The following is a 56,698-nucleotide window of genomic DNA, read 5'->3' as shown; positions in this document are numbered from 1 at the left end:
TAGCGGGGTCATCAGGTTGTATTCGCCGGTATTGAACAACTCCGTCATGGCCATCATTTCCAGCGCTTCGATGAGCAGCGGCGCCAACGGGCGCTTTTCCCCCACCCAGCCGGAGAATTCCTTGGTAATCGGGTTGAGGAATTTGTCTTGCAGGCGCCATTCATCGGAGCCGCAGATGGCCGAAGCCATGCGGTAATACAGCTTGGAGTGGTGCGGATGCCCATGCATTTCACCCAGCCCGATGTCCTCGACAATGATCTCCCCACAATGGGCCGCCGCCTCGAGCATTTTCAACCGGGCGTCATCCGTCAACGATGCCGACTCCTGGAGGATGCGCACGATGATGCTCGAGACGGCATGGGCGGCGCCGTCCGGGCTACGCCAGCCACAGAAGAACGTACACAGTGACGACTCGCTCCAATTACTGGAGGTCATGTCGACATAGGTCTCGCAGTACGTGTCCAGCGCGTCGGTTTGACTGTTGAAACCGCTGAGCAGGGCCTGGGCCAGATGTCCGTCCTCGACATCCACCAGCGCCTGGTTCACGTACCCGATAAATTGGCGGCTCAGATTTTCCACGGCTCATATCCTTTTAAGGTGGGGTTAATGCGCAACGATTTCTGACATGAAACGAGCGAAGCGTGTGAGGCCCTCAATCAGCGCTTCACGCTCAACGGCGTAGGAGATACGGATGCTGTTGCCGTCACCACAGCCAGAGCCTGGCACTACCGCAATATGGGCCTCGGTCAATAACAGATCGGCCAAGTGGTCGACGTCACGAATAACGGTGCCCAGGTAGCGACCCCCCAACTTGCGGGACACATCGATAAACAGATAGAACGCCCCTTCCGGCGGGGCGCACCGAATGCCGTCGACATGCCCCAGGCAAGTGCAGGCCGCGAGCAATTGCTGGTCGAGGAAGGCATTGACCTGGCGGGTAAAGTGCGGCGCGTCCGCCATCAGGCTGCCGAGCGCGGCATATTGGGACAGGCTGCTCGGGTTGGAAGTCGTATGCCCTTGCAGGTTGTGCATGGCGGCGATGACTGGGGCGGGCGCGCACGCATACCCTACCCGCCAGCCGGTGACCGCGTGGCTCTTGGAAAACGAATCGACCAGTACCGTCTGATGTTTGAGCGGCGCAAACAGCGACACGATGTTGTGATGTTCATGGGGCGCGCGCACCAGTTTGCGGTAACACTCGTCGAACACCACCCAAAGCCTGTGTGCGAAGGCGAGCCGGGCAATACCCAGCAGTTCTTCGCGCTGATAAACCGTGCCCGTCGGATTGTTCGGGGTGTTGATCACAATCATCCGGGTGCGCGGGGTCAGGGCCTTCTGGACCGCTGCGCAGGTGAGGCGATAGTCATCCGCAGCCGTGTCGACATAGACGGGGACGCCGCCGGCCAGTTGGATCTGGGTGGGGAAGGTTTCCCAGTACGGCACCGCGACGATGACTTCATCCCCCGGATTGAGCAGCACCATTGCAGCGTTGTACAGCGCCTGCTTGGCACCCGCGGTCACCGCTATTTCATCGGTGGCGTAATTCACCCCGCAGCGCTGAGTGACCTGCTGCGCCAGCGCGTGGCGAAGCTGGGGCAGGCCGATGGGCGGCGTATACCGGTTGCGGGCAGTGGCGAGCGCATCGGTCGCGGCGGCTTTCATCACCGGGCAGGCATCGATGGACAATTCGCCAGCGGCAAAGTTGACCACGTTGATGCCGGCTTCTTTCAAGGCATTGGCTTTACTGCGCATGCTGGACGTGCCGGGGGCGCTGAGACGTTGCGCACGCTGGGACAACGGCAATGACACGGCAGACGGTTCACTGTTATTCATTGTTATACCTGCCAGAACACGCTGAAAAATTCGTTCGCCCTACCGGGCTTGGGCCTCCAGCCCTTGCTGAACCCGCCAGGACAGCGGCAAGGTCAGCAACAGGGTGGCGGCCAGCAACAGGACGGCCATGGGCACACCGGTGGCATCCCCAAGGCTGCCGAACAGCACCGGCGCCAAGGCGCCGCCACCGATGGTGCCGGTGTAGAACACGGCGAACGCCTGGTCGCGCCTGCCCGGCCCTGCCAAGTCCGGGACTGCGCCGTACAGCACCGACGACGTGCCGTTCAGCGCCAGCCCCAGCAGCGGCAACATCACCATCAAGCCGGCGTAGGGCAAGTAGACCGCCATGACGATCAGCACAGCCGTGGTGAACTCCGTGGCCCATACCGTTTTCATCATGCCGATGCGCGCACCGAGGTAACCGCACAGCAATTTGCCGAAGGCGCCGCCCACGAACAGCATCGTCAGCGCCAGGCCGATGCCCGCAGGCCCGGCGCCCTTGGCCTTGAGCAAAAACGGCAGGAACGTGAGGAAACCCATGCGCACGGCGCTGTCCAGCGTGCCGGTCACGATCAGCGCACGCAGGCCGCTCGCAGAGCCGGCGCCGGCGCTCGTACGGGCGGCTTTCACCGGCGCCGCCGAAGCCTCGGCGCGTGCCGGGATCAGCCACCACAACAGGCCTGCCGCCAGCAGCCCGAGTACACCCAGCAGGGTGACACTGGCGCGCCAACTGATGACCGCCAGCAACAGCCCGATCAACCCCGGGATCAGGGTCTTGCCGATATCGCCGCTGAAGTTGTACTGCGACAGCGCTTGTTTGACGCCCCCTCCGGCCTCGTGCGTATCGGTGATCAACGACGAGGCCAGCGGGTGCTGCGTACTCGCGCCGAGCCCGCCCAGCAGCAGCGCCAACAGCAACACGCCCAGCCCGCCAGCCTGGCCGGCCAGCAGGTAGGCCAGGCCCGCCAACGCAGTGCCACCTACCAGCAAGCGTTCACGCCCCCAGCGTGCGGCAGCACGGCTGGCCAGTAACTGAAAACCGGCCATCATGCCCGCGTAAGCACCACGCAACAGGCCGATCTGGGCGTAGCTGAGGCCGAACTGCGCTTGCCAGATCGGCAACAGCACATAAATCACATCGGTCAGCCCATCGTGCACGGCATGCGCGCCGCAGCCTGCCACCAGAGCGCGGCGACGCACGCTGACCGGGTCCGGCGGCGACAACGATGGCGTTGCGGCCTGCTTCAGGGTGTTCATCTGGGTCAGAGGCTCTCAGGCAAAAAGGCCGGGTTAACCCAGCAACTGCGCACAGTCGCTCATCACACTGGCTTTACGCTGCAGGTATTGAGCAAAAATGTCGCGCGCCGTGGCGGGGTCCACTTCAATCTGCATGGCAGTGGTGAACTCATTCACCGCCGCCACCGCATGGGCGAAATGGTTGCTCTCGGTACCGCCGGTGTGCACCGTGACCCAGGCCACCGTCGCCCGGGATTTCTCCGGAGGCACGCCCATGTCCCGCACGAACCACTGCGAGTACAACGGGTGGATGAATTCCACTTCGCCGTGGGTGTACACCTCGTGGATCAACGTGGTCAGCAACCCCTGCAACAGGTCGCGATCACGCAGGCGGCGGGTGTCGGTCCAGTCTTTGAACGCCTGCGCCGAGGGCAGGCAATTGTCCTTCAATATCCACTGGTCATCACCGCACAGCGCGGTGGCCATGGTGTAGAACAGGTCCGCGTGCAAGGTATTACCCAACGCGCCCAGATCTTCATCGGTGATGCGTTGCAGGCTGCCGCAGGCGCGGTACAACTGCGCGGCGGCGGCGGAGCCTTCATCGGAGCGCGCCAGCAAGGTAATGCGGTTGGCCAGGCCGGACACACTGGCCGCCGAATTATTGGTCTTGGACCAACTGGCGAAGAACTTGCGCAGTACCGCCGGCGAATGCCGACGCGAGGTAAGTCGCGCAAAAGCGTCTTCGATATCCACCAGCGCGTCTTCCTGAGCCCAGAAGGCTTCGAACAGCGCGTGGCGCAAGGCACCGGCCGGCATGTCGTTCAATACCGGTTCGATGAGCTTCAACAACTGGCTGCGCTTGATCACGGTGTTAGTCATGTTCACCTCTCATAGTCCTTTACTGGATGAAAAATCAGGCTGGTTTGCCGCGCTGCCCGGCGATCAGGGCCTGGGGCTTTACCGGTTTCCAGCCCAGCAGGGCAATCGCCAGCGACAACAGCTGAAAACCTGCGACCAATGCGACGCAGCCCGGCCAGCCCCATTGATTCCAAAGCATGGCCGGGACCACGGCGCCGGCGCTGCCGCCCAGGTAATAGCCGGTCAGGTACAGCCCCACGGCGCCGGACTTGTCCGGGCCTGCCGTGGTGGCGATATACGCATTGGCGGATGCCTGTGCCAGGAATACGCCGGTCGAACTCAGGGCCAGCCCCAACACGATCAGCCACAGGGACGGCAACAATGTCAGCGCCGAGCCACAGATGCCGAGCGCAACAGCGCCGGTCAGTAACTGCGATTGTGGTCGCGATTTGCTCAAGCGCCCCGCAACAGGAATGACCACCAGCGCCAGCAGGAACACCGCATACAAAGTGCCCAAGGCGGCGGCGCCAAGGTTGAACGGGGCCTGGCTGAGATACAGCCCGGCATAGGTAAAGGTTGCGACTTGGGAGAACAGCACGCAGAAACCGACGCCATAGGCCGCCAGCAAGGGTTTGCGCAGAAGCCGGCGCACCCCGTGCATGCCCACGGCCGCAACGCCGGGCCGCGCCACCGGATTGGCCGGCAACAGCCACACAATCAGCAGGCCGACCAGCAGGCTGATCACCGCCAACAGTTCGAAGGCTTCGCGCCAGCCCACATATTGGGTCATGACACCCGAGACAAAGCGCCCGGCAAACCCACCGAGCACCGTCCCCGCGACGTACAAACTGGTGATCTCGGTGACCGTGGCCGCACGCCAGCGATCACCGATATAAGCCACGCTGGTGGCGAACACCACTGGGATCAACATCCCTTCGACAAAACGCCACACCAGCAGCTCGGCAAAACTGTCCACATAGGCCGTCAGCAGCGTCGGCAGCGCCAGCAGCAACGCGGCCACGGCAATCACCGTGCGCTGCTCGAAACGGCCGGTCAGGCGCCCGACAAACGGCGCGGTCACCGCCACCGCCAGCGTGGTCACCGTGATGCTCCACCCTGCCTGCCGGGCACTCACCTGGAAGCTTTCGGCAAACGCAGGCAGGATGCTCTGTGTCGCATAGAGATTCAGAAACGCCGCACAGCCACACAGGAACACGGCGAAGCGGGCGTGATGCATGCGCGGGTTCATGTGGCCTCTCGTCTTATAGTCGAGGATGTTTATAGAATACCCAGCGCAGCGAACACCAATACCGAATTCGGACCGATCAATACCCAGGAAACAGAATGCTTGATCTACGCAAGTTACGTTACTTCCTGACGGTCGCCGAAGAGCTGCACTTCGGCCGTGCGGCCCAGCGCCTGCACCTTGCCCAGCCGCCTCTGACGCGGCAGATCTCGGCTTTGGAAACCGAGCTTGGCTTTCGCCTGTTCGACCGCACCAGTCGCACGGTCACACTGACCGCCCAAGGCCAGCACTTTTTGCCGTATGCCCGCGCAGCGCTGGAACACGCCAGGCTTGCACAAGACATCGCCGCCAAACTGGCTGCCGGCTCGACCGGCCAACTGGTCGTAGGCTATGCCAGCTCGATCGCGTTGTCGGAACTCTTCAGCCAAACCCTGCAAGCCTTCGCCCAGCGTTTTCCCGATGTGCAACTGACCCTGGTGGAGAGCGCTTCCGGCAGCCTGCACACGCACGTACTGGACGGGCGCATCGACGTCGGCATGAGCCGCCTGCTGCCGGAGGCTGGGCAAACCGGCGTCGAGGCTTTGTCGTTGGGGCAAGAACCGCTGGTGGCGGCTCTTTGTAGCGACAACGCGCTGGCGGAGCAGAGCGAAGTCACCCTCGCCCAGCTCAGTGAGTACCCGTTGATTCTGTTCCCCAGCGACTACGGTTCGGGCCTCAACGGCTCCATCGAGCACCTGTATCAACGCCGCGGCCTGGCGCTGCGCCCGGGCCCTGCGGGGCGCCAGATCACCTCGATCATCGCCCTGGTGGCGGCAGGCCAAGGTGTCTCGCTCGTGCCCCAGTGCACCCGCACCCTGGCCAGGGAAGGCGTGGTCTACCGCCCCTTGGCAGACCCCGAAGCCTGGGTACACCTGCTGATACTCACGCGCTCACCGTCACGCTCATTGTTGGTCGAGGCGTTTATGGGGGTGGTCGAAGAATTGCTGCGCAGCCGCCCAACGCTGGCGCCCACGACGCTTCCGGCATAACGCGGGCAAAAAAATACCCCTGCGTGAGGGGTATTTTTTCAACAGGCTGTTGCGGCTATTGCAGCATCAGGCCAGCTTTTTGTGACGCACACGGTGCGGCTGGGCAGCGGCCTCACCCAAGCGCTTCTTGCGGTCAGCTTCGTACTCGGTGTAGTTACCTTCGAAGAACACCGCCTGGGAGTCATCTTCGTACGCCAGGATGTGGGTCGCGACGCGGTCAAGGAACCACCGATCGTGAGAGATCACAATGGCGGCGCCCGGGAAGTCCAGCAGGGCTTCTTCCAGGGAACGCAGGGTTTCAACGTCGAGGTCGTTGGACGGTTCGTCGAGCAGCAGGACGTTGCCGCCCTCTTTCAGGGTCAGGGCCAGGTGCAAGCGACCGCGCTCACCACCGGACAGGTCCTTGACGAACTTCTGCTGATCGCCGCCCTTGAAGTTGAAACGGCCGACGTAGGTGCGCGACGGGATTTCATAGTTGCCGATACGGATCTGGTCGGAACCGTCAGAGATCTGCTGGAACACAGTCTTGCTGCCGTCGAGGTCGTCGCGGCTCTGGTCCACACAGGCCAACTGCACGGTGTCACCGATCTCGATGCTGCCGGAGTCCGGCGTTTCCTTGCCCATCAGCATGCGGAACAGTGTGGATTTACCCGCACCGTTACCGCCGATAACGCCGACGATCGCGCCTTTTGGCATGGCGAACGACAGGTTGTCGATCAGCACGCGGTCGCCATAGCCTTTGGTCACGTTCTTGAACTCGATGACCTTGTCACCCAGGCGCGGACCGGCCGGGATGTAGATCTCGTTGGTTTCGCTGCGCTTCTGGAATTCCTGCGACTGCATTTCTTCGAAGCGTTGCAGACGCGCCTTGGATTTGGACTGGCGGGCCTTGGCGCCTTTGCGCACCCATTCCAGTTCTTCCTTCATGGCTTTTTCGTGGGCCGATTGCTGCTTGGATTCGGCGGCCAGACGGTCGGACTTGGCTTCCAGCCAACCGGAGTAGTTGCCCTCGTAAGGGATACCGGCGCCGCGGTCGAGCTCCAGGATCCAGCCGGCGACGTTGTCCAGGAAGTAACGGTCGTGCGTGATCGCAACCACGGTGCCCGGGAAATCGTGGAGGAAGTGCTCCAACCAGGCGACGGAATCGGCGTCCAGGTGGTTGGTCGGTTCGTCGAGCAGCAGCATGTCAGGGGCCGACAGCAGCAGGCGGCACAGGGCCACACGACGCTTCTCACCACCGGACAGGTGTTCAACCTTGGCGTCCCAGGCTGGCAGGCGCAGCGCATCGGCGGCGACTTCCAGTTGGCGCTCCAGGTTGTGGCCATCGCCCGCCTGCAGGATCGCTTCGAGCTTGGCCTGTTCGGCAGCCAGCTTGTCGAAGTCGGCATCCGGTTCGGCGTAGGCGGCGTACACCTCATCGAGGCGGGCCTGGGCGTCCTTGATCACGCTGACGGCTTCTTCGACCACTTCACGCACGGTCTTGGTCGGGTCCAGAATCGGCTCTTGCGGCAGGTAGCCGATGTTCAGGTCCGGCATCGGACGGGCTTCGCCTTCGAACTCGGTGTCAACGCCCGCCATGATTTTCAGCAGGGTGGACTTACCCGAACCGTTGAGGCCGAGCACGCCGATCTTGGCGCCTGGGAAGAAGGACAGCGAAATGTTTTTCAGGATTTCCCGCTTCGGCGGAACAACTTTTCCCAGCCGATGCATGGTGAAGACGTATTGAGCCATGGTGAACCTAGCGTCAGTGACTGATGAATTAAGCGGACGAAGCCCGTGCCAGGCCATGCGCCGCGCGGGCCTTTGACTATCATCAATGCCAGCGAGCAAAAAAAGCCTGAATGTCTGGGGCTGGAACGCCCCCGCGTAACCGGCAAAGCTACCTGAATGCGCTGGGGCAGTCCAGCCAGGCAGGACTGGCACTTTGCCACAACTCAAGGCATGCTAGCCGCCCTTCGGGCGTCCGGCTTATAGTGCACGTCGCGCGCCAGTCCAGCCAAACCGCAGGATCACAGTTTGTCCAACGTCACGCCGCCCACGCCCTTGCGCGCCGCTCATATTGCGCCGGGAGCGCCCCTGCACGGCACCTTGAAAGGCGCGTTGGCGACGCTTGTCCTGCTGTTGCTCGCCTTGTTGTTCTGGCAACTGCTGGACCAATTGCAGCAAAACCAGAAAAACCAACAGCAATACACCATCGACTACAGTGCCGACCTGGCCGAGCAGATCAGCCAGAGCATGGCCCTGAGCGCGCAGATCGCCCTGAACCTGTTGCCGATTGTCGAGCCGCCGCGCAACCCCGAACAGCAGCAGGCCCTGATGCGCACGTTGCAGCGCTCGCTGCCGGACCTGCGCAGCTTCGCCCTGCTCGCCCCCAGCGGCGCACTGATCAGCGACACTGCCGAAGGCAGCCAAGACAGTGCCCTGCTCGAAGACCTGGTCAAGCGCAGTCACGCCCAGTCCTACTACCTGAGCAACGACAATGACGGCACGGTCATCTATCTGTTGCTGCACCAACCCAGCGGTGGCTCCAAGGTGTACTGGGCCTTGCGCCTGGCGCCCAATTATCTGGCCAACCTCACGCGCCAGGATGTCCAGGGTCAACGCCCGATGTGGGCGATCGAGAACAGCCTGAACCATCGTGTGGTCAGCCGTGACAGCGGCATGCCGGCGCAGTGGTCCGGCGCCCTGACGCCGGAAGAATTGAACCGCAGCGTGCTGGTCACGCCCTTGAGCAAAAGCGATTGGCAACTGCGCGGCATGTTTGACCGCAGCGCGGTGTTGGAACAACTACTGCCCGCCTTTATCGGCAAGTGCCTGCTCGGCCTGGCGTTTTCGCTGATCCCGGTGATCGTGCTGCTCAACATGCGCCGTCGCCAACGCCAGGTGAACGAAGGCCGGCGACGCTACCAGGACATCTTCGAAGGCACCGGCGTCGCGTTGTGCGTGCTGGACCTGTCGGGGCTGAAGGCGTTTTGCAACAAGACCCAGGTGCAAAGCCGTGAGCAGTTGCACGCCTGGTTGCAGGCCAACCCCGCCGAGCGCAAGCAACTGCTCAAGGAGTTGCGCGTCACCGAGGTCAACCAGATGGCCGTGCGCCTGCTCAACGTCGCGTCTTGCGAGCAGGCGTGGGAGCGCCTGATCGATGATTGCCCGAGCAATGCCACGTCCATCGGCTACCAAGTGCTGGAAGCGGTACTGACCCGGCAAAAACAGCTGGAGCTGGAAATCCAGCTCAACGACGTGGCCGGCAACGAACAGTACCTGTGGCTGGTGATGCGTTTGCCGGAGCAGCAGGATGACGTCAAGGCCGTGATTCTCAGCATCAGCGACATCACCAGCCGCAAGTTGATCGAGTTGTCGCTGGTGGAGCGCGAGAGCTTCTGGTCGGATGTGGTGCGCACCGTGCCCGATCACCTGTATGTGCAGGACGTGATCAGCCAGCGCATGATTTTCAGCAACCATCACCTGGGTCACACCCTGGGCTACAACAAAGCCGAACTGCAGCAAATGGGTGAGTACTTCTGGGAAATCCTGCTACACCCCGAAGACGCCGAGCACTACCATGACGCGCGCGAACAGCAACGCCAGGTCGGCTATACGACCCAACTGCACTGCCAACTGCGCTTTCGCCACCGCAATAACCAGTGGCGCCGCTTCGATATCCGCGAACAGGCGCTGGCCCGCGATACCTCTACGGTGGTCACCCGGATCATCGGCGTGGCCAAGGACATTACCGACCAGATCGAGGCCAGTGAATCACTACGCGACAGTGAACAGCGCTACCGGATGCTGGCCGAAAGCATCAGCGACGTGATCTGCTCCACCGACAGCCAACTGGCCCTCAACTACATCAGCCCCTCGGTCAACACCGTCCTGGGCTATGACGTGGACTGGGTGTTCAAGAACGGCTGGCAGTCGATCGTTGCCAACCCTCAGCAGTTGACCGGCATTTACAGCCTGATGGAACAGGTCAGCCGCGCCCTCGGCAACCCCGACGCCTTGAACACCTTGCGCGATGAAGTCCAGACCCAACTGTTTCTGTTCGACTGCCTGCGCGCCGACGGGCGCAAAGTGCCGATCGAACTGCGCCTGGTGCTGGTGTGGGATGAACATGGCGCGTTTGAAGGCATCCTCGGCGTGGGCCGCGATATCAGCCAGCAACGACGCGCCGAAAAAGACCTGCGCATGGCAGCCACGGTGTTCGAACATTCCACTTCGGCGATCTTGATCACCGACCCAGCCGGTTATATCGTGCAGGCCAACGAGGCGTTCAGCCGGGTCAGCGGCTATGCGGTGAGCGATGTGCTCGACCAGTTGCCCAATATGCTCACCGTCGATGAGCAGCAGGAAGCCCATCTGCGTTATGTGCTCAAGCAATTGCACCAGCACAGCACCTGGGAAGGCGAGGTGTGGCTCAAGCGTCTCAATGGCGAGCATTACCCGGCCTGGGTCGGCATTACCGCGGTGTTCGACGACGAAGGCGACCTGGCCAGCTACGTGTGTTTCTTCAGCGATATCAGCGAGCGCAAGGCCAGTGAGCAGCGCATCCACCGCCTGGCCTACTACGACGCCCTGACCCACCTGCCCAACCGCACCCTGTTCCAGGACCGCCTGCACACCGCGTTGCAGTCCGCCGAACGGCAGAAGTCGTGGGTGGTGCTAATGTTCCTCGACCTTGACCGCTTCAAGCCGATCAACGACTCCCTCGGCCACGCGGCCGGCGACCGGATGCTCAAGGAAATGGCCACGCGCCTGCTCGGTTGTGTGGCCGAGGACGACACCGTGGCGCGCATGGGCGGCGACGAATTCACCTTGCTCCTCCAACCACGGGTCAGCCGCGATATGGCGCTGAACCGTGCGATCCATGTGGCCGAGCAGATCCTCGCCAGCCTGGTCAAACCCTTTGTGCTGGAAGGCCGCGAGTTCTTCGTGACCGCCAGTATCGGCATCGCCCTCAGCCCGCAAGACGGCAACGAGCTGAGCCAATTGATGAAAAACGCCGACACGGCGATGTATCACGCTAAAGAGCGCGGCAAGAACAACTTCCAGTTCTACCAGGCCGACATGAACGCCAGCGCCCTGGAGCGCCTGGAGCTGGAAAGCGACCTGCGCCACGCCTTGGACCAGAACGAATTCGTGCTCTATTACCAGCCGCAATTCAGCGGAGACGGCAAACGCCTGACCGGCGCCGAAGCCCTGCTGCGCTGGCGACACCCGCGCCGTGGCCTGGTACCGCCGGGGGACTTTATCCCGGTACTGGAAGAGCTCGGGCTGGTGGTGGATGTGGGCGACTGGGTGATCGGGGAAGCCTGCCGCCAGCTCAAGACCTGGCACCAGAACAAAGTGCGCGTGCCGAAAGTATCAGTGAACATCTCGGCGCGGCAGTTCTCCGACGGCCAGTTGGGCACGCGCATCGCCACCATCCTCAAGGACACCGGCCTGCCGCCGGCGTGCCTGGAGCTGGAACTGACCGAAAGTATCCTGATGCGTGAAGTCAACGAAGCCCTGCAGATCCTCGCCAGCCTGAAAAACCTGGGCCTGAGCATCGCGGTGGATGACTTTGGCACCGGCTATTCGTCGCTCAACTACCTCAAGCAATTCCCCATCGACGTGCTGAAGATCGACCGCACCTTCGTTGACGGCCTGCCCTCCGGTGAGCAGGACGCACAGATTGCCCGGGCTATCATTGCCATGGCCCACAGCCTGAACCTGGCGGTGATTGCCGAAGGCGTGGAAACCCATGAGCAGTTGGACTTCCTGCGTGAGCATGGCTGTGATGAGGTGCAGGGTTACCTGTTCGGGCGGCCGATGCCGGCGAATCGGTTTGAGGTGCAGTTCAGTAATGATGCGCTGTTCATGTTTGACTGAAGTCCCTGATCGTTCCCACGCTCCGCGTGGGAACGCAATTCTGGACGCTCTGCGTCCGCTTTTAAATGTGACGCAGAGCGTCACGGGATGCATTCCCACGCAGAGCGTGGGAACGATCATCCCCAGATGAACCCCACTTGTCCGCGACATGATGTCCTTTCATATGCCATCTAAAACCCATTGAGTTAGAATGCCCTCCTTTTCTGCCCCCGATCCTTGAGGACCGCCATGTTCAGCCGTGATTTGACTATTGCCAAGTACGACGCCGATCTCTTCGCCGCCATGGAGCAAGAAGCCGTGCGCCAGGAAGAGCACATTGAGCTGATCGCTTCGGAAAACTACACCAGCCCTGCGGTGATGGAGGCTCAAGGTTCGGTTCTGACCAACAAGTACGCCGAAGGCTACCCAGGCAAGCGCTACTACGGTGGTTGCGAGTACGTCGACGTGGTTGAGCAGTTGGCCATCGACCGTGCAAAAGAGCTGTTCGGCGCCGATTACGCCAACGTCCAACCACACGCCGGTTCCCAAGCCAACAGCGCCGTGTACCTGGCCCTGCTGCAAGGCGGCGACACCATCCTAGGCATGAGCCTGGCCCACGGCGGTCACCTGACCCACGGCGCCACGGTTTCGTCCTCCGGCAAGCTGTACAACGCCGTTCAGTACGGTATCGATGCCAACGGCCTGATCGACTACGATGAAGTCGAGCGCCTGGCCGTCGAGCACAAGCCAAAAATGATCGTGGCCGGTTTCTCTGCCTACTCGCAGATCCTGGACTTCCCACGTTTCCGTGAAATCGCCGACAAGGTCGGTGCCTATCTGTTCGTCGACATGGCCCACGTGGCCGGTCTGGTGGCTGCGGGCGTTTACCCCAACCCAGTGCCTTACGCTGACGTGGTCACCACCACTACCCACAAGACCCTGCGCGGTCCACGTGGCGGCCTGATCCTGGCACGCGCCAACGCCGAGATCGAGAAGAAGCTCAACTCCGCCGTTTTCCCGGGCGCCCAAGGCGGCCCGCTGGAGCACGTGATCGCGGCCAAGGCGATCTGCTTCAAGGAAGCACTGCAGCCTGAGTTCAAGACCTACCAGCAACAAGTGGTCAAGAACGCCAAGACCATGGCCAGCGTGTTCATCGAGCGCGGTTTTGACGTGGTGTCCGGCGGTACTGAAAACCACCTGTTCCTGCTGTCGCTGATCAAGCAGGACATTTCCGGTAAAGATGCTGACGCTGCCCTGGGCAAAGCTTTCATCACCGTGAACAAGAACTCCGTGCCGAACGACCCACGTTCGCCGTTCGTCACCTCCGGCCTGCGCTTCGGCACCCCGGCAGTGACCACCCGTGGCTTCAAGGAAGCCGAGTGCAAGGAACTGGCGGGCTGGATCTGCGACATCCTGGCCGACCTGAACAACGAAGCCGTGATCGACGCGGTACGTGAGAAGGTCAAGGCCATCTGCAAGAAGCTGCCGGTATACGGCGCGTAATACCAAGAAGCCCACTGTAGGAGCGAGCTTGCTCGCGAAAAACGTCAACGATAACGCGTGCATCTTGGGTGCACGCGTTGCCTGTGAGTTCTTCGCGAGCAAGCTCGCTCCTACAAGTGAGCTTTTTTATGCCGATTTTTCAATTTGAAACAGGGTCAAGTGTGGGAGCTGGCTTGCCTGCGATGGCGGTTGTGCACTCAGCCCATCAGTGATTGACCCGCCGCTATCGCAGGCAAGCCAGCTCCCACATTGGAGTGCATTTCAAGTCGGGTTTATTGGTAGACCCGCTCAAAGCCTTGGCGGATCTTGTCTTCGGGCAGCTCATCGGCAATAAACACGATCACACTCTCCCGCGCCTCGCCCTCGGCCCATTCGGTATCCCAGTCGAAGCCATACAGCTTCAGCACGCCCTGGAACACCATGCGTCGGTCTTCTCCGGCAATGTTCAATACGCCCTTGTAACGCAGCAGTTGCTTGCCATGGTCTTCCAGCAGTTCGTTCATGAACTCGCTGAGACGGTCGATATCCAGCGGCTGGTCGGTGCGCAGCACCAGGCTGGAAATACGGTCGACCGAAGGCGCTGCACTGACCGGGCGCAGGCTCATGCCGGCATTGAGGTTGAAGCCGCGCACATCCAGCAATTCGGCCAGGTCAATCTTGCCGTGATCCACCACACGAATTGGCGCACGACGGTTGATGCGGGTGAGGCGCTGGCTGAGGGCGTCGAAGCTGGCGTCGTCTACCAGGTCGCGCTTGCTCACCAGCAGGCGGTCGGCAAAGCCGATCTGGGCCTGGGCGATGGTCTGGGTCAGATGATGCTCGGCGTGGGCCGCATCCACCAGGGTGATGATGCCGTCGAGGATATAGCGTTCGCGCAGCTCTTCTTCGATGAAGAAGGTCTGGGCCACCGGCGCAGGGTCGGCCAGGCCGGTGCATTCGATCACCAGCCGGTCGAAGGCGATCTCGCCGCTGTCCAGGCGTTCCAGCAACAGGTACAGGGCTTTGGTCAGGTCGGTGTGGATGGTGCAGCACACGCAGCCGTTGGACAGGGTCATCACTTGCACTGGCTCGTCGCCCAGCAATTGGGTGTCGATACCGGCGTCACTGAATTCGTTTTCGATCACAGCGATTTTCAAGCCGTGCTCGGCTTTGAGCAGGTGGCGCAGCAAGGTGGTCTTGCCGGCACCGAGGAAGCCGCTGAGGATGGTGACGGGGATGGGAGAGGACAAAGAGATTCTCCTGAAATATGAGGGCGCAAAAACAACTGTAGGAGCGAGCTTGCTCGCGAAGAACGTCAACGATAACGCGTGCTGTCTGGATGCACGTGGTGTCCTTGGGTTTTTCGCGAGCAAGCTCGCTCCTACAGGTACAGCCGTTTTACCAACTTAGCAGCACTTGGGCCCACCCTTGCCGCCGTAACGGGCTTCCTGGCGCTCCCGGAAGAACGCCTTGTAGTCCATCACCGGCTTGTCCGGGTGTTTGGTTTGCATATGCTCGACGTAGGTGTCGTAGTCGGGCATGCCGACCATCAGGCGGGCGGCCTGACCGAGGTATTTACCGAGGCGACTGATGTCATTGAACATGTCTGCAATCCTCGTTATGCGTCCGGTACAGCCTGGAACGGGGCTTCTTTATCCGTACGCTCTTTGTTGCCCCAGGCGGCGATGCCGACTTTGAGCGCATAGAACAGGATGCTGAACACCACGAACAGGAACAGCGCCGTCAGCGTTGCGTTGGTGTAGGCGTTCCAGATCACGTGTTGCATCTGGTCGATGCTCTTGGCCGGGGCGAGGATCTGGCCGTTAGCCAGGGCATCGCTGTATTTCTTGGCCAGCGACAGGAAGCCGATCGCCGGGTTGGCGTCGAACAGCTTGATGAAGCCTGCGGTGGTGGTGCAGATCAACAGCCACACCGCTGGCAACATGGTCACCCAGATGTAGCGCTGACGCTTCATTTTGATCAGCACAACGGTCGCCAGCATCAGCGCGATACCGGCCAGCATCTGGTTGGAGATACCGAACAGCGGCCACAAGGTATTGATGCCACCCAGCGGGTCGATCACGCCCTGGTACAGCAAGTAACCCCACATCGCCACGCAGCCTGCGGTAGCAATCAGGTTGGCAGTCCACGACTCGGTGCGTTTGAGCGCAGGCACGAAGGAACCGAGCAGGTCTTGCAGCATGAAACGACCGGCGCGGGTACCGGCATCCACTGCCGTAAGGATGAACAGCGCTTCGAACAGGATCGCAAAGTGGTACCAGAACGCCATGGTATTTTCACCTGGCAGCACACTGTGCAGGATCTGCGCGATGCCCACCGCCAACGTCGGCGCACCGCCGGCACGGGCCAGGATGGTGGTTTCGCCGATATCGTGGGCAACGGCCGACAGCGCCTCAGGGGTAATGGCAAAGCCCCAACTGCTGACGGTTTGCGCCACGGTGACCACGTCGGTGCCGACAATGGCAGCCGGGCTGTTCATGGCGAAGTACACGCCAGGCTCGATCACCGAGGCGGCAACCATCGCCATGATGGCCACGAACGACTCCATCAGCATGCCGCCGTAACCGATGTAACGGGCGTGGCTTTCACTGGCCAGCAGCTTGGGCGTGGTGCCCGAGGAGATCAGCGCATGGAAGCCCGAGACCGCGCCACAGGCAATGGTGATGAACAGGAACGGGAACAGGCCGCCCTTCCACACCGGGCCGGTGCCGTCGATGAACTGGGTGAGTGCCGGCATTTTCAGGTCAGGCATGGTGACCAGGATGCCAATCGCCAGGGCGATGATGGTGCCGATTTTCAGGAACGTCGACAGGTAGTCGCGGGGCGCCAGGATCAGCCACACCGGCAGCACAGCGGCCACGAAGCCGTAGCCGATCAACATCCAGGTAATCTGGATGCCGGTGAAGGTGAACGCCTTGGCCCATACCGGATCAGCGGCAATCTGCCCGCCCAGCCAGATCGAACCCAGCAGCAACAGCACGCCGATGATCGAGATTTCCCCGATGCGGCCCGGGCGGATGTAGCGCATGTAGATGCCCATGAACATCGCGATCGGGATGGTCGCCATCACCGTGAAGATGCCCCATGGGCTCTCGGCCAGGGCCTTGACCACGATCAGCGCCAGCACCGCGAGGATGATGATCATGATCAGGAAGCAGCCGAACAGCGCGATGGTCCCCGGAATGCGGCCCATCTCTTCGCGAACCATGTCCCCCAGGGAACGGCCGTTGCGACGAGTGGACAGGAACAGGACCATGAAGTCTTGCACCGCACCGGCCAGCACCACCCCGGCAATCAGCCAGAGGGTACCGGGCAGATAGCCCATTTGCGCCGCCAGCACCGGGCCGACCAACGGGCCTGCACCGGCAATCGCCGCAAAGTGGTGACCGAAAAGAATGTGTTTGTTGGTTGGTACGTAGTCCAGACCATCGTTGTTGACCACCGCAGGGGTTGCCCGCCGTGGATCGAGTTGCATCACGTTGTTGGCGATGAACAGACTGTAGTAACGGTACGCAACCAGGTAGATGGCCACAGCAGCGACCACAATCCACAAGGCGTTGATCGCCTCGCCGCGGCGCAAGGCCACTACGCCCAGGGCGCACGCTCCTACAATTGCCAGCACCAGCCAGGGTAAGTGGCGTAGCAGGCTATTATTATTTTTCATTTTTATATTCCAGCCAGGGTGGACAGAAAGGACAGCCAGCCCGAGTTTAGCGCTACTGGCCTCAAAGACCAGCCCCCTACGTTGGTCTAGAGCCTTCAACCGCTAAAAAAAGCCGAAATAAACGCCCCTTGATGGCCCCGGGCTACACTCCTCCCATTCACAGAGGGCTTTACCATGACCGAGCATGCGTCCGAACGTCGCCGTTTTCGCCGGATCGCCTTTGATGCCACGGCCGAACTTCGGCAAAACGGCAGCGAATGGCCGGTAAAACTGGTGGATTTATCACTCAAGGGATTGCTGGTGGAACGGCCTGACAACTGGAAGGGAAATAAAGCGCTGCCCTTTGACGTCGACATACGCCTGGACCAGAAGACGCATATAAAGATGCAAGCGCGGCTGACCCATGAAGATCAGGGTCAATTGGGCTTTGTGTGCAAACACATTGATCTGGATTCGATCAGCCATTTGCGGCGCTTTGTAGAGCTGAACCTGGGTGATGAGCGAGAACTGGAGCGCGAGCTGGGCGCCCTGCTGGAGATCTGAAAACGCACATCAATCAAAATGTGGGAGCTGGCTTGCCTGCGATAGCGGCGGGTCAGCTTACCCATTCTTGCCTGATACACCGCCATCGCAGGCAAGCCAGCTCCCACAGGGGTTCAGCGGTGCTGCGGATTATTCGAACAGGGCATCCAACGCCTGCTCCAGCCGCGTCACAGCAATAATCTGCAACCCCGGCGGCGCCTCCTTCGGCGCATTGCCCTTGGGCACAATCGCCCGTTTGAAGCCATGCTTGGCCGCTTCCTTCAAGCGCTCCTGCCCACTCGGCACCGGGCGCACTTCGCCCGACAGACCCACCTCGCCAAACACCAACAAGTCATGGGGCAACGGCCGATTACGCAGGCTGGACATCACCGCCGCCATCAACGCCAGGTCGGACGCAGTCTCCAGCACCTTGACCCCGCCCACCACGTTAAGGAACACATCCTGATCGTGAGTCGGAATGCCACCATGCCGGTGCAGCACCGCCAGCAACATCGCCAGGCGGTTCTGGTCCAGGCCCAGTGTGACCCGCCGTGGGTTTGCCAAATGGCTGTCATCCACCAGCGCCTGGACTTCCACCAGCATCGGCCGGGTGCCTTCCCACGTGGCCATCACCACACTGCCTGGGACTTCTTCCTGAGCGCGGGTGAGAAAAATCGCCGAGGGGTTCGAGACTTCTTTCAGCCCCCGATCGGTCATAGCGAACACACCCAGTTCGTTGACGGCGCCAAAACGGTTCTTCACCGCCCGCAGCAGGCGCAGGCGACCGTCGGATTCCCCTTCGAAATACAACACGGTGTCGACCATATGTTCCAACACCCGTGGCCCGGCCAGTGCGCCTTCTTTGGTCACGTGGCCGACCAGGAAGATCGCCGTGCCGCTCTGCTTGGCGTAACGCACCAACAGCGCCGCGCTTTCGCGCACCTGAGACACGCCGCCGGGTGCCGATTGCAGTTGTTCGGTGAAAATCGTCTGGATCGAGTCAATGACCATGACTTTAGGCTTTTCGATGCGCGCCGTGGCGATGATGCTTTCGATGCAGGTTTCGGTCATGACCCGCAGTTGGTCCTGGGGCAAGCCCAGGCGCCGGGCGCGCATGGCCACTTGCTGCTGGGACTCTTCGCCGGTGACATACAGCGCAGGCATGCGGCTGGCGATGCTGCACAGGGTTTGCAGCAGGATCGTGGACTTGCCGATGCCCGGGTCACCGCCGATCAGCACCACCGAGCCGTCCACCAGACCACCGCCCAAGACCCGGTCCAGCTCGCCGGAGGCGGTGGAAAAGCGCGGAATCTCTTCGACGCTGACTTCGGCCAGGGTCTTGATCTGCGCCTGTTGCCCGGTCCAGCCGGCACGGCCGGTGGGGGCCGCGGCACCGCCACTCTCGATCATGGTTTCAGTCAGGGTGTTCCACGCGCCGCATTCGGAGCACTGGCCCGCCCATTTGGGAAAGGTCGCGCCGCACTCTGTGCAGCCGTACATGCGCTTGGCCTTTGCCATGTGAGAACCTCCAACCGAAAAACCGCGATGATAGCTCAGCGCGACGCTGGGGTCCGGATTTCGCCCTTGGCTAAACGTGAAGCACTGTTACCCACGGGGTCCTCGGCGTTCAGGTCTGCGCCTTTGGCTTGCAGCGCCCCCAACAATTCGACGCGCTTGAACAACCCGGCGTACATGGCGGCGGTCTGCCCTGCGCCGTTGCGCTGGTCAGGGTTGCAGTCGGTGGCCAACAGGCGCTGGGCGATTTTCAGCTCGCCTTTGAAGATGGCGCCCATCAACGCCGTGTTACCGCGTTTATCCTGGACGCAGGCGTCCGCGCCGGCATCGAGCAGACGCTCCACATACGGGCCCTGGCCGTGATAAGCAGCCAGGATCAACGCGGTGTAGCCCTTGTCATCCTGGGCATTGAGGCCGTAGCCGGACTCTATGAAGGTGTTGAGCATGTCGAGGTCGCCACGACGGGCGGCGTCGAAATAGTAATCCTGCAACTGCGCCTTGAGCGCCACCGGGTCGGGGGACTCGGCATGAGCGGTAAAGGCCAGCATGGCCATCAGTAAGCCGATAGAGATACGCATAGAGTGTTCTCCTGCCAAAGGTCGACGCCCGTGAAGGCGCCGACCGCAACCAATGAATCAGTCGGTCAGTTTTTCCGCCAGCGCCTTTACGCGAGCCAGATCGCCCTTGGCGACCTTGGCCACGCCGGTGCCGTATTCCGGGTCCGCCTTGTAGAGGAACGACAGGATGATGTGCTTGCTCTCGTCATCGGTGGTGGCCAATGAGCCGCCAAAGTTGTTGATGAGGTCTTCGCGCTCTTTCTTGGTGTAGGAGCGGTACAGGTCACCGGCCTGCTTGAAGTTCTGCTCACGTTGAATCTTGGCCTGCTGGGTGCTGCCCGACAGCGGCGACTGGCTGTAGCGTGCGGTTTGCGGCTCTTCCCGCGGCAACAGGCGACTTGGCTGGTAGTTGACGCCGGTGGTGGTCTTGCCGACGTTCATCGCGCCGTCCTGGTTGCCGTTGTTGACGGTGACCCGTGGAGCGTTGATCGGCAACTGCAGGGCGTTCGCGCCCAGGCGGTACATTTGCGTATCGGCGTAGGAGAACACGCGCCCCTGCAGCAGGCGGTCTTCCGACGGCTCGATACCCGGTACCAGATTGGCCGGGGCCATCGCGACTTGCTCGGTTTCCTGGAACACATTGGCCGGGTTGCGGTTCAGCACCATTTGCCCGACTTTGCGCTCGGGCACATTCGGCCAGATCTTGGTTGCATCCAGTGGGTCGAAATCAAATTTGGCCAGGTCTTCAGGCTTGAGCACCTGCACATACAGGTCCCACTTAGGGAAGTCGCCTTTGTTGATGTGCGTGACCAGATCATTGGTCATATGGCTGTAGTCACGCCCCTGCACCTCGGTAACTTGCTTGGGATCAAGGTTCTTGATGCCCTGCTGGCTCTTCCAGTGGAACTTGACGTAGTGCACTTCGCCTTTGGCGTTAATCAACTTGTAGGCATGTACGCCGTTGCCGTCCATTTCGCGGTAACTGGCAGGGGTGCCGGAGTCCGAGTATAACTCGGTCAGTGTACGAGTGGACTCTGGAACATGGGAGAAGAAGTCGAAACGGCGCGAGTCATCGTCCAGGTTAGTGCGTGGGTCCGGTTTAAAGGCATGGACCATGTCCGGGAACTTGATGGCATCCCGAATAAAGAACGTGGGGAAGTTGTTACCGACCAGGTCCCAGTTACCTTCGGCGGTATAGAACTTGGTGGCGAAGCCCCGTGGGTCACGCAGGGTTTCCGGGGAGTGGTTGCCATGCACCACGGCCGAGAAGCGTACGAACACTGGCGTGGTTTCACCGGCGGCGAACACTTTGGCCTTGGTCAGGTCGCTGAGGTTGTCGGTCACGGTGAAGGTGCCATGGGCGCCCGTGCCGCGTGCGTGCACCACGCGCTCTGGGATGCGTTCGCGGTCGAAGCGTTGCAGTTTCTGGATCAGTTGCACATCTTGCAGCAGCACCGGGCCATTGGCACCGGCGGTTTGGGAGTTCTGGTTATCACCGACGTTGGCCCCGTTATCGCGGGTCAGGTTGGCGGCTTGTACGGAGAGGGAAAGCAGGCTGGCGGTCACCAGTGCCAGCGCGTGGCGCGCCGACACGGGCCTGCGGCTGATTGGGGTATTCATCGAGGTTTCCTCTGGTTTTTTTAATGCACATTCAGTTGTGCTTGCCAGAGGCTAGTGACCTGCGAGTCAGAAGATAAATAGAAAAACACCACAGGCCCGATTAAGAAAAAAATCTGGTAACCCGCTGAAATAGCGGCTAATTCGCGCGCGACTAGTGGCACTTTGCAAACTATTTGCGATTTGATGTGTCGATAAAAACCGACAGTGTTAACAGTTGTTTCGAGCAAGCGCTGTTCGACTGAATTACACTGACCTCCACCCTCCTCAACTGTAACAAGGAATAACCTATGGGCGTGATCAGTGAGTTCAAGGCCTTCGCGGTCAAAGGTAATGTGGTCGACATGGCCGTCGGTATCATCATCGGTGCTGCCTTCGGCAAGATTGTTTCCTCATTTGTAGGCGACGTGATAATGCCTCCCATCGGCCTGCTGATCGGTGGCGTGGACTTTGCCGATCTGGCCGTCACGCTCAAGGCAGCACAGGGTGATGTACCCGCTGTTGTGCTGGCCTACGGCAAGTTCATCCAGAGCATCATCGACTTTATAATCGTCGCGTTTGCAATCTTCATGGGTGTGAAGGCGATCAACCGTCTGAAGCGCGAAGAAGCCGTGGCCCCAAGCTTGCCGCCGACGCCAAGCAAGGAAGAAGTGCTGCTGGGCGAGATCCGCGATCTGCTCAAGGCACAGAACAACAAGCCGCTTTAACCTGCGGATGCAAAAAAGGCGCCTCGCAAGGCGCCTTTTTTCTACCAATAATTTTCTACCGCCACCTGGCCAGGTCGTCGGCTCAGGCTCAGTTGCATGTCCCGCTGCTTGAGCAACTGGCGCGTGTCATCGACCATCTGCGGGTTGCCGCAAATCAGTACACGCGAATCCTGTGCCGTCAGCTCCACGCCGGCGGCCCGCTCCAATTCGCCATTTTCGATCAAGGCCGTAATACGCCCATTCAACGCGCCCGGATGCTGCTCGCGGGTGACGATGGGAATGTAGGTGAGCTTGTGGGCGTACTCGGTCAGGTACTCGCGCTCACCCAGCGTGTCGATCAGCGACTGGTAGGCCAGTTCCTTGGCTTCCCGGGCGCTGTACACCAGGATGATGCGCTCGAATTTTTCCCACACTTCGAAGTCTTGCAGGATCGACAGGAACGGCGCGACGCCCGTTCCGGTTCCCAGCAACCACAAGTCACGCCCGTCGACAAAGCGGTTGAGGGTCAGAAACCCGGTGGCCTGGCGCTCGACCAGCAAGGTATCGCCCACCTTCAGGCGGCTCAGTTCACTGGTGAACTCACCACCGGGGACCACGATGGAAAAGAAATCCAGATGCTCGTCAAACGGCGAAGACACGATGGAATAGGCACGCCAGACGGTGCTGCCATCCGCCTTGGTAACGCCCAGGCGCACGAACTGGCCGGCGGTAAAACGAAAACCGGCATCGCGGGTGGTGCGCAGGGTGAACAGGCTGGGGGTCAGCGATTGCACATCGAGCAGGGTCTGGCGGGTAAATTTCTCAGCACTGGCCGTCATGGGGGGCTCCGTTTTGCACAGGCCGTTAGTGTCCCTCAAAACAGACCGCGCAAACACTGATGATTGGTACTGGCTTTGCCGTCACTAAAGGTTCACGCGGGTGGCCTGCGCGTTTTTTAACCAGTCCAACAGGTCAGCCATGGCTCCACGCTGGCACTAATTATTTGGCTATTAACGCGCCCTGAATACCTCACTAGATGAAGCGGTACTTAAAGCGACATCACTTTGACACTACCTTCAAGACATTAAAAGTATTGAAAAAAAGATACCTGCCTAGCGCTCTTATACAAAGCTCCAAGTCTTGTACAAAACCGGCCAACTAGACAAACCCTGCAAGTAAAATATTTTTCAAGCTCAGTTGTAGGACTTACCCTACACTTGTTTTCGAGCTGCAATGGGGGATCAGGACGTACCCAGGTCACATATACATGCATGGAGAGTCACCGATGGTCAATTGGCATAATGCCCGGCTGCCCAAGCTGGACGGCGAGAGTGAAATCACCAGTGTGTTTGAGATGGTGATAAACCACACTTATGAACTAGGTTTCGAATATTGCTCCTTTACCATGAGTTCCCAATCACAAAGCACTCAAACAAAACCCATTTTGTTTAATAACTATCCAAATGAATGGCTTAGCATTTATAAACAAGCGCACTTCTTCGATGTAGACCCCGTTGTAACCCACTGTAAGACCTCGGTACTGCCCATTCTCTGGGAACAAAAAACCTTTGCCAACACCCCCAAGCTTTGGGAGTTGGCCCAGTCATGCGGGGTGCATTTAGGCTGGACCCAAGCCGTGCATGACTTCCAGGGTGTATTCAGCATGCTGACCCTGGTTCGCAGCAAGGGCGAGGTCAGCCCTGAAGAGCTTTACGAAAAAGCCGGCCAGGTGTTGTGGCTTTGCCATGCGATGCATGCGGTCGTCGCGCAGAAGTACGCCGACGCCCCCGACATCAAAGCGCCCAGCAAATTGACTGCCCGGGAAACAGAAATCCTCAAGTGGTCCGCGATGGGCAAGACCGCCTCCGAGATTGCCGCGATTCTTTGCCTGTCCGAGCGCACCGTGGGCTTTCATATCAGCAGTACCTTCAAGAAACTGGGCGTGCATAACAAGATCCAGGCGGTGCTGCGCGCCGCTAAAGCCGGGCTGTTTTAGCCCACGTAAAACACCGCATGTCATCGCGTTGAAAAAAACGTAACATTTACGGCCAATTCTGAGTGTTGAGGGTGCGCTTTGCACGGTTGCCCCGCCGTTCACTCAGACGGTCCGTCGATTACCCAGAGCCTCGCCCCGCCATGCCCCTGCTTGACAGCCCTTTCGCCCAGCTCGACCTGATTCGTCAGCCAGAGCAACACAATGATCCGCTGCAAGCCTTCGATGCCGCCGACGAATACCTGCTCAGCCACCTCGCCGCGCAACAGCTTACTGCTGCCACCCGCGTGCTGGTGCTCAATGACAGCTTCGGCGCCCTGGCAGCCAGCCTTCAAGGCCAGGTGCAAGTGACCTCCAGCGGTGACTCGTTCCTCGCCGCTCAGGGCCTGGAGAAAAACCTGGTGCGCAACGGCAAGCCCTTTGATGCCGTGCCCTTCATACCGGCCAGCCAGTTCGCGACCGGGCCGTTCGATCGCGTGTTGATCCGCGTGCCGAAAACCCTGGCGTTGCTGGAAGAACAACTGATCCGCCTGCAAGGGCAACTGGCGCCAGGCGCCGAGGTGATCGCAGGCGCAATGGTCAAGCATTTGCCACGGGCTGCGGGCGAATTGCTGGAGCGTTACATCGGGCCCATGCACGCCTCATTGGCGGTCAAAAAGGCGCGGTTGCTGATTGCCAGCGTCGAGCAGCGCCCTGCCGCGGTCTCGCCCTACCCGACCCGTTATACCCTGGAAGCGCCGGTCATCGAGTTGTGTAACCACGCCAACGTCTTTTGCCGCGAAGGCCTGGACATCGGCACCCGCGCCTTCCTGCCGCACCTGCCAAAAAACCTGGGCAGTGCCCGCGTGGCAGACCTGGGCTGCGGCAACGGCGTACTGGCGATTGCCAGCGCCCTGCAGAACCCCGACGCGCACTACACCTTGGTGGATGAGTCGTATATGGCAGTGCAATCGGCCGCCGAAAACTGGCAAGCCGCCTTGGGAGAGCGGGACGTCAGCGTACGTGCCGACGATGGCCTGGCCGGCCAGGAGGCGCAGTCGCTGGACGTGGTGCTGTGCAACCCACCGTTCCACCAACAACAAGTGGTGGGCGACTTCCTCGCCTGGCGCATGTTCCAGCAGGCACGCGAAGCGCTGGTGGTCGGTGGCGCCTTGTACATCGTCGGGAATCGTCACCTGGGCTACCACAGCAAGCTGGCGCGGTTGTTCCGTGGTGTCGAGCAAGTAGCGGCCACGCCCAAGTTCGTCATCCTCAAGGCGCGTAAATAAAAAAGCCCTGCTTATTGTAGGAGCAAGCTTGCTCGCGAAAAAACCTGAGAACACCGCGGGGCGTCAGGCACCCCGCGTTATCGTTGACGTTTTTCGCGAGCAAGCTCGCTCCTACAGTGTCAATGCGTGCTCAGGCCTGCCGCATTCATGAACATGCGCATCAGGCTGGCCACTACGAACAGGGCCAGCACGCTGCCGGTCCAGATCATCGCCAGCCACCCCAGGCGCCGCCACAACGGCTGCTTCTCGGCCTGTTCAATCTCATGCAACGAAGGTTTTGACATGTTTCAACCCTCCTAGTGATAGCCGTCTTCGTGGGTGACCTTGCCGCGGAACACGTAGTAGCTCCAGAAGGTATAGCCCAGGATAAACGGGATGATGAACAGCGTACCCACCAGCATGAAGCCCTGGCTTTGCGGCGGCGCGGCGGCATCCCAGATCGACACGGACGGCGGGATGATGTTCGGCCACAGGCTGATCCCCAAGCCACTGTAGCCGAGGAAAATCAGCACCAGCGTCAACAGGAACGGCGTGTAGTGCGCATTACGTGCCACGGCGCGGATCAGCCCGTACATGGTGACCAGCACCAGGATCGGCACCGGTAGGAACCAGAACAGGTTCGGCAAGGTGAACCAGCGCGACGCGATTTCCGGGTGGGTCAGCGGCGTCCAGATGCTGACGATGCCGATCACCGCCAACACTACAAACGCCAAAGGCCGCGCCAGATTGTGCATCTGCTCCTGCAACTTGCCTTCGGTCTTCATGATCAGCCAGGTGCAGCCGAGCAAGGCATACGCCACGATCAGCGCCACGCCGCAGAACATCGTGAAGGGTGTGAGCCAGTCCAGTGAGCCGCCGGCGAACTGGCGATCCAACACCGGAATACCGTCGATAAAGGCGCCCAACGCCACCCCCTGGAAGAAGGTCGCCGCCAGCGAGCCGCCAATAAACGCCTTGTCCCACAGGTGACGCTTGTGGTCCTTGGCCTTGAAGCGGAACTCAAAGGCCACGCCGCGGAAGATCAGGCCGATCAGCATCAGGATCAGCGGCAGGTACAGCGCCGACAACACCACCGAATAGGCCAGCGGGAACGCGCCGAACAACGCCGCGCCCCCGAGTACCAGCCAGGTTTCGTTGCCGTCCCATACGGGCGCCACGGTGTTCATCATCACGTCACGGTCGACTTTGCCCGGAACAAACGGGAAAAGAATGCCGATCCCCAGGTCGAAGCCGTCCATGACCACGTACATCATGATGCCGAAGATGATGATCACGGCCCAGATCAGCGGAAGATCAATACCCATCTCAATTCCCCTTGTGCTGGATGTGGTCGTGGTCGTTATCACTGCCATCGTCGGCAGCAGACAACGGACGCGCGGGGGTGCGTTTCTGGCCGGGGCCACCGTGGGCGGGCTCGGTACTGTCGTGGGTCACGGGGCCTTTGCGCACCAGGCGCATCATGTAGCCCAGGCCCGCGCCGAACAGCGCGAAGTACACCACCACGAACAACACCAGGGTAATGGTCATCTGCGTCAGGCTATGCCCGGAGGAGGCATCTGCCGTGCGCATCAACCCGTAGACCACCCAGGGCTGGCGACCGATTTCGGTGGTGAACCAACCGGCAAGAATCGCAATCAGCCCAGACGGGCCCATCCACAGCGCCAGGTACAGGAACGGTTTGGACGTGTACATTTTGTCGCCCCGGCGCAGCCACAGGCTGAACAGACCGGTGAAGATCATCAGGAACCCCAGGCCGACCATGACCCGGAACGACCAGAACACAATGGTGGAGTTGGGACGGTCCTCAGGCGGGAACTCCTTGAGCGCCGGCACCTGCTTGTCCAGGGAGTGAGTCAGGATCAGGCTGCCCAGGTACGGAATCTCGACCGCGTATTTGGTTTTCTCGGCTTTCATGTCCGGCCAACCGAACAAAATCAGCGGCGTGGGCTCGTTGCCGATATTTTCCCAGTGGCCTTCAATCGCGGCGATCTTGGCCGGTTGATGCTTGAGGGTATTGAGGCCGTGGAAGTCGCCGATCACCGCCTGGATGGGCGCAACGATCAGGGCCATCCACATCGCCATCGAGAGCATTTTGCGGATCGCCGGGTTGTCCTTGCCGCGCAGTAAATGCCAGGCCGCCGACGAGCCGACGAAGAACGCCGTGGCAACAAAAGCAGCCGTGGCCATGTGCATCAGGCGGTAGGGGAACGACGGGTTGAAGATCACCGCCAGCCAGTCGGTCGGTATTACGCGGCCATCGATGATTTCAAAGCCCTGGGGCGTCTGCATCCAGCTGTTGGAGGCAAGAATCCAGAACGTGGAGATCAACGTACCCACGGCCACCATCACCGTGGCGAAGAAGTGCAGCTTGCGCCCCACCTTGTTCCAGCCGAACAACATCACGCCCAGGAAACCGGCCTCGAGGAAGAAGGCCGTGAGCACTTCGTACGTCAGCAACGGCCCGGTGACGGCACCGGCGAAGTCCGAGAAGCGGCTCCAGTTGGTACCGAACTGGTACGCCATGACCAGGCCCGATACCACACCCATGCCGAAGTTGACGGCAAAGATCTTCGACCAGAAGTGGTAGAGGTCACGGTAGGTGTCGTTGTGGGTCTTGAGCCACAAGCCCTCCAGCACCGCAAGGTAACTGGCCAGGCCGATGGTGATCGCCGGGAACAGGATGTGGAATGAGATGGTGAACGCGAATTGAATTCGGGCGAGATCTAGCGCCTCCAAACCGAACATAAGTCTTCCTCTGTCAGGTAATACCGGCTGCTGGCTGGGAGCCTGCACCCACTGCCCCCACGGATATGGAGTGTGGCGAATTTCAATTCGTTTCTTTTATTACCCATCGCGTGGGGAATCTGGCCTTGCGGCCGCCAGAACAATCCCGGGGCAGGTTTTGATCTGGATCAAGCATCGTTGAAAGAGTAGTCCCATTTTTGCTGTAGGACTGTGTGGTCTTTTGCCGCGTGACAGCTTGCCTCAGCTCAGTTCTTGCAACTATTTGTTACAGCTTGATGCTAATCTCGCCATTCTCCCGTTGCCGACCTGATTGCCGATGCCCAGTGAACCTGCGTTGCTGTTACGTCACCACCGCCCTTTCATCGCGTTCTGGCTGGCGCGGATCTTTACCGCCAGCGGCTTCCAGATGCTCACCGTGGCGATCGGCTGGAACCTGTACCAGCTGACCGGCAACGTCTTGGACCTGGGCCTGGTCGGCCTGGTGGAATTCGTGCCGCGCGTGCTGTTCATGCTGCACACCGGGCACGTGGCGGATCGCTATGAACGCCGCCGGGTCGCTGCCATCTGCCAGACCTTGCAGGCGCTGATCGCCTTGTCCCTGGCCATCGGCGGCCTGACCGGCAACGTGACTCGCGAGATGATCTTCATCCTCGCCTTCCTGCTCGGCGCTGCGCGCTCATTTGAAATGCCCACCACCCAGGCACTGTTGCCGAGCATCGTGCCCAGCGCGCTGTTCCCCCGGGCCGTGGCGGCATCGCAATCGGCCCAGCAACTGGCGACCATCGTCGCACCGGCCGTGGGCGGTTTGCTTTACGCGTTTGGCAGCGTGTGGGTGTACGGCCCCACCGTGGCGCTGTACCTGATCGCCTGCGTGCTGACACTTAACCTGCCCGCACGCCAGACTCCGCTGAACAAAGCCAAGGCCACCCTGGACTCGCTGCTGGCCGGCATACGCTTTATCCGCAGCCGCCCGGACATTCTTGGCGCCATCTCCCTGGACCTGTTTGCCGTGCTGCTGGGCGGCGCCACCGCGCTGTTACCGGTGTTCGCCAAGGACATCCTGCTGACCGGTGCCTGGGGCCTGGGCCTGCTGCGGTCGGCCCCGGCCGTGGGCGCATTGCTGATGTCACTGTGGCTGGCGCGGTTCTCAGTAGACCGCCAGGTGGGCCGCGTGATGTTCACCGCCGTCGGCGTGTTCGGGGTGGCAACCATCGCCTTCGGCCTGTCGACTTCGTTCTGGTTTTCACTGGCGGTGCTGGTGGTACTGGGCGCGGCAGACATGATCAGCATGGTGATCCGTGCATCGTTCGTGCAGTTGGAAACGCCAGATGAAATGCGCGGGCGAGTGAGTGCGGTCAATGGCCTGTTTATCGGTGCGTCCAATCAATTGGGCGAATTCGAATCCGGGATTACCGCCCACTGGTTTGGCACCGTGCCTGCGGTGGTGATGGGCGGGGTTGGCACCCTGGTGGTGACCGGGGTGTGGATCAAGCTGTTCCCGACCCTGGCCAACCGGGATCGCATGCATGTGCCGGTGGAAGAAACCAAGCCATAGGCTTCACCGCCATACCCTGTGGGAGCCGGGCTTGCCCGCGATAGCGGTGTATCAGGCAACTTTCTGGTGGCTGATACACCGCTATCGCAGGCAAGCCAGCTCCCACACTGGAACTTCATTGGTCTGACGGTTTGGGCTATAGCACCTTATCCAAGGTAATCGGAAACTCCCGGACCCGCTTGCCGGTGGCATGGTAAACCGCATTCGCCACCGCCGCCGCCACCCCGACAATGCCGATTTCCCCCACGCCCTTGGACCCGAGCGCATTGACGATCTCGTCGTGCTCTTCGACAAACAGCACGTCAATCTCGCCAATATCGGCGTTCACCGGGATGTGGTACTCGGCCAGGCTGTGGTTCATGTAACGCCCCAGCTCATGGTCGACCTGGGTCTCTTCATGCAGGGCCATGCCAATGCCCCACACCACGCCGCCAAGGATCTGGCTGCGGGCCATCTTGGGGTTGACCACGCGCCCCGCGGCAATGGCGCTGACCACACGGCTGACCTTGATGGTGCCCAGGTCTTCATCAACCCGCACCTCGACAAACACCGCCGAATGGGTCGCGCAGGCATAGCCCTGGCGCTTCTTGTCCGGCTCGCTGTCAACCTGTGCTTGCAGCACCTCCTCACCGCTGTCCTTGACCAGTTGCGCCAACGAAACACTCACATCACCGGCATGCAGTTGGCCCTCTTCAAACCGCACGGCTTCGGCGTCCTTGAACACCGGGTAGGTCTGCCGGGCGACCTGGAGCAACTTGGCATTCAGCGCTTCACAGGCTTGCTGCACCGCCGTACCCACCGAGGACACGGTAAACGAGCCGCCCTGCAACGGCGCCGTGGGCAACGACGAATCGCCCAGCACAAAACGCACGTCGGCCATGGCCACGCCGCTGGCCTGGGAGGCGATCTGGGTCATCACCGTGTAGGTGCCAGTGCCAATGTCGGTGGTGGCGCTGCTGACGGTGAGCTTGCCCTGCGCGTCGAGGCGCGCCTTGGCGCTGGCTTTCATCTGCATGGCCTCCCACACGCCGCCGGCCATGCCCCAGCCGATCAGTTGGCGGCCGTCACGCATGCTACGCGGTTCCGGGTTGCGTTGGTGCCAGCCGAAGCGTTCGGCGCCTTCGCTGTAGCACTCGCGCAGGGCCTTGCTCGACCAGGGTTTGTCTTCGTTCTGGTTACGTTCGGCGTAGTTGATCAGGCGCAATTGCACCGGGTCGATGGCCAGGGCACACGCCAGTTCGTCCATGGCGCACTCCAGGCCGAGCACGCCTAGTGCGGCGCCGGGGGCACGCATGTCCAGCGGGGTAAACACATCCAACGGCGCCAACTTGTACGTCAGTTGCACGTTGTCGCAGTGATAGAGCATGCCGCTCCACTCCACCACGTGCTCGCTGAAATCCTCAAAGCGCGACGTCTGGCCAATCGCGGTATGCCCCAACGCCAGCAAGCGACCATTGGCGGCGGCGCCCATCTGCAAACGCTGCAAGGTGCGCGGACGATAGCCGAAGGTGAACATCTGTTGGCGCGTCAGGGTGACGCGCACCGAGCGTTTGAGCGCCATGGCCGCCATCACCGCGAGCGGCAATTGGTATTGCGGGCGCAGGCCCGAACCGAAGGCGCCACCGACGAAAGCGGCGAAGATGCGCACCTGGCGCTTGTCCAAGCCGAAGACTTTTTGCACATAGGCCTGGCAGTTCTGCGGGCCCTGGGTCTTGTCGTGGATATGCAGAGTGCCATCGGACTGATACAGCACGGTGCTGGCGTGGGGTTCCATCGGGTTGTGATGCTCGATGGGCGTGCTGTAGTGCAGGTCCAGACTGATTGCGGCACCGGCCCATTCAGCTTCGAAGTTGCCTCGCGGTTCGGGCGGGGTCTGGGGCGACGGGTGCGCCGCCGCTTGCTGGGTGAGCAGGTCGGTTTCGAAGGTTTCGGGCGCGTAGTCGATCTGCACCAGCGAGCCGGCGTGCCGCGCCAGTTCGAGGTTATCGGCAATCACCAGGGCCAGGGGCTGGCCGCTGTAGAGCACGCGGTCGTTATACAGCGGACGAAAAGGCGAGCCATCGGCCGCATCGGCATCGGCGAACGCCTCGTCATAGCTGGCGATTTTCGGCCGGTTGAGGTGATGGATCACGTCCACTACACCGGGCAAGGCCAACGCCTTGGACGCATCGATGCTCAGCACCCGGCCTTTGGCGATAGTGCTCGACACCACGCTGCCATGCAGCAGGCCGTCCTCGGGAAACTCACCGGCGTAGCGCGCTTGGCCGGTGACCTTGAGCAGACCGTCGACGCGGTCCAGGGGTTTGCCGATGGCGCTCATGGCTGTTCTCCTGCGACGGCGGCGTCGCTCAGGGCACGAATGACTGCTCGCCGCGCCAGCTTGACCTTGAAGCCGTTGTGTTCCAACGGTTCGGCGTCTTGCAGCAGGGCGTCGGCGGCGGCGCTGAAGGTTTCGCGGCTGACCGTGCGGCCAATCAGCAAGGCTTCCACTGCGCGGTCACGCCAAGGTTTATGCGCCACACCGCCCAAGGCCAGGCGGGCGTCGATGATTTCATCGCCGTCCAGTTCCAAGGCGGCGGCCACCGAAATCAAGGCAAAGGCATAGGAGGCACGGTCACGGATCTTCAGGTAATGGCTGTGGCGGGCCAGGTGATCGGCGGGCAGCTCAATGGCCGTGATCAGCTCATCGTCGGCCAATTGGTTGTCACGTTGCGGCGCATCGCCTGGCAAGCGATGGAAGTCGGCGAACTCGATCACCCGCGCACCGCCACGTCCCTCTACATGCACCCGCGCCGCAAGCGCCGCCAGGGCCACGCACATGTCCGATGGATGGGTGGCCACGCACTGTTCACTGGCGCCGAGGATCGCATGGATACGGTTCAAACCGTCGCGCGCCGGGCAGCCGCTGCCGGGCTGGCGCTTGTTGCACGGCACCGCGGCGTCGTAGAAGTAATAGCAACGGGTGCGCTGCAACAGATTGCCGCCGGTACTGGCCATGTTGCGTAACTGCGGGGACGCCCCGGCGAGGATAGCCTGGGACAGCAACGGGTAACGCTGCTCAATGAGTGGGTGCCAGGCCAGGTCTGCGTTGCTCACCAGCGCACCGATACGCAGGCCACCCTCGGCGGTCTCTTGAATGTCATGCAGCGGCAAGCCGGTGATGTCGATCAGGTGCTCGGGATGGCTGATGTTTTCCTTCATCAGGTCCAGCAGGTTGGTGCCACCGGCGATAAAGCGCGAGGCGGCGCTGCTCATCTGAACGGCCTGCTGCACATCGGTCGGCCTGCTGTAGTGGAAGGGATTCATGACTCACCTCCCTGGCGACGGCAGGCCGGCAGCGCGTCTTCGATGGCGTCGCGGATGTTGTTGTAGGCGCCGCAGCGGCACAGGTTGCCGCTCATCAATTCCTGGATCTGCGCACGGTCGTGGGCACGGCCTTCATTGGCCAGGCCCACGGCAGAACAGATCTGGCCGGGGGTGCAATAGCCGCACTGGAAAGCGTCGTGCTGGATAAAGGCCTGTTGCATGGGATGCAGTTGGTCGCCGTCGGCCAGGCCTTCGATGGTGGTCAATTCGGCGCCGTCGCACATCACGGCCAGGGTCAGGCAGGCATTCACGCGTTTGCCGTCACGCAACACGGTGCAGGCGCCGCACTGGCCGTGGTCGCAGCCTTTTTTGCTGCCCACCAGGTCCAACTGTTCACGCAGCAAGTCCAGCAAGGTGGTCCAGGGCAAGACGTTCAGTTGGCGATCCTGGCCGTTGAGTGTCAGGCGTATCGGGTGGGCGACGAACGGCTGGGCCGCCGCGCCATTGGGGGTCGCGCTCATAAACACCTCACGGGTTGGTGTACGTCCGCGGCGTTCAGAAAAATCGCCGTCTTAGGGGTACGACTTCCCGGGGTTTTGAGCGTTCAAGATGATTGATCAGCGGATATTGAGCTGGGCTTTCAGGGTGTTTTGCGGCGGGTTGATCGAGGTATTGGTGAATTCGAACCAGCCCTGGGCCTGGACGTTCAGGTCGAACACATAGATGTAGCCCATCAAGGTGCCCACGCCGTTGCACGCCTCACTGATGTTGCCGACCTGGCACACCGCTGTGCGTTGCCCATTCAACTCCGCGCCGTTGAAGCGGCCCATGGGGCTGTTGCCCAGGCCGACTTCCATCACCGAGACCTGGGTGGGCCCGCGGTGCTCGCACATCTGGGTGGTGTTGACCCGCTCCGGGATCGCTTCGCTGCAGTTGGCCGACTCCACCTTGAACACCCGCACCTCGCTCAAGGCCGGTGCAGCCGCGCCCCATGCCGGTGCCGCGCCCAGCCACAGGCTGATACTGGCGATCAGAGCTAGACTCCACGGGTTGGCTTTTTTCATGCTGTCGGTGACCGGCTGTTGAACGTCGGCGCAGTATGCCTCAAGCCCATGCGCCACACAGCCTCGGCTGCTGGTATGATGCGCCGCTTTTTCCGATCCTCTCTGAAACCACAAGCGTTTGGCGCAGTTTGTGCTTTGACTTAGAGGTCAACAAATCACGACGCACACTAGCGTCACAGGGAGCCGGCATGCTGGAAAAGCTGTTTCAACTCAAAGCCCACAACACCAATGTGCGCACCGAGATTCTCGCGGGGATCACCACCTTCCTGGCCATGGCCTACATCCTGTTCGTGAACCCGAGCATCCTCGGCGAGACCGGCATGGACAAGGGCGCGGTGTTTGTCGCCACCTGCCTGGCCGCGGCCATTGGTTCGACCGTGATGGGCCTGATCGCCAACTACCCGATTGCCCTGGCACCGGGCATGGGCCTCAACGCCTTCTTCACCTACACCGTGGTCCTGCACATGGGCCACACCTGGCAGGTGGCGCTGGGCGCGGTGTTCATTTCGGCGGTGCTGTTTTTCCTGCTGTCGATCTTCCGCATTCGTGAATGGATCATCAACGCCATCCCGCTGCCGCTGCGCTCGGCGATTGCCGCCGGCATCGGCCTGTTCCTGGCGCTGATCGCCCTGCATAACGCCGGTATCGTGGTGAGCAACCCGGCCACCATGGTTGGCCTGGGCGACCTGAAACAACCGGCGCCGATCCTGGCCACCTTGGGTTTCGTGCTGATCGTCGCGCTGGAAGCCCTGGCCGTACGCGGCGCGGTGCTGATCGGCATCCTGGCGGTGACAGTTGCCTCCATCGTCCTGGGTTTCACGCCTTTCATCGGTGTGACCTCGGTACCGCCGTCCCTGGCGCCGACCTTCCTGCAGCTGGATATCAAGGGCGCGCTGGACATCGGCCTGGTCAGCGTGATCTTCGCCTTCCTGTTCGTTGACCTGTTCGACAACTCCGGCACCCTGATCGGCGTCGCCAAGCGCGCCGGCCTGATGGGCAAGGACGGCCATATGCCGAAAATGGGCCGTGCACTGATCGCCGACAGTACCGCTGCCATGGCCGGTTCCCTGCTGGGCACCTCGACCACCACCAGCTACATCGAATCGGCTGCAGGCGTGAGCGCCGGTGGCCGTACCGGCTTGACCGCCATCGTGGTAGCGATCCTGTTTTTGCTGGCGCTGTTCTTCTCTCCATTGGCCGCCAGCGTGCCGGCCTATGCCACCGCGCCAGCCTTGCTGTTTGTGGCGGTGCTGATGAGCCAAGGCCTGGCCGAAATCGACTGGGACGACATTACGGTGGCAGCGCCGGTGGTGATCACCGCCCTGGCGATGCCCTTCACTTACTCCATCGCCAACGGCATCGCCTTCGGTTTCATCGCCTGGACCGCCATCAAGCTGCTTTCGGGCCGCTACCGTGAGCTGAACCCGGCACTGGTGATCCTATCGATCCTGTTCGTGATCAAGCTGGGCTGGTTCAACGCATGACTTTTGACGCCGCAAGCTACACCGCTCAACTGCAAGACAAGGTCACGCGCCTGCGTGACCTGCTGGCACCGTTCGACGCGCCTGAGCCGCAGGTCTTCGACTCGCCGCTGCAGCACTTCCGCCTGCGTGCGGAGTTCCGCCTGTGGCGCGAAGGCGGCGAGCGCCACTACGCGATGTTCTCCCAGGAGGACAAGCGCACGCCGATCCTCATCGAAGACTTCCCCATCGCCAGCCAGCGCATCAACCAGTTGATGCCGCAACTCAAGGCCGCCTGGCAAGCCAGCGCTGCCCTGAGCCACAAGCTGTTCCAGGTGGAGTTCCTCACCACCCTGGCCGGCGACGCGATGATCACCCTGTGCTATCACCGCCCGCTGGACGAACATTGGCACACCGCCGCGAACAAATTGGCCGCTGAGCTGAATGTGAGCATCATCGGCCGCTCCAAGGGCAAGCGCGATGTGATCGGCCACGACTACGTGGTGGAGAAACTCGACATCGGTGGGCGCACCTTCAGCTATCGCCAACCCGAAGGCGCGTTCACCCAGCCCAACGGCACGGTGAACCAGAAGATGCTCAACTGGGCCTACGAAGCGCTGGGCGATCGCCCGGACGATTTGTTGGAGCTGTACTGCGGCAACGGCAACTTCACCCTGCCGCTGGCGACCCGCGTGCGCAAGGTGCTGGCCACCGAGATCAGCAAGACCTCAGTGAATGCGGCCCTGAGCAACCTGGATGAAAATGGCGTGGAGAACGTCACCCTGGTGCGCCTCTCCGCCGAAGAACTCACCCAAGCCCTGAACGAAGTGCGCCCGTTCCGCCGCCTGCACGGCATCGACCTGAAAAGTTACGAGTTCGGTAGCGTCTTCGTCGACCCGCCCCGCGCTGGCATGGACCCGGACACCTGCGAGCTGACCCGGCGCTTCGACAACATCCTGTACATCTCCTGCAACCCGGAGACGCTGGCGGCGAATATCGCGCAACTGCACGACACGCACCGGATCACCCAGTGTGCAATGTTTGACCAGTTCCCGTGGACGCACCATATGGAGTCGGGTGTGTTGCTGACCCGCCGATAAACCTGTGGGTTGTAGGAGCGAGCTTGCTCGCGAAAAACGTCAACGATAACGCGTGCTTCCTGGATGAACGCGGTGCCTGTGGGGTTTTCGCGAGCAAGCTCGCGCCTACTGTTTATTCAAGTGTCTGTTGTCTCTGGGGGCTGCGGTACTTCCTTGCGTGGCCGGCCACCCTTCTTGCCATTGGCCCGGGCCGCTGCGGTCTTGGCCGCGCTGCTTTTGCGACCATTGCGCGATGCCACCAGGCTGGTTGCCAGGTCCATCAGCGGCTGGCTTGTAGCGATCAACCCTGTGATCGAAACATCCAGGTCCTGCGCTTCACAGCTAATCGCCTTGCCTCCGAAAGTCACTTCCAACTGCTGGAAATCCTTCGCTGAAAACCCTTCGAACTCCGGCAGGCCAGCCACCGGCAACACCACGCGGCTGCCATCGCTGAAGCCAATGGAGAGGCAATCGTTTTCATAACGTACGTTACTGGCGTTGGCGTAAAGGCGTTTCAACCTGCGTCCTCGGGCGATTGCCTTGTCAACGTCGGCTTCAGTGAGAGGTACATAAGGTGTGACTTTGGCTTTTATGATCTTTTTCATAAATCGATCTCCACAAAACCTGGGGCTCTGACCAGATTCAAAATTGTTTTCTGCCCTACGAAATCGTGTCGGGCACGTGCAATCACGTAAACACCACGCTGAATGACCAATCCAGGAATGAGTTCATCCGTTTCCCAATTCCAGGAATGATTCTCCAGGCAAACCGTCTGCAGTTTTTCCCACCAGATCCTGCGTGCCCGCGCCAAGTAGTGCCGCTGCATGATCGCCCCGCGTATCTCCTTCAGAAGTGCTATGGGTGGCCGCCTCCGTTCAGGCTCTACATCCCACAACTCAACTTCCCCATCCAGGAAACTGAAACGAAACCGCGCATCCCATCCCTTGCCCCTGACATGCACATGGGGCGGACAATGCTCATCCCTGATAAACACCGAAATGACATAGCCTTTGTAAGCACCTACTCTCATCGTAACCCATCCGTTAGGTTATTTTCCGTCAGGTAACAATTTCCCTCTGCACACCCGACAACCGGCTCCTATTCCCGAAGCTGTTTCACAGATTAGTAACCACAAAAAACCCGGTGAATGCCGGGTTGTAACCAGGGATGCCAACAACTGGAACGACCCGGCCAATGCTCGAAAGTCCTCCTCGTTCAGCAACCTCGCGCAATACTTCAACCGAATGCACGTCAGCCGGTGATCCAGCAATTGCATTGATTAAACGTTCGATCACCGAACAGATCCGCAGCCATCCATTGACCAAATTAACCAACCAGTACATTTTGACTCCACAACCAATAAGAACTGTGGAGAAGCCTCTATGCCGCCCATCGTGCTGGTGCTCAACGGCCCCAATCTCAACCTGCTCGGCACTCGCGAGCCTGCCACTTATGGCCATGAAACCCTGGCCGACATTGCCGCCTTGTGTGGTCGCAGCGCCGACAAGCTCGGGCTGAAGATCGAGTTTCGCCAGACCAACCACGAGGGCGAATTGCTCGACTGGATCCACAGCGCCCGCAACCGCTGCGCGGGTATTGTGATCAACCCGGCGGCCTGGACTCACACTTCGGTCGCGATCCGCGATGCCCTGGTGGCCAGTGAAGTGCCGGTGATCGAAGTGCATTTATCCAACGTGCATGCCCGTGAAGCCTTTCGTCATCACTCGTTTGTGTCACCGATCGCCCAGGCCGTGCTGGCCGGGTTTGGCAGCCATGGCTACCACCTGGCACTGGAACATTTCAGCCTGACGCTGAAGGGACGCACCTGATGAAACCACGCATACTCGCGGGCCTGATCGGCGCCGGCATCCAGGCCTCACGCACACCGGCACTGCATGAGCAGGAAGGCGACGCCCAGGGCTTGCGCTACCTGTATCGCCTGATCGACCTGGAGCCGCTGCACCTGGACCTCAACGCCCTGCCGGAATTACTACGGGCCGCCGAGCTGATGCACTTCACCGGTTTGAACATTACTTACCCGTGCAAGCAGGCGATTCTGCCGTTGCTCGATGAGCTCTCCGATGAGGCCAGGGGTATAGGTGCGGTCAACACCGTGGTGTTCAAGGGCGGCAAACGCATCGGTCATAACACCGACTGCCTGGGGTTCGCCGAAGGTTTTCGGCGCAACTTGCACAACGTACCGCGCCAACGCGTGGTGCAGATGGGCGCCGGTGGCGCGGGCGCGGCAGTGGCCCATGCACTGTTGGCAGAAGGCGTGGAGTACTTGAGCATCTTCGATGTCGACCGCACTCGCGCCCAGGACCTTGTGGATAACCTTGCCCAGCAGTTCGGCGTAGGTCGCGCTCAAGTCGGCAGCCACCTGGAAAATGCCATGGCCGAGGCCGATGGCCTGGTGAACACCACGCCGATGGGCATGGCCAAGTTGCCCGGCACGCCTGTACCTGCGGCGTTATTACGGGCTGAATTGTGGGTGGCGGAAATTGTGTACTTCCCGTTGGAAACCCAACTGCTGCGCGACGCACGCGCCTTGGGTTGCCGTACCCTGGATGGCGGCAATATGGCGGTGTTTCAGGCGGTGAAGGCGTTTGAGTTGTTCAGCGGCGAAGTGGCGGATGCAGACAGGATGCTGGCGCACTTCCAGAGCATGAATATCTAGGGATGCAACCCCATCATGATCGTTCCCACGCTCTGCGTGGAAACGCCTCACGTGACGCTCCGCGTCACGACTTTGACAGCAGACGCAGAGCGTCCATGTCGGCATTCCCACGCAGTGCGTGGGAACGATCAGTTCTCAGGCTTGCAGGTAGCGCAGCACCGACTCGCAAATCATCTCCCGATGGCGCTGCTTGATCGCCTCGTCCGACAGCTCGATCTGGAAAATCTCGCTGAACGTGTGCCGGTTGGACACCCGGTAGAAACTGAACGAGTTGATCAGCAAGTGCACATCCAGCGGCTCCAGCCCTTCGCGAAACAGCCCCAACTCAGCCCCGCGCCGCAAGGTCTCCCCCAACCCTTCCAGGATTTTGCTGTTCATCGCCTTGATGGTGTCGGTGCGCTTGACGTACTCGGCGTTGTGGATATTTTCGATGCTGACGATGCGCACGAAATCCACATTCTGGTCGTGGTGATCGAAGGTAAATTCCACCAACCGGCGGATCGCCTCACGAGGCTCCAGGGCGGTGAGGTTCATGCGCGTTTCAGTGTTGCGGATATCACCGTAGAGCTTCTCCAGCACCTCGACGTATAGCTGCTCCTTGCTGCCGAAGTAGTAATAGATCATGCGCTTGGAGGTATGGATGCGCTCGGCGATGGCGTCTACCCGAGCGCCGGCCAGGCCCTGTTGAACAAACTCGACAATGGCTTCCTGGAGAATATTCTCCCGGGTCTTTTCCGGATTGTTCTTGCGACTCTTGCGCGGTGCGTCAGCTACCGCGGGGAGATCGGGACTCGAGGTCATGGTGCGCTCACGGCCATTGTTGTGCAGGCGCTGATTATGGGCCGCGGCGCTCCCCGAAGGAAGCACCTGCCTTGCGGTTATAGCCGAGCCTGGCGTACCGCCCCACTGCGCGACTTGGCCATCGCCGCCAGACGCACCGCCACGTTGGCAGCGCCATAGCCGGCATAGCCATTCTTGCGCTGGATGATCTCGAAGAAAAACCGCCCCTCGAACGCCTCGGTGTACACATGAAACAACTCACCGCCCTGGGCGTCGCGGTCGTACAGCACGTTGTAATACGCCAACTCACTGAGGAACTCATCGTCGAAATCGAAGCGTGCCGCCAGGTCGTCGTAATAGTTGAGCGGGATATCCAGCAACGGCACACCGGCTTCTTTGGCCCGGCGTACCTCGGCGAAAATATCCGCGCAATCGAAGGCAATGTGGTGCACGCCCGAACCGCGATAGCTGGAGAGCGCGTGGGAAATCGCGGTGTTGCGGTTTTCGGAGATGTTCAGCGGCAGACGGATCGAGCTGCAGCGGCTACGCAACGCACGGCTTTTCACCAGGCCGTAAGGGTCGGGCAGCACCACTTCATCGTCGGCTTCAAAATCCAGCAGGCTCTTATAAAACAATACCCAACTGTCGAGGCTGTCGGCCGGCAAGGCCATGGCCATGTGGTCGATGCGCAACAAGCCGCCGCTAGCGGGTGCGGCCGTTTGCAGGTTGAAATCGGTGTCGTACAGCCCGCCTTCGCTGGGGTCGACCAGGTAAATCAGGCTGCCATCCGGTGCACGCACGGCGGCCAATTCCAGCTCGTTGGGGCCGACCAGGCCGCGATAAGGCTGGCCCTTGTAGGCCACCGCCCGCTCCAGGGCCTTGGCACTGTCCTTGACCCGAATTGCCGTGGCGCACAGCGACGGGCCGTGGGCCTCGAAAAAGTTGTGGGCGAAGGAATAGGGTTCGCAGTTGAGGATCAGGTTGATGTCACCCTGGCGCAACAGGCTCACATTCTTGGAGCGATGCTGGCCGGCCCTGGCGAAACCCAGGCGCTCCAACCAGTGGGTCAGTTTGGCGCCGAGGCTTTCGTCCACGGCAAATTCAAGAAACTCGATACCGTCGTATTCGCTGGCCGCCGGAGTTTCAAACAGGATATCCACGGGCGCAGCGGGGGCTTCTTCAGCCAGGCGCTGACGGGTTTTTTCTTCCAGGTACAACAGTGACCGCAAGCCATCCGCCGCATTCGCGCGGGTCGGCGCAGCGCGGAAACCGTCATTGAAAATTTCCAGGGACAACGGCCCGGTGTAGCCACTCTGGATGATCGGCGCGAGAAAGCCCGCCAGGTCAAATTCGCCCTGGCCTGGGAAGCAGCGGAAATGCCGGCTCCACTCCAGCACATCCATGGCCAGGATCGGCGCGTCGGCCATTTGCACAAAGAAAATCTTGTCGCCGGGGATCTGCGCGATGCCACCCGGGTCGCCCTTGAGCGACAAGGTGTGGAAGCTGTCGAGCAACACACCGAGGCTTGGGTGATCGACCTGGCGCACCAGGTTCCACACCTGCTGCCAGGTGTTCACATGCTTGCCCCAGGCCAACGCTTCATAGCCGATGCGCAGGCCGCGCTTGCCCGCGTGTTCGGCCAGCAGGCTCAGGTCATCGAGCAGAATGCGTTCGTCACCCACGCTGTCGGCCGAGGCATTGCTGCACACCAATACCAGATCGGTGCCCAGTTCCTGCATCAAATCGAATTTGCGTTCGGCACGCTCCAGGTTGCGCGCCAGGCGATCACGGCGGCAGCCTTCGAAGTCGCGAAACGGCTGGAAGAGGGTGATGGCGATGCCGAGGTCGGCGCACATCTGCCGGACTTCCCGAGGGCTGCCGTCGTAATACAACAAGTCGTTCTCAAAGATCTCCACCCCATCAAACCCGGCGGCGGCGATGGCTTCGAGTTTTTCCGGCAGGGTGCCGCTCAAGGACACAGTGGCAATAGAACGTTGCATGGAAGACTCCCGGCAATTGTTGTTTGTGGCAAATTATTCGCCCCCAGCCTACAGGCAGCAATTAAAATGTACGAACCGGTTAGTTTTTGGTGCGATTATCGAACACTAAGCCTCTTTGGCGAATTGACGACTTTTTAACCACTGCGCACCATCGACCGGGCAATTCGCTCACGTAACAAAGACCCAGAACACACCATAAGAATTTCAAAAAACGGGTACAAACCTCATGCCTCTGCAAAATTCAGCCCTGGCCGCGCGCCCGGACAACCCGCACGCCGGCATCGGCGACAAGATCCGCGGTGCCCTGGCCGTGGGTAAAACGCGCTGGGGCATGCTGGCCCTGGTGTTCTTTGCCACCACCTTGAACTACATCGACCGCGCCGCCCTGGGCGTGATGCAACCGATCCTCGCCAAGGAAATGAGCTGGACGGCGATGGACTACGCCAACATCAACTTCTGGTTCCAGGTCGGCTACGCCATCGGCTTTGTGCTGCAAGGCCGCTTGATCGACCGGGTCGGCGTCAAGCGCGTGTTCTTCTGCGCCGTGCTGCTGTGGAGCCTGGCCACCGGCGCCCATGGCCTGGCCACCTCGGCGGTGGGCTTTATGGTCTGCCGGTTTATCCTCGGGCTGACCGAAGCCGCCAACTACCCGGCCTGCGTCAAGACCACACGCTTGTGGTTCCCGGCGGGTGAACGGGCAGTGGCCACCGGCATCTTCAACGCTGGCACCAACGTCGGCGCGATGATGACGCCCATGCTGCTGCCGTTGATCCTGCACGTGTGGGGCTGGCAGGCAGCGTTCCTGTGCATGTCGGCACTGGGCGGTATCTGGCTGGTGCTCTGGGGCTTGAAGTACTACAACCCGGAAGACCACCCCACCGTTAAACAATCCGAACTGGACTACGTGCAACAGGAAGTCGAGCCGGAACAACCCCGCGTGCCATTCAGCCGCATCCTGCGCATGCGTGGCACCTGGGCCTTCGCCCTCGCCTACTCGCTCACTGCGCCGGTGTTCTGGTTCTACCTGTATTGGCTGCCGCCGTTCTTGAACCAGCAATACAACCTGGGCATCAACGTGACCCAGATGGGCATTCCGCTGATCATCATTTACCTCACCGCCGACTTTGGCAGCGTGGGCGGTGGGATCCTGTCGTCATTCCTGATCGGCCGTGGGATGAACTCGATCAAGGCACGCCTGTTGTCGATGTTGCTGTTCGCCTGCTGCATCGTCGGCGTGATCATGGCGGCCGGCTCCAGCCAGCTGTGGGTGGCGGTGTTCGCCATCTCCCTGGCCATCGGCGCACACCAGGCCTGGACCGCCAACATCTGGAGCCTGGTGATGGACTACACGCCCAAGCACATGATGAGCACGGTGTTCGGCTTCGGCGGCATGTGCGCGGCCATCGGCGGCATGTTCATGACCCAGATCGTCGGCCATATCCTCACGGTGACCAACAACAACTACACGGTGTTGTTCACCCTGATCCCGGCGATGTACTTCATCGCACTGGTGTGGATGTACTTCATGGCGCCGCGCAAGATCCCTACGGTAGACGTTTAACTAACGCCGCCGCTGCTGCCAGGCAGCGGCCAACCCGCTCATGCAGATCACCCCGATACCCACCACCGTGGTCATATCGGGGGTATGGCTGAACACCAGCCAGCCCAACAACCCCGCGAACACGATCTGACAATAGCCAAACGGCGCCAGCAAGGCCGGCGCCGCGAAGCGGAACGCCTGGGTGAGCATCAGGTGCGCGGTCATCCCGCAGGTGCCCAGCGCCAGCATCATCACCGCGTGCCACAACGTCGGCACTTGCCAGAAGAACGGCACCATCGCACTCATCACCAAAGTGTTGCACAGGCCGGCGAAGAAGTTGCTGGTGGTCGGGCTGTCGTATTGGCTGAGGATGCGCGTAAGCAACTGGTAGAAGCAGAAGAACAGCGCCGAGCACAGCGGCAGCAATACCGCCGGGGTAAACAGCTCGCCGCCGGGGTGGATGATGATCACCACGCCGATAAACCCGCAGATCACCGCCAACCACTGGCCACGGGTCACGTGCTCACCGAGCAACGGCACCGACAGCGCCGTCACCAGGATCGGCGCCAGGAAGTTCACCGCTGTAGCCTCGGCCAACGGGATGTAATGCAGCGCCGTGGTGAAGAACAGGCTGGTGCCCAACAGGCATAACGCCCGCACCACCTGCATGCCCGGCCGCTTGCTGCGCAACACGCGCAAGCCCGATTGCGGCAGGAAGATCCCGGCCATCAGCAAGGTGTGCACCATATACCGCGCCCACACCACCATCACGATCGGGTAAAACCCGGCCAGGTATTTGGACAAGGCGTCGTGGCTGGAGAACAGGAACGTCGCCAGCACAATCAGCAGGATGCCTTTGAACGGATGGTTGACGCCGGAGAGCGGGGTACTGACAGTCATTGAATTCTCTTGTGTGGCGAGCGGGACGCTGAGCGCTGAACCAAGTCGCGCTCAACCCGGTAATCTAGCAGCCGGGCCGGAGTCTGCCCCAAGAGCATAACCAAACACCGGGCGAACAGCGCACTAAATCGATGGATCCGAGTCCAACGCTGCACGCTCGCCCCGGCGTTGCACACTTTTTAACCAAGGCCTTGCCGCTATGAAAAAAATCCTCTTTGCCCTGTCTGCCCTCGCCCTGCTCGCCGCCTGCGATAAAACCCCGAAAGAAGCCCCCAAGCCCGCGCCCGCCTCCGTGCAAGCGACCCTGGTGCCCGAAACCCCGCCCACCGATAAATGGGTCGGCAAGTGGGTCGGCGTCGAAGGCTTGCACCTGACCATCGCCAAGGACGACAGCATTGGCCGCGGCCACTACCTTCTCACCATGCAATATGGCCTGGACGCCGATGACGCCGGCACCTTCGAAGGTGAGGCCGCTGAAGACGGCATCGCCTTCACCCGCCCCGACGGCCCGCAGCTGTTGCGCGCTGGCGATGGCGCCGCCACCGGTTTGAAGTGGCTGGCAGATAAAAAAGACTGCCTGATCGTTGCCACTGGCGAAGGCTATTGCCGTTAATACCGACCATAATCAATCACGGTTTGCACACAGAGGATTGCTCCCATGCTATGGAAAAAAGGCCGACGCAGCGACAACGTGGTGGATGCCCGTAACGACAGTGGCGGCGGCGGTGGCGGTATGCGCTTCGGCGGCGGCAAGGGCCTGAGCCTCACAGCCATCGTGCTGATCGTCGGCATTGGCTGGCTGACCGGCCAGGACCCGATGCAGATTCTTGGCCAATTGACCGGCCAGATGGAACAGGCGCCGTCGGTCAGCACCCAGCCGCGTCAAGCGCCGCCAGCCAACGATGAGCAAGCCGACTTTGTGCGCGCCGTGCTGGGCGATACCGAAGACACCTGGGGCCAAGTGTTCCAGGAAAATGGGCTGGCCTATAAGAACCCGAAACTGATCCTGTTCCGTGGCCGGGTCAACTCTGCCTGTGGTGGCGCCACCTCGGCCAGCGGCCCGTTCTACTGCCCGGCTGACCAGCAGGTGTACCTGGACCTGGATTTTTTCCGGGAAATGTCGCAACGCTTCCAGGCCGCCGGTGATTTCGCCCAGGCCTACGTGATCGCCCACGAAATCGGGCACCACGTACAAACGTTGCTGGGCATCTCGTCCAAGATCCAGGCAGCGCGCCAACAGGGTCGGCAGATGGAAGGCGACGGTGGCCTGCTGGTTCGCCAGGAACTGCAAGCCGATTGCTTTGCCGGCGTGTGGGCCAACCATGCGCAAAAACGCCTGAACTGGCTGGAACCCGGTGATATCGAAGAGGCCCTGAACGCAGCCAATGCCATCGGCGATGACCGCTTGCAGCAACAGGGGCAAGGACGCGTGGTGCCGGATTCGTTTACCCACGGCACCTCGGCGCAACGGGTACGCTGGTTCAAGACCGGCTTCGCCCAGGGCCAGATCACTCAATGCGATACCTTCGCGGCCAAGAGTCTCTAAATGATCAAACGGTTGGGGTTACTGCTGGGTGTGCTCGTCTCCTGTTGCACCTTCGCGGCTGAACACGGCGTCAAGGTGGTCAGCCCCGATCGCTTTCATCTGGAGGCCGGCGACCTCAGCCTCGGTGTGAGCCAGAACTGGGACCAGCCGCTGCCCAAGGTCACGCGCGCATTGATCATCGTGCATGGCCGCCTGCGCAATGCACAAACCTACCTGCAAAGCGGCATCGACGCCGCCACCCATGCCGGGGTCGGCGGCACTACGCTGGTGATCGCGCCGCAGTTTCTGAATCAATCGGACGTGAAGCGTAACCATCTGGGCAATCAGGTATTGCGTTGGAAGGGCAACGACTGGATGGCTGGCGAAGCTTCCACCGCGCCTGGGCAGGTCAGTTCTTATGGCGCTCTGGACCAGATCATCAAGCACCTGGGCAACCGCAAGCTGTTCCCGGCGCTGAAGGAAATCGTGATCGCCGGGCATTCCGGTGGCGGCCAAGTGGTGCAGCGCTTCGCCCTCACCGGCCACGACCATCCGTTGCTGAACACCGAGGGAATCCGCCTGCGGTATGTGGTGGCCAACCCATCGTCCTACGCCTACTTCAGCCCGCAGCGGCCGGTACCGTTCGATACGGCCAGTTGCCCAAGCTTCAACGACTGGAAATACGGCATGCAAAACCTGCCGGATTACGTGGGGGGCCGAGGTGCCCAGCAACTGGAACAAGACTACGTCTCACGCGACATCACTTACCTGTTGGGCCAGCAGGACACCGACCCCAACCACCCAGCATTGGATAAAAGCTGCGAAGCCGAAACCCAGGGTGCGTATCGGCTGATGCGTGGCCACAACTATTTTGACTACCTCAAGCAGCGGCATCCGCAGTTGGGCCACCGGCTGGTAGAAGTGCCAGGGGTGGGGCATGACGGGGACAAAATGTTTACCTCGCCAGAGGGAGAAAAGGTGCTGTTCGCCCAGTAGCACCTGAAGGAACCCCATCAAAATGTGGGAGCTGGCTTGCCTGCGATGACGGACTGTCAGTTGATAAAGTGTCAGCTGACCCACCGCTATCGCAGGCAAGCCAGCTCCCACATTTGCTCTCTGTCGCCCGGGTTAGATCATTCGGCGCAACGCCGCACAATCCTCGGCATGCCAATCCGCCAATTCCGGCCAAGGGTTCTCCGGCAAGTTCACCAACACCGTCTTGGTGCCCGCTGCCCGGCCACAATCCAGGTCAAAGCGATAATCCCCCACCATCACCATTTCGCGGGGTGCTACGTCCCAAGCCGCCGCCAGTTTCAGCAAACCACCGGGATCCGGCTTGTGCGGCGCATCATCGCGCCCCAGAACATCCTCAATGGCAAAGCAGTCCGCCAGGCCTATCGCCTCCAGGGTGATATGGGCCAGCTCCCGCGCATTACGGGTCAGGATCCCCAAGCGATAACCGCGCCCGGCCAATTCGTGTACCAGCTCAACGGCACCTTCGGCCGCAATGGAACCCAGCGCCAGCTCGCGCTCATGCTCCAGCAACCAGGCATGTTTGGCCTCCGCGACATCTGCCGGCAATGTCGCGAGGTGCGTGAGAATGTCGTCTTCAGGCGGGATCTGCAGCGCCACGCGGATAGCCGCAAAATCATGCACCGCCACCGTGAGGGTGCCGTCCATGTCGAACACCCAGTGCTTCACGTCGCAGAGGCTCATGCCCAATCCTTGCGATGGCGAATCAAACCTTCCTGGGTCACCGACGCCACCAGTTGCCCGGCGCGGTTGTACACGCTGCCCCGGGAGAACCCCCTGGAGTTGCCAGCCCACGGGCTGTCCATGGCGTACAGCAACCAGTCATCGGCACGCAGGTCGGCGTGGAACCACAGCGCGTGATCGAGGCTGGCGACCTGCATGTCTTTCTGCCACACGGTCTTGCCATGGGGCAGCAACGAGGTGGTCAACAGGCCGAAGTCCGAGGCGTAGGCCAACAGGTATTTATGCAACGCCGGCGTGTCCGCCAAGGCACCGTCGGCACGAAACCACACGTACTTGACTGGGTCGGACGGCTGCGGGTTGAAGGGGTCTTTTTCGGTGACCGGGCGCACTTCGATGGGCTTGGGGCACAGCAGCTTGTCGCGCATGTGCTCGGGGATCAGGTGCGCACGTTGCTGGGTCAGCTCCAGCTCCGACGGCAGGTTTTCCGGGCCCACTACCACCGGCATGGTGGTCTGGTGCTCGAAGCCTGCTTCGTCGTACTGGAACGAGGTCGTGCAGGTGAAGATCGGATTGCCCTTTTGAATCGCGGTGACACGACGCGTGCTGAAACTGCCACCGTCGCGCACGCGGTCCACCGAATACACCACCGGCAACGCGGCATCGCCAGGGCGCAGGAAATAACCGTGCAGGGAATGCACATGCCGAGCTTCTTCTACGGTCTGGCTGGCCGCCGACAGCGACTGGCCGAGCACTTGGCCGCCGAACAGTTGGCGAAAGCCCAGGTCCTGGCTGCGACCGCGAAAGAGGTTTTCCTCGATCGGCTCCAGGGTCAGCAAGTCCACCAGATCTTCCAATACTTGGCTCATTGAAACTCTCCTCAAAGCAAAACGGTATCCACCTGTAGGAGCGAGCTTGCTCGCGAAGGTCGTTAACGATGACGCAGCGCTTCTGGTTTACCGCAGCGCTCTTGCGATCTTCGCGAGCAAGCTCGCTCCTACGGGTTTCTGTTGAGCATGACCGCCTGCTTATCCGTGCAGCGTGTCCAACCATTGGGCGCGGGTGATGCGGTACAACACGTGAGGGCGCAGCGGGTCACCGGCTGCGACTTTCGGGTGTTCAAAATCTGCCTGCGGATCGTAATGCATACCGATGGCCTGCATGACTTTTTGTGAGGGCAGATTGGCTTCAGTGGTGAAGGCCAGGATTTCGTCCAGTTGCAAGCGGTCAAAACCACAACGCAACGCCGTCCAGGCCGCCTCACTGGCATAACCCAGGCCCCAATGTTCGCGGGCCAGGCGCCAGCCGATTTCCACCGCCGGGGTAAAGCCGGCTTCGAAGCTGACATTCGCGAGGCCCGTCAGGCCGATAAATTCACCGGTGTCCTTGCGCTGCAAAGCCCAGAACCCAAAGCCATATTCAGCAAAATGCCCGCGAATCCGGCCGATCAACGCTGCGCTCTCCAAGTGGCTCAATTGAGCCGGGAAGTAACGCATTACCTGCGGGTCGGCGCACATGCGCGCAAAGTCCGGCAGGTCGCTGTCGCGCCATTGGCGCAGCACCAAGCGTGCACTTTCCAATTCCAGTATCGGCTCCATGGGGCCCCCCTGCCTTGCCATGTGCGTGAGTGTACAGCGCTGTTAAGATCCGTCGCAGGTTCCCGTCAGAAAATCCCATGCCCTTGCCATTGATCTACCACGAAGACTACAGCCCTGAGTTCCCGGCGGACCACCGGTTCCCCATGGACAAGTTTCGCCTGTTGCGTGACCACCTGGTGGACAGCGGCCTCACCGAAGACAGCCAATTGCTGCGCCCGCCGCTGTGCCCGGCAGACATTTTGGCCCTGGCCCATGAACCGGGGTATATCGAACGCTACATGAGCGGCGAACTGTCCCGCGAGGACCAACGCCGCCTCGGCCTGCCGTGGAGCGAAGCCCTGGCCCGGCGCACGGTGCGTGCGGTGGGCGGCTCGATACTGGCGGCCGAACAGGCCCTTGAACATGGCCTGGCCTGCCATTTGGCCGGTGGCACCCATCACGCCCACTACGACTATCCGGCGGGCTTTTGTATTTTTAATGACCTGGCGGTGATCAGCCATTACCTGCTGGCCAGCGGCCGGGTCAATCGCGTGCTGATCTTCGATTGCGACGTGCATCAGGGCGACGGCACCGCACGCATCCTGCACAACACGCCAGACGCCATCACCGTGTCGCTGCACTGCGAAAAGAACTTCCCGGCACGCAAGGCCCAGAGCGACTGGGACATCCCGCTGCCCATGGGCATGGGCGATGCCGACTACCTCAAGGTGCTGGATGACGCGCTCAACTACCTGCTGCCGCTCTACCAGCCGGACCTGGTGCTGTACGACGCCGGCGTGGATGTGCACAAGGACGACGCCCTTGGTTACCTCAAGCTGACAGACGAAGGCGTCGCCGCCCGTGATGAAAGCGTGATGCGCCACTGCCTGGGCCGCGACATACCGGTGATGGGCGTGATCGGTGGCGGCTATAGCAAGGACCGCCCTGCCCTCGCCCGCCGCCACGGCATCCTGCACCACAGCGCGCAGCGGGTATGGACGTCATCAGGCTGTCATTGAAGTGTGAGCGTTACCCACAATGCCTGTGGAACGGCCTGTGGATAACTTGAGCGTAAGCGGCTACAAGCGTTTGACCGCATGGCCTGTAGGAAAGTGTACGTTTTTTGATCAGGCAGCGGCGTCGTGGTCGGGTAGAATGCTCGACCTATTCACATCACCGTAGCCCTGCCCATGCCTCAGACTTCTGCCCACCACGTCTCCATTATTGGCGGCGGCCCCGCCGGGCTGATGGCCGCCGAAGTCTTGAGCCAGGGTGGCGTGCGCGTGGACCTGTACGACGGCATGCCGTCGGTGGGGCGCAAGTTCCTGCTGGCAGGCGTGGGCGGCATGAACATCACCCACTCCGAGGCGTACCCGGCGTTCCTGTCGCGCTACGCCGAACGCGCGCCGCACATGGCGCCGCTGCTGCGCAGCTTTGGCGCCGAGGCGTTGTGCGAATGGATCCATGGCCTGGGTATCCAGACCTTTGTCGGCACCTCCGGCCGCGTATTTCCTACCGATATGAAAGCCGCGCCACTGCTGCGCGCCTGGCTCAAGCGTCTGCGGGAGCAAGGTGTGGTTATCCACACCCGTCATCGTTGGACGGGTTGGAATGACGAGGGCGATTTACTTATCCACAGCCCGGACGGCGAAAAAGTTGTCCACAGCGACGCTGTGCTGCTGGCCCTGGGCGGCGGCAGCTGGTCGCGATTGGGCTCCGACGGCGCATGGCTCAACCTGTTTGAAGGCAAAGGCCTGCCCTATGTGAGGCTGCAACCGAGCAACTGCGGGTTTGAAGTGTCGGCATGGAGCGAGTTGATGGTCAGCAAATTCGCTGGCGCGCCGTTGAAAAACGTCGCCATTGGCCTGGGGGATGACAAGCCTCGGCTGGGCGAATGCGTGATCACCGCCACCGGTATCGAAGGCAGCTTGATTTACGCCTTATCGGCGCCGATTCGCGAAGCGATCAACCGCGACGGTGCGGCCACGGTGCATATCGATTTGCTGCCCAGCAAGCCGCTGGACAAGGTGCAGGCCGCATTGGCCAAGCCCCGTGGCTCGCGGTCGATGAGCAAGCATTTGCACAGTCAGCTGGGGTTGGATGGCGTGAAAGCGGCGTTGTTGCGCGAGCTGACGCCTGCTGAACACTTCACCGACCCGGCGCAATTGGCGGTGGATATCAAGGCGTTGCCGCTGACGCTGGTGAGGACGCGGCCGATGGATGAGGCGATCAGCACGGCGGGCGGTGTGCCGTTTGAAGCGCTGGATGAGCGGTTGATGCTCAAGCCGTTGCCTGGGGTGTTTTGTGCGGGGGAAATGCTCGATTGGGAAGCGCCGACCGGTGGGTATTTGCTGACCGGGTGTTTTGCCAGTGGCCGGGCGGCTGGGCTGGGGATGTTGGAATGGCTCCAACGCTGATCGTTCCCACGCTCTGCGTGGGGATGCCGCCAGGGACGCTCTGCGTCCCGCTTTAGGTTCGTGACGCAGAGCGTCACAGGATGCGTTCCCACGCGGAGCGTGGGAACGATCAAATGCGGCCGATGGATGAGGCGATCAGCACGGCGGGTGGTGTCCCGTTTGAAGCGCTGGATGAGCGGTTGATGCTCAAGCCATTGCCTGGGGTGTTTTGCCAGTGGCCGGGCGGCTGGGATGGGGATGTTGGAATGGCTCCAACGCTGATCGTTCCCACGCTCTGCGTGGGGATGCCGCCAGGGACGCTCTGCGTCCCGCTTTAGGTTCGTGACGCAGAGCGTCACAGGATGCGTTCCCACGCGCGTGGGAACGATCAATCACTTCTTCTTACGCGGCCCAGTATTAAACACCGGCACCTTGCGCACCGGCTTGATCGAAGGCTCAGTCGGGGCTACTTCCCCACTGTCCACCCACTTGCCCAGGTTGCGCTTGCCGCCACCGCCGGACGCCTTCGGCTTCTTCGGCTTTTTCGGTTTCTTCACCACCTGCCCGCTGGCATCGGTGTCCGGCACGCGGTGCTCCGGCTCGAAATCCGGTTCCATCTTGCGGGTGAGGGTCTGACGGGTCAGCATCTCGATGGCCGAGAGCATGTTCACCTCATCGGCACACACCAGGGAAATCGCCTCACCGGTGTTGCCCGCACGCCCGGTACGGCCGATACGGTGGATGTAGTCCTCGGCCACGATCGGCAGGTCGAAGTTGACCACCAGCGGCAGGTCTTCGATATCCAGGCCACGGGCCGCCACATCGGTGGCCACCAGGATTTGCACTTCGCTGGCCTTGAAGCGGTCCAGTGCGCGTTGGCGGGTGGCTTGGGGTTTGTCGCCATGAATACCGTCGGCGTTGATGCCCAGGCCCTGCAACTTGTCCACCAGGGCGTCTACGCCGTTGCGGGTCTTGGCGAACACCAGCACTTGCTTCCAACGGCCTTTGCGCATCAGGTGCACAAACAGCTCCGGCTTGCGCTTCTTGTCCACCGGCACCACCCACTGCTTGACGGTGTTGGCGGCAACGTTGCGTGGGCTGACTTCGATGCTCAGCGGGTCGTTGAGCATTTGCCCGGCGAGCAGGCGGATGTCATCGGAGAAGGTCGCGGAGAACAGCAGGGTCTGGCGCTTTTTCGGCAGCATGCGATAAATGTTGGCAAGCTCTTCGGAGAAGCCCAGGTCGAGCATGCGGTCGGCTTCATCCAGCACCAGGGTTTGCAGCTGGTTGAGCTTCAGCGCGTTCTGGCGGAACAGGTCGATCAGGCGGCCAGGGGTGGCGACCAGAATGTCGACGCCTTTGCGCAGCTTCATCATCTGCGGGTTGATGCTCACGCCGCCGTACACCGCGTAAGTGGTCAGCGGCAGGTGTTGGGCGTACTCGGCAACGCTGGCATGAACCTGCTCGGCCAGTTCACGGGTGGGGCACAGGATCAGCGCACGCGCCGAGTTGGCGGCGACTTTCGGCCCTTCCATGGTCAGCAGTTGCAGCAGCGGCAAAGCGAAACCTGCGGTCTTGCCGGTGCCGGTCTGGGCCGCGGCCATCAGGTCGCGACCGGCCAGCACTGCCGGAATGGCTTGCGCCTGCACCGGCGTCGGGGTCTGGTAGCCAAGCGTCTCAAGGGCGCGCAGCAAGGGTTCGATCAGGCCAAGGGTGGCGAAAGTCATGTAGTTACCGTAGGAAAAATTCAGCGCAAGGGCGTAATGCGCGGCAGTTTACCTTATTTCGGGTTTGGGCTTGCGCCATTGGGGCAGGCTGATCAGCAACACCGCGCTGATGATCACCAGCATTGCCAGGGCTTCTTCCAGGCCGATGCTCTCACCCACGAACACAATCCCCAGCAACACGGCGACGGCCGGGTTCACATAGGCGTAGCTGGTCGCCGCCGCCGGGCGTACGTGCTTGAGCAGGTACATATAAGCGTTGAAGGCGATGATCGAGCCGAACACCGTGAGGTACGCCAGGGCCAGCCAGCCCTCCAACGGCGGCATGGCCTTCAGGTGCTCGCCAGACAATGCGCTGACGATCAGCAGCGCCACGCCAGCCACGAGCATTTCCGCGGCGCTGGCCATGGCGCCTTGGGGCAGCGGCAAATGGCGGCTCCACACCGAGCCGAAGGCCCAGGACGCCGCCGCCATCAACAGCAACACCGCGCCCAGTGGGCTCGACTGCAAGGTACTGCCCATGTTGAGCATGGCGATGCCGATGATCCCCAGCAGCACGCCTGCCCATTCCAACCGCGTATTACGCGCGCCCCAGAAAAAACCACACAGCAAGGTAAACAGCGGCACCGTCGCCACCGCCAGCGCCGCCACGCCGGACGACACGCCCATATGTTCCGCCACGCTGACGCCACCATTGCCCACGGTGAGCAACAAAATGCCGATCATCCCGGCAGCCTTCCACTGCGGCCAGGTCGGCGCCGGCACCCCGCGCCATCTGAGGAAGCCATACATCAATACCCCCGCCGTGCAAAACCGAATCCCCGCCAGCAACAGCGGCGGCCAGTACTCCACGCCGATACGGATCACCAGGTAGGTGGAACCCCAGATCACATACAACGCAAAAAAGGCGGCGATCAACGGTAAGGGAAAGCGACGTGGGCCAGGCATTGGGCGGCTCTATGGCAGGAAATGGGAGACTTATTCTAGAAACGAAGGTGGATAAACTTAAGTTACAAAACCTGTTTAAAACGTCAATACACTTCTCAAACCATGGTTATCAAGGCTATAAACCGTGCTTTCGAAAGCCACGCGCAACCGGAGCCTTATCATGGACAAATACGACCGCATGCTCCTTAGCGCCCTGCTTGAAGATGGCCGTGCTTCCTACGCGCAACTGGCGCGCACCGTGAACCTTTCCGCCCCCGCCGTGGCCGAACGCGTGGCCAAGCTTGAGGCCAGCGGCGTGATCACCGGCTACCAGGCCAAGGTGGATTTATCCAAAGTGGGCTTGCCGATTCAATGCGTGATTGAGTTGCGGCTGACCAACCATGGCAGCCAAAAGGTGTACGACGCCCTGGCGGAGATACCCGAACTCACCGAATGCCACCGGGTCACGGGCGACCCATGCGTGATCATGCAAGCGGCGGTGGGCTCGATGCCCGAGTTGGAAAACCTGATTAATCGGGTAGCGAAGTTCGGCTTCAGCAAGACCTCGATTATTCTGTCCAGCGCCATAGAGCGGCGGGTGCCGTTGGGGCAGTTGGACACCAATGGCAAAAATGCTGGCTGAGCGATCGTTCCCACAGGGATCGCGTACTGCCCGAGCGACGCGGTCAACTGTGGGAGCTGGCTTGCCTGCGATGGCGTCAGTGGCCTCACCGAAGAGTCGAACGCTGGACGATCAAATCGACTATCTGCTCGATGGTCGTGATGTGATCCCAATCCTCCTGCGTCGCTTGCAGCTTGAACTGCCACTTGATCTACATGACAAAGCAGGTCACGTCGTCATCAATGATGTCGAAGTCATGGATGAAATCGGTTTGCTCCGTCACTTCGCTTCGGTCGATAAAACCGATGATATCGACGAATAGCTGGATCACTTTTTCGCTGATGTCGGCTCTTGCCAAGTTACCTTCCATTTCTCGCCTCATAGGCACACTTACCAATACTGACCAGGTCAAAGACTGCAAGCCCGGCAGCGACGAAGGGCATGCCCCGCCCGATGATGCCGAATACCCGCACCGTGCCAAACGTTGCCTTTGCCATTCTGTCCATGGTGGGTTGCCTGATCAACGTACGAGGGAAAAAGCGCATTCCGATCAGGCTAGCCAGGTTCGTGGTTTTGCTGGAGCCGACGTGAACCCAAGCACCCACCACAATTTTGCTTATGGGTATGCCCGCCGCGCCAGCGATCACTGTGGCTGCCGTGAGGCCGTAGTGTTGCTGTGTACATTTCCAGAGTTCATCAAACGTCGTATCGGGCGCAACGGGGTCAGCGTGAATCGGCTTGAGTAACTGGTAATGAGGGCCATGACTCCAACCTGGCAAACTCGGCAACACCATGACTGCCGGGCAGCTTGTCATCGTGTTGCCCACATGAAACGCCATGCTTGAACTGGAACCCAGATCAATGCCATTTGATTCAAGTTCCAACTTGCTTCGCATGATCGCTGTATGAAGGTCGCTTTCCTGCATGTTCTTTGTCCCTGTGCGTGAATGACACACAGAATGGTAGGTCGCAGTAAAAAGCGATGGATGGGTAAAGAAGAAAACCAGAAAGGTCCTAACTCATAGCCGGATTTGACCTACCGACCATTCAGCGCTCAGGTGCCTTGTTTGCGTCGGATTCGGTAGCCAGTCTCGCCCTGTCATCGAATGCTTGGTGACCGGACGTGCAAGTCCGACGCCCAGGCCCACGCATCGGACGGAGTGATGAGATGCGTTGGGTGGAGATGGCGAAGGGGGTGGTGGGCCAGGCGTTGGAGTGCCCACAGCCTCGATAAACGACGCATAACCCAAGTGTGAGCCGGGCTTGCCCGCGATAGCGGAGGGTCAGGCAATAAATGGCTGGCTGATACACCGCGATCGCAGGCAAGCCAGCGCCCACATGGGAACTCCAGTGTTCTTGAGGCAGTAGCCGGATCAGAACCCGCGCTGTTTGCTGATCGTTCCCACGCTCTGCGTGGGAATGCCGCCCTGGGCGCTCTGCGTCCACTCTTAAAGTCGTGACGCGGAGCGTCACCAGATGCATGCCCACGCGGAGCGTGGGGACGATCAAACGATGCATAACCCATGTGGGAGCCGGGCTTGCCCGCGATAGCGGAGGGTCAGGCAATAAATGGCTGGCTGATACACCGCTATCGCAGGCAAGCCAGCTCCCACATGGGAACTCCAGTGTTCTTGAGGCAGTAGCCGGATCAGAACCCGCGCTGTTTGCTGATCGTTCCCACGCTCTGCGTGGGAATGCCGCCCTGGGCGCTCTGCGTCCACTCTTAAAGTCGTGA

General features: G+C 61.0%; 51 protein-coding genes and 1 pseudogene (1 of these 52 cut by a window edge). 19 read left to right on the top strand and 33 right to left on the bottom strand.

Going from position 1 to position 56,698, the window contains the following annotated elements; translation table 11 throughout:
* The 5 genes in view from GIV26_RS10570 to GIV26_RS10550 are tightly spaced (at most 39 nt apart) and all read right to left on the bottom strand, a layout consistent with a single transcriptional unit that may run on beyond the window.
* Positions 1-579 carry the 5' portion of a hypothetical protein gene (locus GIV26_RS10570; RefSeq protein WP_072448311.1) on the bottom strand. The gene continues 267 nt to the left of window position 1, outside the view, so only the first 579 of its 846 coding nucleotides appear in the window; it begins with the start codon at positions 577-579; the stop codon falls past the left edge of the window.
* 24 nt (positions 580-603) lie between these two features.
* Positions 604-1,833: a pyridoxal phosphate-dependent aminotransferase gene (locus tag GIV26_RS10565; protein ID WP_236280405.1), complete on the bottom strand. Its 1,230-nt coding sequence runs from the start codon at positions 1,831-1,833 to the stop codon at positions 604-606.
* A 39-nt stretch (positions 1,834-1,872) separates the two neighbouring features.
* Entirely contained in the window at positions 1,873-3,090 is a 1,218-nt protein-coding gene (locus tag GIV26_RS10560) for an MFS transporter (RefSeq protein ID WP_236280402.1), read from the bottom strand.
* A 33-nt stretch (positions 3,091-3,123) separates the two neighbouring features.
* Complete coding sequence (locus GIV26_RS10555) at positions 3,124-3,948, bottom strand: hypothetical protein (RefSeq protein WP_019818016.1); 825 nt, start codon at positions 3,946-3,948, stop codon at positions 3,124-3,126.
* A 34-nt stretch (positions 3,949-3,982) separates the two neighbouring features.
* Entirely contained in the window at positions 3,983-5,176 is a 1,194-nt protein-coding gene (locus GIV26_RS10550) for an MFS transporter (RefSeq protein ID WP_054896151.1), read from the bottom strand.
* 95 nt (positions 5,177-5,271) lie between these two features.
* Here GIV26_RS10550 and GIV26_RS10545 point away from each other — a divergent pair, with 95 nt between their 5' ends.
* Positions 5,272-6,201, top strand: coding sequence for a LysR family transcriptional regulator (locus GIV26_RS10545; protein WP_236280400.1), 930 nt, complete (start codon positions 5,272-5,274; stop codon positions 6,199-6,201).
* A gap of 66 nt (positions 6,202-6,267) precedes the next feature.
* Here GIV26_RS10545 and ettA read toward each other — a convergent pair whose 3' ends face one another.
* Positions 6,268-7,932: an energy-dependent translational throttle protein EttA gene (gene ettA / locus GIV26_RS10540; RefSeq protein WP_014720011.1), complete on the bottom strand. Its 1,665-nt coding sequence runs from the start codon at positions 7,930-7,932 to the stop codon at positions 6,268-6,270.
* A gap of 285 nt (positions 7,933-8,217) precedes the next feature.
* Between ettA and GIV26_RS10535 the strand changes: the two genes are divergently transcribed.
* Both GIV26_RS10535 and glyA read left to right on the top strand, forming a co-directional pair.
* Positions 8,218-12,069, top strand: coding sequence for a sensor domain-containing protein (locus tag GIV26_RS10535; RefSeq protein ID WP_106118044.1), 3,852 nt, complete (start codon positions 8,218-8,220; stop codon positions 12,067-12,069).
* Positions 12,070-12,297: 228 nt separating this feature from the next.
* Complete coding sequence (gene glyA / locus GIV26_RS10530; RefSeq protein WP_003194304.1) at positions 12,298-13,551, top strand: serine hydroxymethyltransferase; 1,254 nt, start codon at positions 12,298-12,300, stop codon at positions 13,549-13,551.
* Between the two features lie 272 nt (positions 13,552-13,823).
* Here glyA and yjiA read toward each other — a convergent pair whose 3' ends face one another.
* The 3 genes from yjiA to GIV26_RS10515 form a co-directional block, all read right to left on the bottom strand.
* On the bottom strand, positions 13,824-14,780 hold the full coding sequence (yjiA, locus tag GIV26_RS10525; RefSeq protein WP_236280397.1) for a GTPase: 957 nt from the start codon (positions 14,778-14,780) through the stop codon (positions 13,824-13,826).
* Positions 14,781-14,936: 156 nt separating this feature from the next.
* The gene (locus GIV26_RS10520) at positions 14,937-15,134 is read right to left on the bottom strand and encodes a YbdD/YjiX family protein (RefSeq protein WP_003194308.1); all 198 of its coding nucleotides are present in this window, start codon (positions 15,132-15,134) and stop codon (positions 14,937-14,939) included.
* Between the two features lie 14 nt (positions 15,135-15,148).
* Positions 15,149-17,215: a carbon starvation CstA family protein gene (locus tag GIV26_RS10515; protein ID WP_236280395.1), complete on the bottom strand. Its 2,067-nt coding sequence runs from the start codon at positions 17,213-17,215 to the stop codon at positions 15,149-15,151.
* Positions 17,216-17,389: 174 nt separating this feature from the next.
* Between GIV26_RS10515 and GIV26_RS10510 the strand changes: the two genes are divergently transcribed.
* Entirely contained in the window at positions 17,390-17,758 is a 369-nt protein-coding gene (locus tag GIV26_RS10510) for a PilZ domain-containing protein (protein ID WP_089042489.1), read from the top strand.
* A gap of 129 nt (positions 17,759-17,887) precedes the next feature.
* On the opposite strand, the gene radA is transcribed toward GIV26_RS10510, so the two are convergent.
* From radA to katB, 3 genes are read right to left on the bottom strand one after another with little or no spacing between them, the layout of a single operon-like run.
* On the bottom strand, positions 17,888-19,255 hold the full coding sequence (radA, locus tag GIV26_RS10505; protein WP_003194313.1) for a DNA repair protein RadA: 1,368 nt from the start codon (positions 19,253-19,255) through the stop codon (positions 17,888-17,890).
* 35 nt (positions 19,256-19,290) lie between these two features.
* Positions 19,291-19,830 (bottom strand): ankyrin repeat domain-containing protein, encoded by a 540-nt coding sequence (locus GIV26_RS10500; protein ID WP_054896156.1) that lies wholly within the window; start codon positions 19,828-19,830, stop codon positions 19,291-19,293.
* A 57-nt stretch (positions 19,831-19,887) separates the two neighbouring features.
* The gene (katB, locus tag GIV26_RS10495) at positions 19,888-21,429 is read right to left on the bottom strand and encodes a catalase KatB (protein ID WP_057975521.1); all 1,542 of its coding nucleotides are present in this window, start codon (positions 21,427-21,429) and stop codon (positions 19,888-19,890) included.
* Positions 21,430-21,716: 287 nt separating this feature from the next.
* Between katB and mscL the strand changes: the two genes are divergently transcribed.
* A complete protein-coding gene (gene mscL, locus GIV26_RS10490) occupies positions 21,717-22,133 on the top strand; it encodes a large-conductance mechanosensitive channel protein MscL (RefSeq protein ID WP_014720019.1) in 417 nt (138 codons plus the stop codon).
* A gap of 41 nt (positions 22,134-22,174) precedes the next feature.
* Here the strand turns inward: mscL and GIV26_RS10485 are convergent, their stop codons facing one another.
* Positions 22,175-22,951: a ferredoxin--NADP reductase gene (locus GIV26_RS10485; protein ID WP_236280390.1), complete on the bottom strand. Its 777-nt coding sequence runs from the start codon at positions 22,949-22,951 to the stop codon at positions 22,175-22,177.
* A 446-nt stretch (positions 22,952-23,397) separates the two neighbouring features.
* Here GIV26_RS10485 and GIV26_RS10480 point away from each other — a divergent pair, with 446 nt between their 5' ends.
* The gene (locus tag GIV26_RS10480) at positions 23,398-24,108 is read left to right on the top strand and encodes a helix-turn-helix transcriptional regulator (RefSeq protein ID WP_034126948.1); all 711 of its coding nucleotides are present in this window, start codon (positions 23,398-23,400) and stop codon (positions 24,106-24,108) included.
* 140 nt (positions 24,109-24,248) lie between these two features.
* Entirely contained in the window at positions 24,249-25,373 is a 1,125-nt protein-coding gene (locus GIV26_RS10475) for a methyltransferase (protein WP_096144100.1), read from the top strand.
* Positions 25,374-25,492: 119 nt separating this feature from the next.
* Here GIV26_RS10475 and GIV26_RS10470 read toward each other — a convergent pair whose 3' ends face one another.
* Genes GIV26_RS10470 through GIV26_RS10460 form a run of 3 tightly spaced genes read right to left on the bottom strand, consistent with a single transcriptional unit; the run spans position 25,493 to position 28,118 of the window.
* Positions 25,493-25,657 carry a DUF2474 domain-containing protein gene (locus GIV26_RS10470; RefSeq protein ID WP_003194328.1) on the bottom strand — a complete coding sequence of 55 codons (165 nt, stop codon included), beginning with the start codon at positions 25,655-25,657 and terminating at the stop codon, positions 25,493-25,495.
* 12 nt (positions 25,658-25,669) lie between these two features.
* The gene (cydB, locus tag GIV26_RS10465) at positions 25,670-26,677 is read right to left on the bottom strand and encodes a cytochrome d ubiquinol oxidase subunit II (RefSeq protein ID WP_236280387.1); all 1,008 of its coding nucleotides are present in this window, start codon (positions 26,675-26,677) and stop codon (positions 25,670-25,672) included.
* A gap of 1 nt (position 26,678) precedes the next feature.
* Positions 26,679-28,118: a cytochrome ubiquinol oxidase subunit I gene (locus GIV26_RS10460; protein ID WP_003194330.1), complete on the bottom strand. Its 1,440-nt coding sequence runs from the start codon at positions 28,116-28,118 to the stop codon at positions 26,679-26,681.
* Between the two features lie 316 nt (positions 28,119-28,434).
* On the opposite strand from GIV26_RS10460, the gene GIV26_RS10455 reads away from it, so the two are divergent.
* Positions 28,435-29,673 carry an MFS transporter gene (locus tag GIV26_RS10455; RefSeq protein ID WP_032895226.1) on the top strand — a complete coding sequence of 413 codons (1,239 nt, stop codon included), beginning with the start codon at positions 28,435-28,437 and terminating at the stop codon, positions 29,671-29,673.
* 136 nt (positions 29,674-29,809) lie between these two features.
* Here GIV26_RS10455 and GIV26_RS10450 read toward each other — a convergent pair whose 3' ends face one another.
* From GIV26_RS10450 to GIV26_RS10435, 4 genes are all read right to left on the bottom strand, one after another.
* Positions 29,810-31,993, bottom strand: coding sequence for a xanthine dehydrogenase family protein molybdopterin-binding subunit (locus GIV26_RS10450; protein ID WP_054918051.1), 2,184 nt, complete (start codon positions 31,991-31,993; stop codon positions 29,810-29,812).
* Entirely contained in the window at positions 31,990-32,979 is a 990-nt protein-coding gene (locus tag GIV26_RS10445; protein ID WP_236280384.1) for an FAD binding domain-containing protein, read from the bottom strand. The genes GIV26_RS10450 and GIV26_RS10445 overlap by 4 nt, the downstream gene beginning before the upstream one ends.
* Complete coding sequence (locus tag GIV26_RS10440) at positions 32,976-33,500, bottom strand: (2Fe-2S)-binding protein (RefSeq protein WP_034126942.1); 525 nt, start codon at positions 33,498-33,500, stop codon at positions 32,976-32,978. The genes GIV26_RS10445 and GIV26_RS10440 overlap by 4 nt, the downstream gene beginning before the upstream one ends.
* Positions 33,501-33,596: 96 nt before the next feature.
* A complete protein-coding gene (locus tag GIV26_RS10435) occupies positions 33,597-34,043 on the bottom strand; it encodes a DUF4879 domain-containing protein (RefSeq protein WP_034127050.1) in 447 nt (148 codons plus the stop codon).
* 188 nt (positions 34,044-34,231) lie between these two features.
* Here GIV26_RS10435 and GIV26_RS10430 point away from each other — a divergent pair, with 188 nt between their 5' ends.
* Entirely contained in the window at positions 34,232-35,527 is a 1,296-nt protein-coding gene (locus tag GIV26_RS10430) for an NCS2 family permease (protein ID WP_003194342.1), read from the top strand.
* Complete coding sequence (gene trmA / locus GIV26_RS10425) at positions 35,524-36,603, top strand: tRNA (uridine(54)-C5)-methyltransferase TrmA (protein WP_060764078.1); 1,080 nt, start codon at positions 35,524-35,526, stop codon at positions 36,601-36,603. The genes GIV26_RS10430 and trmA overlap by 4 nt, the downstream gene beginning before the upstream one ends.
* 116 nt (positions 36,604-36,719) lie before the next feature.
* Here the strand turns inward: trmA and GIV26_RS10420 are convergent, their stop codons facing one another.
* The 3 genes from GIV26_RS10420 to GIV26_RS10410 form a co-directional block, all read right to left on the bottom strand.
* Positions 36,720-37,187, bottom strand: coding sequence for a DUF2442 domain-containing protein (locus GIV26_RS10420; protein ID WP_236280381.1), 468 nt, complete (start codon positions 37,185-37,187; stop codon positions 36,720-36,722).
* Complete coding sequence (locus tag GIV26_RS10415; protein ID WP_236280378.1) at positions 37,184-37,612, bottom strand: DUF4160 domain-containing protein; 429 nt, start codon at positions 37,610-37,612, stop codon at positions 37,184-37,186. Before GIV26_RS10415 ends, GIV26_RS10420 begins: the two co-directional genes overlap by 4 nt.
* An 85-nt stretch (positions 37,613-37,697) precedes the next feature.
* Positions 37,698-37,925 (bottom strand): hypothetical protein, encoded by a 228-nt coding sequence (locus tag GIV26_RS10410; protein WP_236280375.1) that lies wholly within the window; start codon positions 37,923-37,925, stop codon positions 37,698-37,700.
* A gap of 39 nt (positions 37,926-37,964) precedes the next feature.
* Here GIV26_RS10410 and aroQ point away from each other — a divergent pair, with 39 nt between their 5' ends.
* Both aroQ and GIV26_RS10400 read left to right on the top strand, forming a co-directional pair.
* Positions 37,965-38,411: a type II 3-dehydroquinate dehydratase gene (gene aroQ / locus GIV26_RS10405; protein WP_236280373.1), complete on the top strand. Its 447-nt coding sequence runs from the start codon at positions 37,965-37,967 to the stop codon at positions 38,409-38,411.
* Positions 38,411-39,259 (top strand): shikimate dehydrogenase, encoded by an 849-nt coding sequence (locus tag GIV26_RS10400; protein WP_442962902.1) that lies wholly within the window; start codon positions 38,411-38,413, stop codon positions 39,257-39,259. The genes aroQ and GIV26_RS10400 overlap by 1 nt, the downstream gene beginning before the upstream one ends.
* A gap of 135 nt (positions 39,260-39,394) precedes the next feature.
* Here GIV26_RS10400 and GIV26_RS10395 read toward each other — a convergent pair whose 3' ends face one another.
* A complete protein-coding gene (locus GIV26_RS10395) occupies positions 39,395-40,060 on the bottom strand; it encodes a TetR/AcrR family transcriptional regulator (protein WP_054896166.1) in 666 nt (221 codons plus the stop codon).
* A 77-nt stretch (positions 40,061-40,137) separates the two neighbouring features.
* The gene (gene quiC / locus GIV26_RS10390) at positions 40,138-42,039 is read right to left on the bottom strand and encodes a 3-dehydroshikimate dehydratase QuiC (RefSeq protein WP_236280370.1); all 1,902 of its coding nucleotides are present in this window, start codon (positions 42,037-42,039) and stop codon (positions 40,138-40,140) included.
* Between the two features lie 226 nt (positions 42,040-42,265).
* On the opposite strand from quiC, the gene GIV26_RS10385 reads away from it, so the two are divergent.
* Positions 42,266-43,600, top strand: a complete 1,335-nt coding sequence (locus tag GIV26_RS10385; protein WP_236280367.1) for an MFS transporter — start codon at positions 42,266-42,268, stop codon at positions 43,598-43,600.
* Here the strand turns inward: GIV26_RS10385 and GIV26_RS10380 are convergent, their stop codons facing one another.
* On the bottom strand, positions 43,601-44,479 hold the full coding sequence (locus GIV26_RS10380) for a DMT family transporter (RefSeq protein ID WP_003194370.1): 879 nt from the start codon (positions 44,477-44,479) through the stop codon (positions 43,601-43,603).
* Between the two features lie 199 nt (positions 44,480-44,678).
* Between GIV26_RS10380 and GIV26_RS10375 the strand changes: the two genes are divergently transcribed.
* Genes GIV26_RS10375 through GIV26_RS10365 form a run of 3 tightly spaced genes read left to right on the top strand, consistent with a single transcriptional unit; the run spans position 44,679 to position 47,000 of the window.
* Positions 44,679-45,092: a lipoprotein gene (locus GIV26_RS10375; protein ID WP_236280365.1), complete on the top strand. Its 414-nt coding sequence runs from the start codon at positions 44,679-44,681 to the stop codon at positions 45,090-45,092.
* Positions 45,093-45,137: 45 nt separating this feature from the next.
* On the top strand, positions 45,138-46,025 hold the full coding sequence (gene ypfJ, locus GIV26_RS10370) for a KPN_02809 family neutral zinc metallopeptidase (RefSeq protein WP_014720040.1): 888 nt from the start codon (positions 45,138-45,140) through the stop codon (positions 46,023-46,025).
* Positions 46,026-47,000, top strand: coding sequence for an alpha/beta hydrolase (locus GIV26_RS10365; protein WP_236280363.1), 975 nt, complete (start codon positions 46,026-46,028; stop codon positions 46,998-47,000). It begins immediately after the preceding gene.
* Positions 47,001-47,132: 132 nt separating this feature from the next.
* Here GIV26_RS10365 and GIV26_RS10360 read toward each other — a convergent pair whose 3' ends face one another.
* The 3 genes from GIV26_RS10360 to GIV26_RS10350 all read right to left on the bottom strand — a co-directional run bounded on the left by GIV26_RS10360 (position 47,133) and on the right by GIV26_RS10350 (position 49,315).
* Positions 47,133-47,720, bottom strand: coding sequence for an HAD family hydrolase (locus GIV26_RS10360; RefSeq protein WP_236280361.1), 588 nt, complete (start codon positions 47,718-47,720; stop codon positions 47,133-47,135).
* Positions 47,717-48,586 (bottom strand): acyl-CoA thioesterase II, encoded by an 870-nt coding sequence (tesB, locus tag GIV26_RS10355; RefSeq protein ID WP_054896170.1) that lies wholly within the window; start codon positions 48,584-48,586, stop codon positions 47,717-47,719. The genes GIV26_RS10360 and tesB overlap by 4 nt, the downstream gene beginning before the upstream one ends.
* 159 nt (positions 48,587-48,745) lie before the next feature.
* A complete protein-coding gene (locus GIV26_RS10350; RefSeq protein ID WP_054896171.1) occupies positions 48,746-49,315 on the bottom strand; it encodes a GNAT family N-acetyltransferase in 570 nt (189 codons plus the stop codon).
* A gap of 77 nt (positions 49,316-49,392) precedes the next feature.
* Between GIV26_RS10350 and GIV26_RS10345 the strand changes: the two genes are divergently transcribed.
* Together GIV26_RS10345 and GIV26_RS10340 are read left to right on the top strand one after the other, a co-directional pair.
* Positions 49,393-50,313 (top strand): histone deacetylase family protein, encoded by a 921-nt coding sequence (locus GIV26_RS10345; RefSeq protein WP_057975535.1) that lies wholly within the window; start codon positions 49,393-49,395, stop codon positions 50,311-50,313.
* Between the two features lie 171 nt (positions 50,314-50,484).
* Positions 50,485-51,711, top strand: a complete 1,227-nt coding sequence (locus GIV26_RS10340) for a TIGR03862 family flavoprotein (RefSeq protein ID WP_057975536.1) — start codon at positions 50,485-50,487, stop codon at positions 51,709-51,711.
* A gap of 371 nt (positions 51,712-52,082) precedes the next feature.
* Here GIV26_RS10340 and GIV26_RS10330 read toward each other — a convergent pair whose 3' ends face one another.
* Both GIV26_RS10330 and yedA read right to left on the bottom strand, forming a co-directional pair.
* Positions 52,083-53,417: a DEAD/DEAH box helicase gene (locus GIV26_RS10330; protein ID WP_236280359.1), complete on the bottom strand. Its 1,335-nt coding sequence runs from the start codon at positions 53,415-53,417 to the stop codon at positions 52,083-52,085.
* Between the two features lie 48 nt (positions 53,418-53,465).
* Positions 53,466-54,362 carry a drug/metabolite exporter YedA gene (gene yedA / locus GIV26_RS10325; RefSeq protein ID WP_072448278.1) on the bottom strand — a complete coding sequence of 299 codons (897 nt, stop codon included), beginning with the start codon at positions 54,360-54,362 and terminating at the stop codon, positions 53,466-53,468.
* A gap of 160 nt (positions 54,363-54,522) precedes the next feature.
* Here yedA and GIV26_RS10320 point away from each other — a divergent pair, with 160 nt between their 5' ends.
* On the top strand, positions 54,523-54,984 hold the full coding sequence (locus GIV26_RS10320) for an Lrp/AsnC family transcriptional regulator (protein ID WP_044268904.1): 462 nt from the start codon (positions 54,523-54,525) through the stop codon (positions 54,982-54,984).
* An 85-nt stretch (positions 54,985-55,069) separates the two neighbouring features.
* Here GIV26_RS10320 and GIV26_RS10315 read toward each other — a convergent pair.
* Positions 55,070-55,333, bottom strand: a pseudogene (locus GIV26_RS10315) (acyl carrier protein).
* On the bottom strand, positions 55,323-55,889 hold the full coding sequence (locus tag GIV26_RS10310) for a hypothetical protein (RefSeq protein WP_236280357.1): 567 nt from the start codon (positions 55,887-55,889) through the stop codon (positions 55,323-55,325). Before GIV26_RS10310 ends, GIV26_RS10315 begins: the two are co-directional and overlap by 11 nt.
* Positions 55,890-56,698 lie beyond the last annotated feature (809 nt).

The sequence above is a fragment of the Pseudomonas sp. PA-1-3F genome (assembly GCF_021609665.1).
Taxonomy (GTDB): Bacteria; Pseudomonadota; Gammaproteobacteria; order Pseudomonadales; family Pseudomonadaceae; genus Aquipseudomonas; species Aquipseudomonas paracarnis.
Note: the sequence above shows the minus strand (reverse complement) of the source record. Positions and strands in the feature narration are given on the sequence as shown.

Excerpts from the sequence above, each read along its gene's own strand:
- GIV26_RS10565 (WP_236280405.1), bottom strand. The coding sequence starts at position 1,833 with ATGAATAACAGTGAACCGTCTGCCGTGTCATTGCCGTTGTCCCAGCGT.
- GIV26_RS10560 (WP_236280402.1), bottom strand. The coding sequence starts at position 3,090 with ATGAACACCCTGAAGCAGGCCGCAACGCCATCGTTGTCGCCGCCGGAC.
- GIV26_RS10555 (WP_019818016.1), bottom strand. The coding sequence starts at position 3,948 with ATGACTAACACCGTGATCAAGCGCAGCCAGTTGTTGAAGCTCATCGAA.
- GIV26_RS10550 (WP_054896151.1), bottom strand. The coding sequence starts at position 5,176 with ATGAACCCGCGCATGCATCACGCCCGCTTCGCCGTGTTCCTGTGTGGC.
- GIV26_RS10545 (WP_236280400.1), top strand. The coding sequence starts at position 5,272 with ATGCTTGATCTACGCAAGTTACGTTACTTCCTGACGGTCGCCGAAGAG.
- ettA (WP_014720011.1), bottom strand. The coding sequence starts at position 7,932 with ATGGCTCAATACGTCTTCACCATGCATCGGCTGGGAAAAGTTGTTCCG.
- glyA (WP_003194304.1), top strand. The coding sequence starts at position 12,298 with ATGTTCAGCCGTGATTTGACTATTGCCAAGTACGACGCCGATCTCTTC.
- GIV26_RS10520 (WP_003194308.1), bottom strand. The coding sequence starts at position 15,134 with ATGTTCAATGACATCAGTCGCCTCGGTAAATACCTCGGTCAGGCCGCC.
- GIV26_RS10515 (WP_236280395.1), bottom strand. The coding sequence starts at position 17,215 with ATGAAAAATAATAATAGCCTGCTACGCCACTTACCCTGGCTGGTGCTG.
- GIV26_RS10510 (WP_089042489.1), top strand. The coding sequence starts at position 17,390 with ATGACCGAGCATGCGTCCGAACGTCGCCGTTTTCGCCGGATCGCCTTT.
- radA (WP_003194313.1), bottom strand. The coding sequence starts at position 19,255 with ATGGCAAAGGCCAAGCGCATGTACGGCTGCACAGAGTGCGGCGCGACC.
- GIV26_RS10500 (WP_054896156.1), bottom strand. The coding sequence starts at position 19,830 with ATGCGTATCTCTATCGGCTTACTGATGGCCATGCTGGCCTTTACCGCT.
- katB (WP_057975521.1), bottom strand. The coding sequence starts at position 21,429 with ATGAATACCCCAATCAGCCGCAGGCCCGTGTCGGCGCGCCACGCGCTG.
- mscL (WP_014720019.1), top strand. The coding sequence starts at position 21,717 with ATGGGCGTGATCAGTGAGTTCAAGGCCTTCGCGGTCAAAGGTAATGTG.
- GIV26_RS10485 (WP_236280390.1), bottom strand. The coding sequence starts at position 22,951 with ATGACGGCCAGTGCTGAGAAATTTACCCGCCAGACCCTGCTCGATGTG.
- GIV26_RS10480 (WP_034126948.1), top strand. The coding sequence starts at position 23,398 with ATGGTCAATTGGCATAATGCCCGGCTGCCCAAGCTGGACGGCGAGAGT.
- GIV26_RS10475 (WP_096144100.1), top strand. The coding sequence starts at position 24,249 with ATGCCCCTGCTTGACAGCCCTTTCGCCCAGCTCGACCTGATTCGTCAG.
- GIV26_RS10470 (WP_003194328.1), bottom strand. The coding sequence starts at position 25,657 with ATGTCAAAACCTTCGTTGCATGAGATTGAACAGGCCGAGAAGCAGCCG.
- cydB (WP_236280387.1), bottom strand. The coding sequence starts at position 26,677 with ATGGGTATTGATCTTCCGCTGATCTGGGCCGTGATCATCATCTTCGGC.
- GIV26_RS10460 (WP_003194330.1), bottom strand. The coding sequence starts at position 28,118 with ATGTTCGGTTTGGAGGCGCTAGATCTCGCCCGAATTCAATTCGCGTTC.
- GIV26_RS10455 (WP_032895226.1), top strand. The coding sequence starts at position 28,435 with ATGCCCAGTGAACCTGCGTTGCTGTTACGTCACCACCGCCCTTTCATC.
- GIV26_RS10450 (WP_054918051.1), bottom strand. The coding sequence starts at position 31,993 with ATGAGCGCCATCGGCAAACCCCTGGACCGCGTCGACGGTCTGCTCAAG.
- GIV26_RS10445 (WP_236280384.1), bottom strand. The coding sequence starts at position 32,979 with ATGAATCCCTTCCACTACAGCAGGCCGACCGATGTGCAGCAGGCCGTT.
- GIV26_RS10440 (WP_034126942.1), bottom strand. The coding sequence starts at position 33,500 with ATGAGCGCGACCCCCAATGGCGCGGCGGCCCAGCCGTTCGTCGCCCAC.
- GIV26_RS10435 (WP_034127050.1), bottom strand. The coding sequence starts at position 34,043 with ATGAAAAAAGCCAACCCGTGGAGTCTAGCTCTGATCGCCAGTATCAGC.
- GIV26_RS10430 (WP_003194342.1), top strand. The coding sequence starts at position 34,232 with ATGCTGGAAAAGCTGTTTCAACTCAAAGCCCACAACACCAATGTGCGC.
- trmA (WP_060764078.1), top strand. The coding sequence starts at position 35,524 with ATGACTTTTGACGCCGCAAGCTACACCGCTCAACTGCAAGACAAGGTC.
- GIV26_RS10420 (WP_236280381.1), bottom strand. The coding sequence starts at position 37,187 with ATGAAAAAGATCATAAAAGCCAAAGTCACACCTTATGTACCTCTCACT.
- GIV26_RS10415 (WP_236280378.1), bottom strand. The coding sequence starts at position 37,612 with ATGAGAGTAGGTGCTTACAAAGGCTATGTCATTTCGGTGTTTATCAGG.
- GIV26_RS10410 (WP_236280375.1), bottom strand. The coding sequence starts at position 37,925 with ATGTACTGGTTGGTTAATTTGGTCAATGGATGGCTGCGGATCTGTTCG.
- aroQ (WP_236280373.1), top strand. The coding sequence starts at position 37,965 with ATGCCGCCCATCGTGCTGGTGCTCAACGGCCCCAATCTCAACCTGCTC.
- GIV26_RS10400 (WP_442962902.1), top strand. The coding sequence starts at position 38,411 with ATGAAACCACGCATACTCGCGGGCCTGATCGGCGCCGGCATCCAGGCC.
- GIV26_RS10395 (WP_054896166.1), bottom strand. The coding sequence starts at position 40,060 with ATGACCTCGAGTCCCGATCTCCCCGCGGTAGCTGACGCACCGCGCAAG.
- quiC (WP_236280370.1), bottom strand. The coding sequence starts at position 42,039 with ATGCAACGTTCTATTGCCACTGTGTCCTTGAGCGGCACCCTGCCGGAA.
- GIV26_RS10385 (WP_236280367.1), top strand. The coding sequence starts at position 42,266 with ATGCCTCTGCAAAATTCAGCCCTGGCCGCGCGCCCGGACAACCCGCAC.
- GIV26_RS10380 (WP_003194370.1), bottom strand. The coding sequence starts at position 44,479 with ATGACTGTCAGTACCCCGCTCTCCGGCGTCAACCATCCGTTCAAAGGC.
- GIV26_RS10375 (WP_236280365.1), top strand. The coding sequence starts at position 44,679 with ATGAAAAAAATCCTCTTTGCCCTGTCTGCCCTCGCCCTGCTCGCCGCC.
- ypfJ (WP_014720040.1), top strand. The coding sequence starts at position 45,138 with ATGCTATGGAAAAAAGGCCGACGCAGCGACAACGTGGTGGATGCCCGT.
- GIV26_RS10365 (WP_236280363.1), top strand. The coding sequence starts at position 46,026 with ATGATCAAACGGTTGGGGTTACTGCTGGGTGTGCTCGTCTCCTGTTGC.
- GIV26_RS10360 (WP_236280361.1), bottom strand. The coding sequence starts at position 47,720 with ATGAGCCTCTGCGACGTGAAGCACTGGGTGTTCGACATGGACGGCACC.
- tesB (WP_054896170.1), bottom strand. The coding sequence starts at position 48,586 with ATGAGCCAAGTATTGGAAGATCTGGTGGACTTGCTGACCCTGGAGCCG.
- GIV26_RS10350 (WP_054896171.1), bottom strand. The coding sequence starts at position 49,315 with ATGGAGCCGATACTGGAATTGGAAAGTGCACGCTTGGTGCTGCGCCAA.
- GIV26_RS10345 (WP_057975535.1), top strand. The coding sequence starts at position 49,393 with ATGCCCTTGCCATTGATCTACCACGAAGACTACAGCCCTGAGTTCCCG.
- GIV26_RS10340 (WP_057975536.1), top strand. The coding sequence starts at position 50,485 with ATGCCTCAGACTTCTGCCCACCACGTCTCCATTATTGGCGGCGGCCCC.
- GIV26_RS10330 (WP_236280359.1), bottom strand. The coding sequence starts at position 53,417 with ATGACTTTCGCCACCCTTGGCCTGATCGAACCCTTGCTGCGCGCCCTT.
- yedA (WP_072448278.1), bottom strand. The coding sequence starts at position 54,362 with ATGCCTGGCCCACGTCGCTTTCCCTTACCGTTGATCGCCGCCTTTTTT.
- GIV26_RS10320 (WP_044268904.1), top strand. The coding sequence starts at position 54,523 with ATGGACAAATACGACCGCATGCTCCTTAGCGCCCTGCTTGAAGATGGC.
- GIV26_RS10310 (WP_236280357.1), bottom strand. The coding sequence starts at position 55,889 with ATGCAGGAAAGCGACCTTCATACAGCGATCATGCGAAGCAAGTTGGAA.